A 50,649-nucleotide genomic window follows, 5' to 3' on the forward strand; every position below is an offset into this window, starting at 1 on the left:
TCGTCGCCCCACCCTTCAGCGCTTGTGCTACGTCCTCTGCATTAGTGGCATCGCCTTGTACGATTTGCAGCTGATTCCCGTATCCGGGTGCGTAATCCTCCAGCTTGTCCGGTGAACGAACAAGGACCGTAACGGCATGGCCGTCCGCTAATGCATAATCTAATATGTACCGTCCTACGCGTCCGGTAGCTCCCAGCAGCAGCAAATTCATAAAATCCTCTTTTCCGGCATGCATGCCGCTTGTCATGTTGCTCTTGTCATGTCACTTTGTTGGTTAACTTTCCGCGACTATTGACGGCAAAGGGGATAGAAGCGCGTGATTGAGTCCGTCTCGCTCATAGAGGCCCGTTCACGGCGCACCAGTTCCACCAGATGAGCCAGCGTCTCGGACATGGCAAACCTTAGCTGGTGAATACCCAGCTTGCCACCGAACATGGCCATGCACAGCTCATAGGCTGTGCTGCCCTCCGGTTTGATCAGCTGCTGGAATTTCTCCAGCCGTTCTTCATGATGCGCCAGCAACGCTTGCGTCCGCTCCCGAAAATAACCAAACGGATTGCGGTGCCCCGGATATGCCCACGCTACCTCCAGCTCGCCTAGACGCTGCAAGCCGTCTACATAAGACTTCAACGGCTGGGCATCACTGTCTGGCAGCAGACTGATATTAGGAGAAATCTGCGGCAAAACTGCGTCACCGCAGAGGATAACGCCGCTATTCGGGTCATATAAGGACACATGTCCGGGCGCATGTCCTCCTGTCTCGACGGGGAGCCAACTGCGTTCACCCCATTCCAGACGAGCGTCCATCCCGGTAGGAATAACGGTAATCTCAGGCTGTGGATTTACTTGCAAATATGCCTGCCGCATATGTAATTCCAAGGCCGACACTAGCTCCAAAGGAAAGCCATGCTGGACAAAAAAGCTGGGAAGCCTGTTCTCCATAGCGACCGTCGACTCTGGAGCGTCCCACATCATCATCGCTTCCTTATGGCTTCGAGCTGACATATGTACACGAGCCTGACTTTGCTGCTGCATCCAGCCCGCCAATCCGTAATGATCGGGGTGATGATGAGTCACCACAATGTCAGAGATATCCCCAAAAGACATCCCCAGCTGTTGGAAGACATGCGCCCATTCTGCCTCAGTGTCCATATTGCGCGGCCCCGGGTCTACAATCGTAAAACCGTGCTGTCCCTTGAGCACATAGCTATTCACCCAGCGCAGCGGAAAGGACATGGGTATTTTGACCTGAAAGCCTCCGTCTATTCGCTCACACGGTGTAAGCTCTGGCAATTTCATGGCTTCCATCCGCCTTTCTGTTTCAAGCCCGCACGCCGACAAAAATCATTCGAGGCGAAGCATCTTCAATATATTGATCTTCATTATAGCTTCCGTGTACCTGCTCTACAGATAGTCCGGCTTGCTCTAGCAATCCACGAAACTTTTCATATGGATATAGCTTCACTCGTTCATGATACACGCGCGCAGGTTCTCCCTCAGTAGGAGTCGTGCCCAGAGCAGAGGCTACCTCAGTGCCCGCAACGGATGCAGCTGACCGAATCGCAATTTGTTTTTTCACAAAGCCATCTTCAATGACCCGATGCTCCTCAATCCAGTTCCCTTCATCCTCCCGTGACGAATGCGGTACCAAATGAGCGGTTACATAAGCAGGGTTCAAATAATCTATGATAAAGCGTCCTCCCGGCTTCAACAGCCGATATATTTCCTTTAGTACTTTTAGCTGCTCCTCATCCTTTTCAAAATAACCGAAGGAGGTGAACAAATTCATCACCGCGTCATAGCTTTCATCCAGCGGCACCTCTCTCATATCCCCTTGATGCCAACTTACCCGCCCTTCGGAATCAGCTGCACGTGCCTCTCTCAGCAGCACATTGGAAAGGTCTACACCTGTCACCTTATAACCTGCATCTGCGAGCGCAAGCGAATGACGGCCCATCCCACAGCATAAATCCAATACGCTGGAGCCTTGCGGTAATTTGAGCCAGGAGATCATTTTTTGCACTTCCTGATAGGCTCCCTGAAAGTCGCGATGCTTGTATACCAATAAATAATCTTCCCCAAAGCTTTGCTCGTACCATTCTGCCATATCGTTTCTCCTCCATGAACTCATTTCGCTCTATTACATACTATATTAGCTTTTTCAAACTGGAAACTCAAAAGCATTACGAATAAGGGTTTTACAAAAAATCCTGAGCAACAAACATGTTACAATAATCGTTATTTGAATCCATTTCATAATACCTTCAGTAGCTTTAATAAAGAGTACATATAGATCAAAATGGTTTAATCATTTATGAAATGGATTCATTTGAGCTTAAATATTCATAGGAACTTCATACCAACTTCATGTGATTCACCCCATTTTATCATTAAAATGATTCATGGGAACGCCTTTAGAAGGATTCATAAGAGAAAGGAGCGGGGAAGTTATGATTCAATTTGGACTTACGGGTTGGGGCGATCATGATGACTTGTATCCAACCGGCACCAAAGCTAACCAAAAACTAAGCGTCTATGGAAGCCATTTTCCGGTAGTAGAGATGGATAGTTCTTTCTATGCAGTGCAGCCCACAGATCGTATGGCACGCTGGGCGGCGGAAACCCCTGACTCTTTTTCATTTCTCGTCAAAGCCTATCAAGGTATGACTGGACATACCCGCGGCAAGCAGCCTTACTTCAAAACAATAGATGCCATGTACGAAGCACTGCATGCATCTATACAGCCTCTTCGCGAAGCGGGCAAGCTCAAAGCCGTGCTGTTTCAGTACCCACCCTGGTTCGACTGTACACGAGAGAATGTCGCTGTACTGCGAGACACGAAAAAAAGGATGGGAGAGGTCCCATCCGTACTTGAATTCAGACATCAAAGCTGGTTCACACCCGATTTTCGGAAACAAACGCTGGCATTCATGCGTGAAGAAGGCTGGATACACAGCGTATGCGACGAGCCGCAGGCGGGACCGGGGTCGGTTCCCATTGTGCCGTTGGCTACAGACGGCAATCTGACAATCGTACGTCTCCACGGACGGAACATATCGGGCTGGAATCAAAGCTCCGCGCCTAATTGGCGGGAGGTTCGTTATCTCTATCGGTACAATGAACAAGAATTGACCGAATGGAGAGACAGATTGCTGGAGCTGGAACAGCAAAGCCGTGAGGTATGTGTTATTTTCAATAACAATTCAGGTGGAGACGCCGCTGCTAACGCCAAGCAGCTCATGACCATGCTTGGCATGGACCCTCAACCTTTTCCCCTTCGCAAGCCACCCAGAGAGGATAACGGACCGGAACAGCTTGAACTATTTTGAGGAACGGGCTGAGGGTGGGGAGTTGGAAATAGCCTCCTTGAGCTTACGTGCATTATCCAGTAAATGCGCGTCGTCGGGTAAATAGCGTAAAGCGGTTTGGTTATGCTCATACGAAGCGTCCAGCTGACCTACATGGGCATAGCAATAGCTAAGCCGCACATGAGGTAACCAGCAGTAGCATGGTAGTGGAACAGGTCGCATACCCGGAAGGTGATGCTGTTGCTCCAATGCCTTTTCATACCAGTATGCGGCGGTGGTCCATTCGTTTCGTGTGAAAAACCAGTCACCGATCATGCAGCACAAGTCTGATTGCGGTACATCGTATCGAAAGGAGCGTAACAGGCTATCCAGCTGTTGCTCCGGCTTCCCGAGGTGAAGATAGCATTCTGCCGACCGCGCACAAGCGGTAATCCGATCCTCACGGTAGCCGCTTGGCTCCTCCAACAGATGGTTGAACGCCTCTGCCGCCTCGGAATATTCTTTACGGTCAAAACATTCATTGGCGTGCAAATACAGCAGACGCCCCTCCAGCTTGCCGCTTTCGCTGATCCACCGGGCGAGAATACGTTGGTTACGGAGCGTGTGGTCTTGCATTCGGCGGTGAGTTACTGCCACATCCGAATGCACGATTTGCCCCTGAGGTATCACCAGATCCTCATGCAGACGCCCTTCCCAGCGGTATTGTCGCTCACGCTTCACGAGACGGATACGGCGTGAGGTGAACAACAGTTCACCCTGCTCCCCCTCTGCCAAATGAAGTGGCATTACCACTGCGTCGATATCCATTGACAAACGCCGCTTCAAGGCACGCAGGCGCTCACGGTCCGGCTCCAGCAGCACATCGTCCGCATCCATCCACATGATGTAGGAACACGCCGCCTTGTCAAACGATTCATTACGGGCGGCTGCAAAATCATCCCTCCATTCAAACGTATATAGCCGATCCGTATAGCGGGCTGCTATCGTCTTCGTCTGATCCGTCGATCCCGTGTCCACAATGATGATTTCATCCATCAGGTCTGCGACCGAATCCAGACAGCGGGCCAGTGTCTGCTCCTCATTTTTTACGATCATACACAAGCTGATAGTCATTGGATGCTCAGTCATGACTTCACGTCATCCCCTTTACCTTTGGCTGATTCTGCCGTCGTTTTTCCAGTAGACTCGCCATCAGTATATGCCCCTCTCCTTTCAGCCTGCGTCTTGTCTAACTGTTCGACACGTGCATACCTTTGCAACGGCAAAAGTTGTTCCTCCATATGCCGGATTCGCTGTACCGCCTTGTCGAGTGCGGCCTTTCGCTGATTCATTTTGCGAACATGCTGCTGCTCCACCAGTCGAAATTGCTCCTCGTCCAGTTTCATCCATTCATTCAGATGCTCTACCCCTGGTTTGGCCTCACGCAGTTCTTTCGACTTCTTGCGACCGGCAAAGCACAAATATTTGTGATGCACCTCCAGCGCTTGTGCATCAAAATAAGGATACAACACACGGGAGAGGCTCCCGGCATAGTAAGTCCGCTTGTGATCATGAAACGGATGGTATCCATAAGGTACAGACAAGACGAGCGTTCCCTTTTTATTCAACAAGCGATAAGCATGAGCCAGCAGGGTGTCGGGATGCGCAAAATGTTCCAAAATCTCCCCTAAAATAATGGTGTCAAATCCACCGGGAGGACGCTCAAATTGTGAAATGTCCTTTAACTGAAAGTAGACTCTTCCCCGGACGGGTGCGGATTCCTGGCGAAGTTCTTTTTTTGCATAAGAAATGCTGCCCTCTTCCAAATCAATGGCCGTTACCTTAAATCCTTCCCGCCCAAGCAAAATGGACGTTATGCCCTGACTGCACCCAACATCCAGCACAGTATGGCCCTGTACATGGCGGCAAATCCAGTGAATTCTATTGCGGGTGGCTTCATGGGACTCTTCCGAATTGATTTGCCCGTAATAACGTTCATTTACCTGATCACGGTTAGCCAACAGCGGCGCCCCCCCCATCACCGGGATGCCCCAAGATGACGACATGTCCACCTGTACAATGTGCAGTCGCATTACGTGTATCAAAGACCAGCGGGGCATGGTCGACCAGCTGTTGGTAATCCACCACAGAATGGTCTGTCGTGATGACTACGATATCTGCACTTTCCCATAACTGGGTATTTGCCGTTCGAGAGGAGATTGCTTCACCGTTCAGCTTAAAGCTCGATACATATGGGTCGGTGAAGCTCACCGAAGCTCCCAGTTTTATTAGATGTTCAAACAGGACAAGAGCTGGGGATTCCCGAACATCATCAATGTCCTTTTTGTAGGCCACACCTGCCAGAATAATTTTGGCTTTGTTTATGGCTTTACCTTTCTGAGCGAGCATGGCTTCAATTCGCTCCGCGATATACAGCGGCATACGCCGGTTCATGCGATCTGCCAAGTCCACGAATTCCAGTGGAAAACCATGCTGCTCGGATTTCCATGACAAGTATAGCGGATCAACCGGGATACAGTGCCCCCCGATGCCAGGTCCCGGATAAAAAGGCATATAGCCGAATGGCTTGGTTGCCGCTGCATCCAGTACCTCCCATATATTGATGCCAATTTTCTCACAGGCGGCTGTCAGCTCATTAACCATTCCAATGTTGACGCTGCGGAATGTATTCTCGAACAGCTTGGCGGCTTCCGCCACGGTTGTCGAGCTGACTGGTACAATCTGGTCCAAAAAGGACCCATAAAAACCTACTCCCGCTGCCAGACAATCCGGTGTGCAACCGCCGATCACCTTGGGTGTGTTGCGAATGTTAAAATGAACGCTGCCCGGATCAACACGCTCCGGTGAAAAGCACACATAAAAATCCTTACCTACTGTCCAGCCCCTGCGCTGCTCTATCACCGGCCGAATCAGTTCCTCGGTCGTTCCCGGATAGGTGGTGCTTTCCAGAATCAACAGTGTTTGTCTACGCAAATGAGGTATGGCCTGATCAATAGCCGTTTCAATATAGGACGTATCCGGCTGGTGTCCGTCCGTCAGTGGCGTAGGCACGCAGATCACAACGACATCCGCATGCTCCAACACCTTGATATCCGTAACCGGATGCAATTGCTGCCCGATCAGACCTTCCAATGCATCATCGCCAATGTCTATGATGTACGACTTTCCTTGAAGCAGCTTGTCTACTTTGACGGGATCGGAATCCACACCATATACATCATAACCAGCCTTTGCCATTTCCACTGCCATGGGTAGCCCTACATAACCGAGGCCGATTACCGCAACCTTTACAGTTCCTTTAGTTATTTTTTCCATAAGCTGCAAAATACCCACCTCTCTCATCGTTACTCCATGCCTCTCAATAGCTCAGCAATTCCAGCGCGGTTCATCAACTCATCGTCCGAGCGATATTGATCGAAGTTCACTCGTTCCAATCCACCATATTGGCTCAGTAAGCGTTCGTCTGCTTGCTGGGGAAGAATAACAAAATAACGATCATCATAGCGATACGTGTGCGGCACCTCATAGGGCGAAATCAGCACCTCATGCAGCTTTTCCCCACCACGTATACCAATTCCCTTCACTTTCAACGCAGGCTGCCCCGCCTGTTCTTTCATCACTTCTGCCAGATCTGCAATATTGCAGCCCTTCATTTTCATCACAAGTATCTCTCCCCCAATCGCCGTGACAGAAGCCTTCAGCAGCAAGCCAATCGCCTCTCCGAGCGTGAGGAAAAAGCGTGTCATATCTGGACTCGTCAGCGTTAAATCCTGCCCTTCCGCGATCTGGCGTTTGAACAGGGGCACGACACTTCCACTCGTCCCCAGCACGTTGCCGCCACGAATACACACAAAGCGAGTACGCTCACTTAAAGTGTTGGCGCGGATCATCAGTCTTTCACCTATCGCTTTCGTCATGCCATATACATTCACCGGGTCTACCGCCTTGTCTGTAGAGACATCAATTACCTTGGCGACTCCCTGTTCAATACTGGCCCGGATCACATTTTCCGTACCGTGTACGTTCGTCTTGAAAGCCTCTTCCGGCTGTCTCTCACACACGGGGACATGCTTTAATGCCGCCAAATGGAATACATAGTCCACTCCGCGACATGCCTCCTGCAATGCCTGAAGATCTCGAATATCTCCAATAATGAAATTCAGGCGCGGATCAGATTGAAATTGCCGCTGCATGGCAATCTGTGCAAATTCACCGCGTGAGAAAATGCGAATTTCCGTCGGTCCCTCCTTTAGCAATTCAGCAGTTAGGCGTTGCCCCCAAGATCCTGTTCCTCCGGTCACCAGCAGTTTTTTTCCTTTGAACAATATAATCTCCTCCTGACCGTTATGAATTGGCAATGCCTGTTCCCAGAAATTCAGCCAGCACAGCATTCATTTCATTCTCTGACAGCCGATCCTTCTCTGGCACTTTTTTCACCGAAGTATTGGCGGCATGAATGACGTTCACATAGTTGCGAAGCGGAATGACCTCATGCGGCAGCTCCGTTACATATCCGTGCGTACCCTTCCCAGGTATAACGACACGGTAATCATTTAGAAAATCCTCCACTTGATAGCGAAACACATAAAAAGAAGGCGAACGGTGAAACACCGGTGCCATCTGCCCCTCAACGGCATCCCACAGGTAACCCATCTGGTTCACCAACGCAACCGTCTCCGGTTGAAACTTGTAATCATGCAACTGTTGTACAAATGACTGGTGATACAAATCGTCAGAATCAATTCGAGCAATGAGCAGTTCGTCCGCGTCTTCGATATACGCATTGATACGACGTTTACTTTCGATGCTCGTACCAAAACGAATATAGTCGGGAATGGGCTCATGCTTGGCCAGCTCCTCTTCCACAATGTCACTGCATCCGCCCGCCAGCTTGACGACAGATAAGAAATCCGTATTTGTCTGACTGAGTAAACTACGCAGCGTAAAGGTTCTGAATATATCCAGTCGCTCACTGATCCACTCACGTGTCAGGCGGTTGGGGTTCATCCCATAGTTATTAAAATTAATTTCAATTACAATCTTGCGATTCATTGATCTTCCTCCCTTTCAACCGTCTTCTCTCAAGTTATGAAGACGCTTTTGAAACGGCACGTACAGATGCAACGAATCTTTTAAAAATAGGTAGAATCCAAAAAGAATAGCCGTTCATACAAAAACCTTTTCGCTTTCGACATATGATAGATTACAAAGTTTTTTACTCCATCTGAAAAGTTGAACAAGCAGGGAACGACAGGGAGGTAACATGATATGACGAATCCAAGGTATCTGGAGATTGACGAGGTACTGAAACGTTTGAAGCTGGCACTCGATCAGCACCAGTCCTTTTCGCTCATTCGTATTGGGGATGGTGAAAATTTGGTGTTGTCGCAGGACACCGTCTGGCCGATGGAAAAGGTATTACAGGAACGTTGGGCGGTCAAAGCCAATCTCGGTCAAAAGGGACTGTTTCTACCGAATACGAAACTACGGGACGCGGTGGCTGAGGCAGTGAGCAAAGCCAGCATTGCTGGCATTTTGCCATATGATGACGAATCTATTAAAGCACCATCCTATATGAAGCGGGAGCTGACCGATCAGGTTTTTGCTCACTATGCTCTTTCCCCCGCGCTGACTTGCCATGCTTGCCTGAATCGGTATTTGGCTGAGACACCCGCTTTCTGGGACATGCTGAAAAATCGACGCATTCTGCTAGTCACCCGAGCGGCTGCTGAAGTAAAGCCTGTTCTTGAGGCCGATCCGTACAAGCTGCATATCGCGCACACGCTGGCATTTCATCAATATGAACAAATGCCTGAAACACTCCAATGGATCGCAGCACACAAAGATGACTTTGATATTGCGCTGTTCTCTTGTGGTGTCAATGCCGTCGTGTTAGCACAAAAAACAGCAGAGCTAACAGGAAAAATAGGTATAGACTTCGGCAAGGCGATTAATATCGTCATGTTTGGCAAAGCTAATTAATAGATAAAATAATATTTGTGAAAAAATCCACTTAGCAAGTAATCTTTGCTCCGTATATCAAAGAAGCACCAGCAAAATTCAATGGGCTGGTGCTTTTTGATATCATATGTTGTTCTAAAGTCCGTGATCGAAAAGAATAATCCATATAAAGCTTTGGGCCCTTGCTTGTTTAGAAATAGAATTTGAGATTTCCTGTCACTTCTTTTACAATATTACATAAACTAGCATTCATTTAGATATCACGAGGAGGGTGTTAAAATGTCACATAACAAGAGATTGAAGACATACCCACTTACAAAAGCAAAGCATGTAAAGGTTCATGGTCGAACTACGCACACACGTACACCTCTTACTCTGTTTTGGACAGGCAGTGGCATTGAATTAAATATCAAAGGCTCAGAGCTATGGATTGAAATTGAGGCCGATTACCAGGTGTATGAACCCTGGATCAGTATTGTCATCAATGGTGTTCCGATGAGTCGCCTGATGGTGACCGCAGGACGACATTGGATCTGTGTTTTGAGAGGGTTGAACCCTGATACGGTCAAAAATGTCCGTGTAGTCAAGGATGTCCAGCCTATGAGTTCGGACTCGCGCTGCTTGTTGCAAATCCATGCCCTGAAGGTGGACGGGGAATTACTGCCAGTCACTGATAAGTCCCTCAAGGTGGAATTTATCGGTGACAGCATTACCTCGGGAGAAGGAACGATTGGAGCGAAGGAGGAGACAGACTGGGTTCCCATGCTGTTCACAGCACTACGCAATTATACAGCCATAACAGCCGAAGCACTGAATGCGGACTACCGAGTGTTATCACAAAGCGGATGGGGTGTCCTAACAAGCTGGGATAATAATCCGCATGCAAACATACCCGCATATTATGAGCAGGTATGTGGTGTGCTAACCGGTGAGAGAAATGAAGCATTAGGGGCATTTTCAGATCATGATTTTACCTCATGGCAGCCGGACGTGGTCGTAGTGAATTTGGGGACTAATGACGGGGGAGCCTTTTATTCTCCTGCATGGACGGACCCAGCAAGCGGGAAAGTGTACAAGCAACGCTTGAACGAAGACGGTACATTCAATGAAGAGGATTTACAAGATTTTGAAAGCGCTATCGAACGTTTTCTTGTCAAGCTTCGGACCTACAATCCTGCTGCCCATATTGTGTGGGCCTATGGGATGCTGGGTACTCCGATGATGCCCTCAATCTACCGAGCGGTAGACGCATACAAGAAAAGAACGAGGGATCGGAATGTGTCCGTATTCCAACTGCCTAACACGACGGAAGAAACGATAGGATCTCGCAGCCATCCCGGGCTCTCCGCCCATGCCAAAGCAGCAGATGAGTTGACAGTGTATTTGCGAGAGATTCTAAAGAGATAGAATCCGAGAAACACAATCAACTCTGTAGAACACGCTCATAAAGGAAATTACAACAACTAGGTCAATTGTGTTCTGGGTGTTGTGGTTAAAAATTATGGCCATGAGCCTGCGGCAAATGTCTGCCCCAGACTCGTGGCTGATAAGCTCAGAGCGCAGCGACCTAATCATAGGAGAACTATGAACAGTCAGTGAATTCTAACAAAAAATCCTTGTCTGATATCTTTACAAAAACGGAGTCGAAGCAATGCCCGTGAATACCTCTGGACCATTACGAACAGTGGTCGATACACCAGAAATATAAGAAGAATATACGGTCTGTATTGCCCAGGGAGCGGACAAATCCTGTGCATTAAAAGCTTGCGTTTCATTAGCCCCAGTCACGCCCAGTACCCCCTCGGCGCGGTAGACTACCTCGCTCGGATCATAGTCGGCTCCACGTACGATTTCAACCGCATACGTATCGCCAAGCTCACCGATCAGACCAATGGAACCACTAAAAGTTACAATCGGACCCGGCACAAGAAAGGTTCGCAGGGTGATCAAACCGAACCGCTCCGGTATAGGACCCAGCTGTATATCGGGACCCTCACCTGTTTTTGATGAATTGGTGGAGCTTCTCATATCCAGAAAAAAACCCATACCCTATCCCTCCAAATTGCAAGATACTCCATGCTATGCAAGAAATTCTTTAGCGTATTGGACAAATTAGTAATAAATCTATCAATTCAGCTCAAAATAACCGATAGTAAATACATATGGTATAAATATTAGAAATGAATATGTAGATAGAAAGCAGGGGTTTGATGAAACAACTGAAACGACTGAAAACATTAACACTACGCAAGAAATTGACAGCAGCATTTCTACTGGTCATGCTTGTTCCTAGTATTATTGTGGGCTCTTTCTCCTATCAGGCAGCGTACAACGAGACAGATCGCCAATTACTGGACAGTGCAACGTCTAGCGTTACCGCATCTGATCGTGCTGTTACTCAAACGATTCAGGCCAAAATTGCTGATCTCGAATATTACTCTACAACGATGACGGTTAGTGATAACAGTGCTGAAGCAGATGATGCCATTCTGAAAAAATTACAAGTATATTTAAAAATGCATGCAGAAGCTGTTGATATGTTTGTCGGAACTCCCGAAGGTAAACTCATTATTGGCAAAGCCGTAGGCTCCACAAACGATCCTCGTGAGCGTCCGTGGTACAAACAGGCCATGGAGAAACCCGGACAAACCGTAATCAGCCCTGTTGGACTCAATACGGCTAAGGTCCCCGTTGTGTATATTTCACGCACACTTCCCGACAACAGCGGCGTTCTCGGTCTTTCCCTGAACCTGAATAATTTAAAAGAAATCACAAAGTTAAAAATAGGACAAAATGGTTTTATTATGATATTGGATGGCACCAAACGTATCGTAACCCACCCGACAGAAGTCAGCGGAAGTACCAAAATGGGGGAAACGATACCCAAACTGTTTGCCTCCGAGGAAGGTAGCTTTAGTTACGATTTTAATGGCGTAGACAAACACCTGATTTTCAAAACTAATGCGCTGACGGGCTGGAAAATTGCCGGAACGATGGACAAAGCAGAAACCAGTGCCTCCGCCCAGCCGATTCTTATCACGACGATCATCGTGTTGGTGATTGCAGCCATCATCATTGGTGTACTCGCAATGTGGCTAATCAGCAGTATACTTAAGCCCATCCAAAGATTACGTAATTCTATGGATGCCATCAGCCAAGGTAATCTTTCGATTAACGTAGCTACGACCAGCACAGATGAAATTGGTGAATTATCAAGATATTTTCAACAAATGGTAGATAACCTGCGTAACATGATTAAAGAAATTCAAGCGATGACAGGCAATTTGTCGGCATCCTCGCAGGAGCTTGCAGCAGGTGCAGAACAAACGACCCGGGCTATCGAGCATGTGACCATAGCCATTCAAGATGTGGCCGCAGGCAGCGAACGCCAAGTGGGCAGCGCTAAAGCTAATCAGACACGGGTTAGCGACATGGCAACAGACATCACCGCGATGACTGAAACTATGGCTGAAATGACCACTTACTCCACACAGGCCATTCAGGCGTCGGATGCAGGCAGTGAGCATATCGGCAACAGCGTCGTCTCCATTGACGGCATTCGTACTACCGTGGAAGAACTGGATACGATTATCGGTGCTTTGAGTGACCGATCTGGACGAATCGGAACGATCGTCACTGTCATTACGGAAATTGCCAGCCAGACTAATCTGCTCGCATTGAATGCTTCCATTGAGGCAGCACGTGCAGGAGAGCATGGCAAAGGTTTTGCTGTCGTGGCGACAGAGGTCCGCAAGCTGGCTGAAAACTCAGCTCATTCCGCACAACAAATTCGTGAACAAATTCAAGGGATACAGAACGGTGTGTCTGAAGCTCTGGTTGCTATGGAATCAGCGAAGGAACGCGTAAATGATGGTATCAATTCCATAGACCTATCCGGTCGCTCCTTCTCTCGCATCCGTAGAGCGGTAGCCAAATCAGCGAAGCAGCTCGATAACGTCGCAGCTTCTACCGCTGGCGTCGCAGATGGAACGAGTACAGTCGTTAGTAGCATGGAGGAAATTACACGCATCGCTGAAGAAGCGGCATCCCATACGGAGACCGTGTCCGCAGCCGCAGAGGAACAGCTCGCCTCCATGGAAGAGATCGGTTCGTCTGCCGCAGACTTGACCCGTCTGGCAGAGCAGCTTCAAGATTTACTGACACAATTCCAATTAGATGAAACAAAATAACCGTTCCAACCGATAAATACAGAGAAAGAGTCTTCACAATGAAGGAGGGTTGGAACATGGATATCGCAGCATTATCAACAGGTATGAGTCAGGCCAGCTTAGCTCAAGCCGTAAGTGTGAAAGTATTAAGTATGGCTAAGGATCAGGCCGGTGAACAAGGACAGGCTTTAGTGCAGATGATGGAAAAAAGCGTACAGCCTCATCTCGGGGGTCAACTGGACATTCGCGCATAAGTGCATCCATATGCTTGGTTAGGGGCGATTCTGCTCAGGTCTGAACAGACCCGGGTAGAATCGTTTTTTTATCTCCCTATTTTTCGTTCAGCACAAAACGTAGTAAACTAGACATATCGTCCACAACCTCGGTTCGGAGGATAGCGCAACATTCACACGATTTACATTGAAAAAGGAGGATACATAGTTTATGAGTTATTCCGAATATTTTGAAAAAGCCAGAGAGCAACAACTAGGCGAGTTACAGGAGTGGTTGTCCATTCCGAGTATCTCAGCATTATCGGAGCACAAAAAGGACATTAACCAAGCAGCTGATTGGCTGGCTGCCAAACTGACTGCTGCCGGTCTGGAAAACGTTGAAATCATTCCAACCAAAGGGCACCCGCTGGTATATGCCGATCATTTGCACGCACCTGGTAAACCAACGATCCTCGTGTATGGACACTATGATGTACAACCCGTAGACCCGCTTCACCTGTGGGAAACGCCGCCGTTTGAGCCATCCATCCGTGATGGAAAATTGTATGCGCGCGGAGCGACAGATGATAAAGGACAGGTTTTCTTGCACATTAAGGCAGTTGAGGCCATTTTGAAGCAGGAAGGCAAATTGCCGCTGAACATCAAATTCTGCATTGAAGGCGAGGAAGAAGTGTCCAGTCCGAACTTGCTTGAGTTTTTACAAACTGGAGCTGAACGTCTGGCTGCCGATGCTGTACTGGTGTCCGACACTTCCTTGATCGAAAAAGGGAAGCCTGCCATTTGCACAGGTTTGCGTGGACTATGTTCACTGGAAGTCGCCATTCACACGGCGAACACAGATCTACATTCCGGCTCTTTCGGTGGCGGCGTGCCGAATGCCCTGCATGCTCTGGTGTCCTTGCTGGCAACCCTGCATGACGACAAAGGCCGCGTTAGCGTCGAAGGATTCTACGACGATGTCGCTCCATTATCGGCAGAGATGAGAGAAGAATTCGTGAAGCAAGGCTTCAATGAGAGCAAGCTGCAACAAGATCTTGCACTTGATTCCCTCTATGGCGAAGAAGGATTCAGCTTCGTTGAGCGTGTTGGGGCGCGTCCGACACTAGAGCTGAACGGCGTGTACGGCGGCTTCCAAGGGGAAGGCACGAAAACGGTCATTCCGAAAGAAGCTCATGCTAAAATCACGTGCCGCTTGGTGGCTAACCAGAATCCGCAAGACATTCTGGACAAAATCGAGCGCCATTTACGCGCTCATGTTCAGGCAGGAGCTACTCTGGATATTCAACAGGGTGAAAAAGCAAACGCCTTTAACATCGACCCGTCACACGCGTTTCTGCAAGCGGCAGCCGATGCTTTTGAGAAGGTATACGGTGTGCGTGCCCTCTTTACCAAGGATGGAGGCTCCATCCCAATCGTGGAAACCTTCTCCCGTGTGCTGACTGCCCCAGTCGTGCTGATGGGCTTCGGCTTGCCAGATGAGAACCTGCATGCGCCTAATGAGCATTTTAACTTGGATAATTTTGATAAGGGTCTGCTGACGATTGTAGAGTTTTTGAAATCGGTGTAAGCACATGACAACTTCTTATGGCTAAGTTACAATAGAGAGGGCGAAAGCCCTTTCTATTTTTTTTTGGAGGAGCGCTACATAATATGATTATTCAGTTTATTCGTTTACGGTAATGTGAGGTACAGTTCATGAAAACTCAACCATTTTTTTCGAAAATGGGTTGGGTCTATTTGGCTGTGCCTTTTTTCATTCACCAAATACGAATGAACGGGGTGCTTTTCTGTGTCCAAATGGAATAAACACGAGATGAAGGCTGGCCTGATTGGTAAGCATGAACATCTCTTTAGGTGTCCTCTATGCTCTCAACCGATGCGTATGGTGGAAGGTAAAAGCCTCCTATGTACGAGTCAGCATTGCTATGATCTTTCAAAATACGGGTATTTACATTTAGCCGCCCGGTCCTATAAGACCAAATATGATAAACAACTGTTTTCCTCCAGAAGAATGATGTGCAATAGCGGATTTTTCGATCCCTTAAATGAAGCGATAAGCAGCACTATAATGAAATTTATGAAGCCGCTGTTTGATCAAAAATCACACCTTTACTTGCTCGATGCAGGTTGCGGGGAAGGCACTCATTTGAGCCACATTCAGGATAAGCTGACTTGGAAGGGAATCACCGAGCTTACAAGCGTAGGTATGGATCTGTCTAAAGAAGGTATTGTGGCCGCAGCCAAAGAATATCCTCATCCTCTCTGGTGTGTTGCCGATCTGGCTCATTGTCCATTTTCAAATCAACAATTTGACGGTGTACTCAATATTTTATCCCCTTCTAATTATGCTGAATTTACAAGAATTCTTTCGGAGGACGGCTGCGTCCTGAAAGTTATTCCCGAACGATATTATCTTCGGGAATTAAGATGCTTGTATGAACAGAAAAAGAATACGCCTGCTTATTCGAATGACAATATATTAAGCCGATTTAAAGATCATTTTAAACTTCTATCCGCCGAACGGGTAACCTATCGTTTTATGTTAAATGCCGACCTCTTGAAACCTTTGCTCCATATGACTCCCTTATCGTGGGGAGCTACGGAAGCAGACTGGCAGCGAGTGCAGGAAATAAATTTACCGTATGTCACAGTAGATTTGCTCATCTTATGCGGTAAAAAATAGATACTAAAAAGCATTCACAGCATGGGATCATCCATACTTCGTGAATGCTTTTTTACGTTAGTTCCTCGCTTAAGAAAAACGGGTGTAGCGCAACAGGTGAGCCAGCCGATTGAGCCGTTCTATCTCCCGATCCAACTCATGCAGCGGCTGTCCAGCCAAAGCAGCGTTTGCTCTCAGATCCCGTAGCGGGTTCATTTTTCGACCCATGAGTTTGAGCACCGTTGCCTTCCCCATGTTATTCACCACCACATATTGCGTTAGCGGGTCAAGCTCAATCCACAATACATGATGCTGTTGAAAAAACGATAATAGTTGCTTTTTTAACGCCTCCAGCTCTTCAATCTCACCTGTGATTTGCGGATGATGATGAAAAGCCACATAACCCATCACCCGCAGGTCACTTATGATTTGTTCCAAATGAAGCGTTTCGTTTATGTACACATTGTTTGTGCTCATGCGGTTTCTTGCACCATTCGTATGATCTTCCCGTATGACGTTCACCACCTGACTATCGTTTATATCAAGCTTTATCTTTCCCCTTTTTCACTATAGCGCAATCGGCTTTGAAAAGTCAGGACGTACACAAACCTTGCGAATAAAAAAACAACCGGCTTATACGCCAGTTGTTTCTCTTTCTACAAAATACTTATTGGTCATATAATGGGCCTTGCCTCTGGAAGTATCCACCATTCCCTTTTTGTTGTCGAGAAAAACAATCTCCCGGCATTTGGTGCAGTACCACTTGGTCCGCTTAAAGGGAGATTCTGTTACATACGATGTACCACATTTGCAATCTACTTTAATTAAGGTTTCAGTTGATTTGTAAGCCTGGGACAACTCTTTTAGGCCAGTATCCGGCTGTTGAATCGGGATAATAACCTCCTGATAGCTTGAATACTGATTATGCACTTTAAAATCAGCCACCAGTTCCGCATGCAGTCCAAAGTACTCTTTGCCAATCTCGGTTACAAATTTCTTGCCGATTCTGTAACACTCAAGCCATTCCTGTATCTGTTGATTAGACAAAGGCACTGTGCCCTTGATACCACTATTTAATGTGTAAGTCATGATGTATAAAGTATCATCTTGTCTATGTCCGTACATGAGAAGCCTCCTTATAATACACTTGATAATGTACTACAAAGCGTAAAAAACATCAATTTTATTATTTGGCAAAAGACCTAATATCATTTTAGTAGGCACACAAGAGGTGTGAGTGTATAGTTAGAAAGCAACTGACAATCTGTCAGTTGCTTTGTCTTTCCACATAGTATTTGTTGGTCATGTACCATGCCTTTCCTTTATCTGTATCCACCATGCCCTTTTTACGATCCAGGAACACAATGTTATTACACTCCTTGCATGACCACTTGGTTCTTTTGTGCGGTGACTCTTCTATATAGGAAGCACCACATTTACATTCTACCTGAATTAATGTTTTATACTGACTGTACGCCTCTACCAGTGGGTCCAGTTCTACAGCTTTGCGTTCTATTACAGGCTGTATTATGGATATGTGTTCTCTCTGCTCCGAGTATTCATTATGTACCTTGAAATCTGCTACCAACTCAGGGTTTAAACCAAAATACTGTTTTCCCACAACCGTTACAAACTTGCTGCCAATTCGATATGCTTTGATCCATTCCTGCACCTGCTTACTGGTTAGGTCGACCGTTCCCTTTATACCGCTGTTCAGCGTATAAGTCATCAAGTGTTGGTTGGGTGTCATATGTCTTAACATTCACCTCCGATCAAGAATATACCACAGGTAGCTCTAGGCAAAAGCTACTTCCTACTACCTGAAGCAACGAGCTTTTTCTGCCTTGTGATTCTTCTTCAACACCTATATATAAAAGTATAACTCAAAACCTGATCCATCTTCCATCCTGTCGTCATGCTGAATACTGCTTTTGTAGGGATTTATATTCTTAGACTATCACCAGATGCATTTCTATCTTAGTATAACTTTGTGGTACAGTCTTATGTTTTGATTACTCCTGTTAGTTGCACTATGATCTCTAATGGTAGTTTCTTCCTTCTATATATAGTACATCATTTACACGCAAATTCCCACATATTTCAGCGGTTATTCTGTAAAACAAAAGCCTTCATCCTTTTTAAAAGGGTTACGGGACTGATCACATGGTAGAGGTTACTGCTTCCTTGCCGTCCCCCCGCTTATGTTATAATAAAATAAAGCAAAAAGAGCGAGGTGAAGTCGATGAAATGGGAAGAAATTGCCGAATCACATCCAAGGCGATTTGTGTTGGTTGAGGCTATAAAAGCCAGTTCCAATAATCGCGTGCGCAATCTTGAAGACATGGCGGTTATTCAGGATTACGATAACCCAAAAGATGCTTGGAGCGGGTATAAACATTTTCACAAACTGTATCCGTCACGCGAACTGTATGTGTTCCATACCAGTCGATCCGATGTCGAGGTTGTAGAAGAGTTTTTCTCAGGAGTACGGCAGCGTACATGAAGATTAACCTCCATAATGGTTTGCCAATTGTTTCCTTAACTTTGAGACATCACGACCAAACTGCTCTATTACCAAACGTATTGTTCGATACAGGGTGCGCTGCAACAGTGTTTGATACGGATTTACTTGCCCAAATCGGCATTCACATTGATTTCATTAACGGGAGAGCAAAGCGGATGTACGGGGTGGGCGGTACAAGTGAAATTTGCTACGAACAGGTAATTCCTCATCTAAAAATCGGTCATATTCAATTAGATACATTTCCAATTCAACTAAGCTCTATTCAAGACCCGTATGGATTTGATGGTATATTAGGCATTGATTTTATGCTAAAAACAAAATTAATTGTTGACTTTGATTTAATGAACATCCACTCCCCACTTTCACCTTTAAAATAATTCCAAGCAGGTGGATACATGTCTCTTCCTTTAAATCTGATTACCATCATGCTCAGCCCGTAGAAGTATTACTTATACCCTTGGTTTCTCCTGCGGGCTGAGCCTTTGCCCAAGGGAGCGTGATGGTAATGAAACCTAATCAAAAAAATCGTAATCGAGCTTATTTTAGGCACCACAGAAAACGTGTTATTCAGCGTAAAAAACGGCTTTCAGCACACCGGGTATGGGTCATCAAATTCGATGGTGTATTCTACAAAGGAAAAATCCATTGTTCCTGCTGGATGTGCAGTAATAAAACAAAACGACTGGGCTATCCCAAATCAGAGCTAGCAAGAATAGATAACTGCCAGGAACAGCTTCAGGATTATCGTTTCTAAACTAAAAAACGATCAAAACAAGCGAATGTCCATTGCTATGACACTCGCTTGTTTTACGTTTACAATAGATTTTCCAGCTTCTCTCCTCAATTTGAAATATAGAATAAACTTGCTAGGTTTGATCAGCTAACATACCACAAAACAAAAGCCTTCCCGACCACCCTTCACTGTCGAAGGATCATCGAGAAGACTTTGTACCCCGCAAGGAACAAGAGGTCAGATTTTTAATTCTCCAAGCCTGATTAATTCCACGACCGCCTGTGAACGACCTTTTACGTTCAATTTTTGCATCACATTGGAAATATGGTTTCGGACCGTTTTTTCGCTAATGAATAGCTGTCCGGCGATGTCACGTGTTGTTTTGTCCTGCACGAGCAGTTCAAATACTTCACGTTCACGGTGAGTTAACAAAAACTTGTTTTTGTGGTCGTTACCCTTCGTCAATTTCACCCCTCCTTGCTCGGGTTTTGTGTGGTGTAACAAGGTTAAGGGATACAGTCAACACATTTTATGTCATGTGCTCAGGTATGGTTCAATATGCGGATAAAAATGGGCATAGGCACCTTACTAACTCCCTTCGATGGAGGGTTGGACTCTGCGCCTAATTTATGTATTGACAGGCATATGGGCCAGCCTTATGATAAGAAAAACCGCGACTGATAATCATTATCAAAATAAAAATTCGATATAGGTATCGCGCAACAGACTATGGTTCAAGGCCAGTTTGGCCAGAAAGGGTGTTCTTTGATTATGAAACTACGTTATGCCGTACCGGCCGGAGTGCTGGTCTCTTCTATTCTGTTCGCAGGTTGCGGACAAACCGGAACTGCTACTCAGCAGCCTGCCGCGACGACCAAAGATGCAGGAGCAACAACACAGACAACGACTCCTGCCGCTTCTGCCCCCAATTTTGATCAAGCGGTAGCAGCTTACCGCACCTATGCCATCGAGCAATGCGATACGTTTGTGAAGAAGACAGAAGAATTCACGAACGCAGTCAAAGCTGGCGAGCTGGATAAAGCCAAGGCGCTGTATGCTCCTGCACGTATGTACTATGAACGGATTGAACCGATTGCAGAAGCGCTGGGTGATCTTGACCCGAATATTGATGCACGTGACGGTGATGTGGATGCAGCGGATTGGCGCGGCTTTCACCGGATTGAAAAAACATTATGGGAAGAAAACACAACCAAAGGAATGGACGAGTTTTCCGACCGACTGCTGAGTGATGCCAAGCTGCTGCGTGCCAAAGTAGAAACAGTTAATATTGACGCCAGCCTGATGGTAACGGGTGCAGTCGAGTTGTTGAATGAAGTATCCACCTCGAAGGTGACGGGTGAAGAGGAGCGATATTCTCATACAGATTTGTACGACTTTGCAGCCAATGTGGAGGGCGCACAAAAGATATATGACATTTTGAAAACAGATCTGAACCAAAAAGATGCGGCGTTGGAAAAACAAATTGGTGAGCGCTTTACGGCCTTACAGCAAGAGTTGGCTCCTTTTAAGGACGGAGAAGGCTATGTGTCGTATACAAAACTGAAACCGGAAGAAGTTAAAAAGTTGAGCCAAAACCTCGATGCCTTGGCAGAACCGTTGTCCCAAATGGGGAAATTGTTAGGAGTGTAATGATATGAAAGGCTTTAAGCGGCAAAAAGGGCAAGAAAAGCCGCAGTATGCGGAATCCCATAATGAACAGGCCGATCTGGTAAAAAAGGATGCGAAGCTAGTGGAAGATGAGCTGTCAGGAAAAAGCAAATCCGTATCACGCCGAGACCTATTGAAGCTGGCCGGGGTAGGTGGACTAGGCCTCCTGCTTGGCGGCGGGGGCGTGGGAGCCGTGCTGTCAGCCGGTCAACGTCTCGAAAGCATGATGACGGATGTGGATACCAAAGATGTAATCCCTTTTTACGGTAAGCATCAGGCAGGTATTGTGACTCCGGCGCAGGATTTCATCTGCTTCGCCGCTTTCGATCTAACAACCAGCGACAAGGAACAGGTGCGCAGCCTCTTCAAAGCCTGGACGGAAGCAAGCGCTACAATGACTTCTGGCGTGCTGCTTGGCAACGATAATGAAAATCTCAACCTCCCTCCTTCCGATACGGGCGAGGCGGCAGGATTGTCGCCATCCCGCACGACGATCACCTTTGGTGTGGGCCCATCCTTTTTTGATGGACGATACGGCCTGGCAGGGCTTAAACCTGCCGGGTTCCGTGAGCTGCCCCGTTTTCAAGGGGATGCCCTGGAGGAGCAATGGTGCGGTGGCGACATCGGAGTGCAGGTATGTGCCAATGACTTGCAGGTAGCTTTCCATGCCCTGCGTAATTTGGCACGTATCGCCAGAGGAACGGCGGTGCTTCGCTGGACGCAGGAAGGCTTCCAGCGAACAGCACAGGCTGATCCTGCGGGAAGCACACCACGCAATTTGCTGGGCTTCAAGGACGGTACAGGGAACCCCGACACCTCCAAGGCAGACGAGATGAATCGGCTGGTGTGGACACAGGCCAGTGACGGACCAGCATGGATGGGCGACGGCAGCTATATGGCTGTTCGCCGTGTACGCATGCGAGTAGAGGTGTGGGATCGCTCAACATTGGGCGACCAGGAGGATACTTTTGGACGTCATCGCAGCAGCGGGGCCCCACTCGGCAAGGTCAAGGAGTTCGACAAGCTTGATCTGGCGGCCAAAAATCCGGAAGGCAAGCCGGTTACACCTCCCACCTCTCATGTCGCTTTGGCTCATGGGGACGGGAGCATTAATATTTTACGGAGGTCTTATTCGTATTCAAGCGGATTGGACAAGCAAACAGGACAGCTGGATGCTGGGCTGCTGTTCATCAGCTACCAGCGTGATCTGTTCAAGCAGTTCGTTCATATTCAGGAGAAGCTTGCACGCAATGACAAGCTGAACGAATACATTGTACACAAAGGCAGTGCGGTGTTCGCCTGCTTCCCAGGTGTATCGCAAGGCGGCTACATCGGGGATACGTTATTTTAACAGCAGGCAAGGAAGGGGATTTATATGAATCGGCGCAATAAAAGCTTGGGATGGGTGTTTGTGCTGGTGGCAGCTCTGCTGCTGACCGTAACTCCGTTCATTTCCGGCTCCGGGTCGGTCGCTTTTGCACAAACAGATGCCAAAGCTGTCACCCATGATCAGCTAATGCCTGTAGTGGGCGGAGCACTAGTGGAGGCGGGACAAGCCCAATGGACGGAAGCCTCCAAGGATCTGAAAGAATTCCGCACGCTGTGGGAGGCCGCCAAAACAAATGGCGGAGATTCAGCTCACATCGCGGCTGTAGATCAAGCACTCACCGATGCGGAACAAACACTCGCCAGTGGTGGCGGGGAACCAGCGAAAGCTGCCTTATCCGTGCTGGCGCGCTCGGTCAATGAGTACGTCACTGCTGCCGAAGGGGACAAACCAGCCCCGGCTGGAGCCAAAGCAGCGGAAAAACTGCTTCCCATGGCGAAGGGCAGTCTGGCCGCCATGCAAAAAGGCGATTGGGCTGCTGCCCGGGTGGATTACGATCGAATCGTCAAAGACTGGTATCAGGTAGAAACACCGATTCGTTTGGACAATTTCCCGGTATACAGTTCGCTCGAAACTAAAATCAGTCTCATCCGCATCTCCATGCAAGCTGAGCCTATTCGCCAAGAACAGGCTCTCAAGGAAATGCAGGAATTAACGACTCTGCTGTCTGATTATAGTCAGGGTAAATCTATGAACACAGGTCAAGGAACGAATGCAGGCAATACGGCTGCCGGAACGGCGAATGGTTCGGCAGCTTCCCTAGGCGATGCAGTCACCTTGCTCGAATCCGCACGCCAAAATGCTGTAGCTAATCAGCCAGAGCAAGCGGCTGACAAGGTAGTGCAGTTTATCGCTCTGTGGCCTTCTGTCGAAGGACATGTACAAATTGCCGATCCGACGTCTTACACTGCAATTGAAAATGAAATGACCGAGACTTCAGGATATCTGCTGTCTTCTCCACCGAATACGGACAAAGCCATTCAGACTCTTGATCAGATGCTGGACAGACTCCGTCCGTTGACGGAAGAACGTTCTTACACTGCGTGGGATGCTGCGCTGATTTTGCTGCGTGAGGGCCTGGAGGCCATTCTCGTGCTCGCAGCTCTGCTGGCGTATGCCAAAAAAAGCGGCGAAGCCGTGGCTGGACGGTGGATATGGGCAGGAGCCGGAACGGGGCTGGTGCTGAGCGGAATTCTGGCAGTACTATTCACCACACTGGTGGCAGCTGCCGCATCAGGCAGCATGCGTGAGTTGCTGGAGGGTGTCACCGGGCTGGTGGCGGTCGTGCTGATGCTGACCGTTGGTAGCTGGCTGCATAGCAAATCCAATGCTGCCGCGTGGAACCGCTTTGTGGAAAACAGCGTGGGCAACGCGCTGGCACGGGGAAGTCTGTGGTCACTATTTGCGGTTTCTGCGCTCGCAATTCTGCGTGAAGGAGCCGAGACAGCTATCTTTTATGTCGGTATGGCTCCAGCCATCGAAACCTCGCAATTGCTGCTCGGCATTAGCTCGGCGACGGTTGTTCTAGTCATTCTGGCGTTTGCGATCATTAAGTTCAGTGTACGATTGCCGATTCGTGCCTTTTTCCTGACTGCGACTGTACTGATTTACTATCTCGTATTCCGATTTCTGGGCGAAAGTATTCATTCGCTTCAGGTGGCTGGCAAGCTTCCGGGGCACACTGCCTCCTCGCTTCCGTCCATTAGCTGGCTGGGAATGTATCCAACTTGGGAAACCTTTGTCCCACAAATCGCTGTACTGATCTTTATGGTATGGCAGCTTGTGCGTCAAGAAATGCGCAGCTCCAAGCAACATTGAGTCGATACTACCCTACTCATCATGTAAAAAACGCCAAATCACAGGTCCGAGTTGTATCGGTTCCCATGAGTTTGGCGTTTTTTTACATACTTACAACGCATCCTCAGGCAACGGAATCATGCGCTGATGATGCAGCAGGTCTGTGCGGTCACCGTGTTCACGAATGACATGCACCTCCCCACGAAAATCGAGCAGCTCCGCCGGGGTAGCATGTCCCAGAAATTGTAGTGGACTATAGCTTAATCCATAGGCACCTGCATTCGGAAAGGCAATATAATCGCCCTCGTGAATCGGAGGAAGCTGCGCTTTTTTCACAATACAATCCTCGGGTGTACAAAGCGGACCAACAATACTTACCGTCTCAAGCTCCAAGGATGCTTCCTCCGGAGGCCCCCCTATTCGGCTTGCGACCTCTTCTAATGATTGTTCGACAGTAACAGCCGTTTGAGCAGAAGCGTCTCTCTGCCCCATCCGTAGGGTTGCTTCCACTTCTCGTTCTTTGGGTTCTTTGGGTTCTTTTGATTCTCCCGCTTGCCTACGCATAATTCGCACTGGGTAGTTGTCTCTAATACGGCGTCCTCGAAAAGTAGCTGCGGCGTAGTGATTCATGCCACCATCAGCCACGACAAACTTCTCCCCCTTGGATTCCTTTGTATACAATGCTCGGCAGACATACATGCCCGATTGAGCAACCAGATACCTGCCGCTTTCGATGATTAGCTTAACCCCGGGCATGCGGGTTCGGGTCTGCTCCGCGAGTGCGTTTAGTCCGTCAATGACGTGATCCATATCAAGTGGTTGCTCATGAGCAAAATAAGGTACACCAAACCCGCCGCCCAAATTGACCGTATGCATTGCCACACCATACTGAGCCTGTACCCGTTCTGCCAGCTGCAGCGTATTCGCAAATGAAGCTAAAATCTGATCCGATTTCAACATTTGCGTACCTGTATATACCTGAATACCTTGAAAATGGACGTGTGGGCAATCTTCCAGCACCTTAAAAAAGTGATCCAGCTGCCCTTCATCCACTCCAAAGGGGCGCGGAACACCACCCATTTTAATCGTTGCTCCAGACAGATCGTTATCGGGATTGATGCGAACCGCTGCCCTAACAAGTTGGCCCGCTTGGGCAGCAATGTCCTCCAACAGACGCAGCTCTCTCACCGATTCGACATGAATACAGCCGATTCCATAGGCTATCGCCTCGTTCAGCTCGGTTACTGTTTTTCCCGGTCCGGCGTACAGCACGTCTTCCGCAGCATACCCAGCCTCCATAGCGACGAACATTTCTCCAGCCGAAGCAATCTCAACACCACAACCTAACGAGCGCAGCAACCCAGCCAAGGCTACGTTACCATTAGCCTTGAGCGCGTAATGTACATGCACGGCCGGGTGCAATCGGGATAGCAATGAGCTGACGTGGGCATGCAGCGCGTCCCCGTCATAATAGTAAAATGGCGTCGGATGCTCGCCGAAACGCTCCAGTAAGGCTTCGTCCTTTTTATCCATCACCTGAGTTCCCCTCCTCTCTATGCCTTGATACTCAGTATTTTGCATTATTCGCTTCCCTCCGTTCGAAAACACAATCATACTCATACTGCATAGATCGTCTCGCCCGAGCGTGCTGCTTCATGAATGGCTGCCAGCAGTCTGACGCGTTCAGCAGCCTCGCGAAATGGAATGGGCTCCGCTTCTCCTCGGATGATGCTACAAAAGGTATTCAACTGATTGACATAATAGTTCATAGGCTCGAAAACCGTTTTGGTATGCGAAGATGTCTGTGATAACCCAGGCAGTGCGTCCACATCTGTTATATTCGGCATGATATCCTTCTTTATTTCCGTCCTGAGTGTCATTTTATAAAAACCTAAATTGGCCCGAAAGCAGTCCTTCAAGGTGACCACTGCCGAATCAAAGGTCAGTACATGAGCACAGCGATAAGGGAGCTCAAATGAAAAGAGGGCAGATGCCTCCAATCCACTTGGATAACGGGCTTGCGCACGAAATGTCCAGTCACAGCCATGAGGACCATCGAAATCCGATTGACTGTGGAATTCCGCCTGCTCTAATCCAACGACGGCTTGAAGCAGCTGGAGCCAGTACACGCCCAGATCCCAAAAGCATCCCCCACCCTGCTCCGGACGAGATCTGTAATTGTCCGCATGTCCTTCTTTTGCCGGAATGCATAGACTCGTCTTTATGGAGCGTAAGCGACCATAACACCCCGATTCTACCATCCTCCGCAGCTCATGCTGCCAAGGATGGTGCTGCACCATGACTCCTTCCAACAGGTAAGCGCTGCTCTGTTCGACTGTCGCTGCCAAGGGAGCCAGATCAGCCGTATTCAGGCATAACGGCTTTTCCACCAGCACATGCTTATGAGCCCGTAGTGCTTTGTCAATCCACTCGGCATGTAAGTCGTTGCTGAGCGCAATATATACAGCATCGATCTCCGGGTCCTTTAGCATATCCTCAGCATGCCGATAAATGACACTAACGCCAAAACGATCTGCCATTTCTCCTGCCTTGGCAACCGTGCGGTTCGCAAGCGCGGTCACGCGTGCCCCTGCAACATGTCGGATCGGTTCCAGCAACGCACGGGGAGCAATGGCAGAACAGCCAATGATCCCAAAGCGAATATCTCGCATCGCAGGCTCTTGCGCAGCCACCGCAGCGTTCATAACCCCTGCTCCATTCCTGGGGAGCTTACTGGCAATTGGATACTATTCACATAGGACTCTATATAACGCGGCGTCCGACTACGCAGCTCTACGATCCTGCGATGCATATCCTCCAGGATCTGAGCACTGCCGTCATAGGTTTGTATCCACGTATCGTATCGCATACCAAGTCCCAGCCGTTCCCATAGATCTGCATTATGCTTTTCATGCACACCAAATGGCTCCAGCATAATGAGTGGAGTGGCCGTAGCGAACGAGTCGGTTAGGCTGCCACCACCTGGCTTGCTGACAATGGCCTGGACACGACATGCTTGGTCCAGCATGCTATGGTAATCCGGTCCAACCTGATACACTGTCTTCTCGCCTCTTTTTACCTCTCCGAAAGGTGGAAATGTATGCTCTCCGGCTTCATTACGCTGCCATGTCCTCCACTGCGGGTCCATCTGAAAATAGCGTATACTTTCCCGCTGTTCATCCGGTTGATCCTGATCATACAACAGCAGATCCAGCTCCCAGCCCGCTTCTTCCAACCGTCCAACCTTGTCACGATATGTGCCCATCCCCCAACCGCCGCCATGTACGAATAAGCGGGATTGCCGTGCTTCAAACGGTACATACTCCACAGCTGGCACATCAATATAGTGGCTGACTCTATTGTTATCATTTTCAAAAAAGGTCATTTCTCCACAGCCCTCCGCAAAACGCGGGTTATGCTTGGCTAGATTTTTCCAGGAAGGAGAAGGTGTCGAATCCATGTACACGATGTCCACATGCACCGACTCCGGTTCTCTGCGCTTACGATACTCCTCCAGTACATACATCCAATGACCGGATAAGCATATAAAATACCGCCGATCCTCCTCCATCCATTGGTTCAGCAGCACTTCCATCGCAGCGAGATCCAGTGAATTACGCATATCCTGCGGAACCTTTTGTGACATTAAGGCCACCGCAAAATTGTCATGGTAAGCTTTGCGGCTTTTGTCGACCTTGAGACGAGCCGATTCTGGCAGCACATTTTCAAATACATGAATCGCCGTATCCACGCCCAGCCTGCGAAGACCCGCTTGCAACAACAAGCCAGGGGTATAAAAGCCCAATCCGAAACCGGAACACAAAATCGTTACCTTCATAAGCTTATCCGTACTCTTACGCATGCTCATACGCCTCCCGTTTAATTCAGCACTGTAAGATGATGCTCTGCCAAAAAACGCTCCAGCTTTGTAGTCAATCGCATTTTATCCTCATCGCTCGCAGCAACCAGCTCTAAATAAAGACGCCCCTTGCCTCGTGCCCGTTCGCTTCCAGCAGTTTCTTTGTTACCATTCAAGTCCGGTTTAGCCATGCCGTTCCCTTCTGATCCGCCATCGCTGGCCCCAATCCCGCTCACACGAATCTGCTTGGCAGGCGATCTGCCTCCGCGCCCGGTTGCATTTCTGCTTGGCGTGCTTGTATGGCCCACAATCTTGTTCTCGCCATCTCGTCCACCGGTGTTCACATATAATGTATTGGCACCCAGAGGCATGACACCTTCTTCCCGTTCACCTGTGAACAGCAATCCTTCACCTTTCAGCCCTTCCAGCAGTTCTTCATAGGATAGACTGCCATCATGGGACAGTGAATAATTCGTCAGCGTGCCACGCATATTTTTCCCGGCCAGAAAGGTATCGAGCTGATGCTTGATCAAACTCATCGACTTTCTAGCATTAATTTCGATAATAGGCTCCAGCTTCCCACCACGAAGTGTCATGGAATCAATGCATACATCGCCGTAATAACCATCCTGATACAATTGCCGTCCCACATCCTGCATTAAACTAAAATAGCCCTCGCGCTCCAGCCGCTCTAAAAAAGCCCCGTCCGGCGACAAGGATTCCCGATAGGAGAATTGTGTGTTAGCCAGCCATTGTACAGATAGGATATTGACATTTCCATCATCACCAATCGCAAATTGGCAAGAAAAATCCTGCTCTTTCTCCTGAAAAGGCTCCAAAAGGAAAAGCACCTGTTTGCCTTTACGCTCCTGTCCACGTAAATACGATACGATCCGGTCCAGCATTTGTGTCGAGGTAATGTGCAGGTTTCCTTTGCCCGATACGCCAAAATCATCCTTGATTAAAAAGCTTCCATCCCGTAGCAGCTTACGCCCCGCCTCAGCGACATCTGCAAACGAAGTCACGATATAGCCTGGGTTGCGCAGACCGAGACTGCGTTTCAGATCAGAGGAATACGTTTTGGCATTTACCTTGCGAATCGTTTCCAGCGGTGGCTGATGCAGTGTTATACCCCAAGCACGTGCAGCCTCCTCCACATGCGGTAAACCCGCAAACGGGCTAAGTACACAGCCTTCCAGTTGAGGAAACCCCTCTCCAGCATCGGCCTTACGACTGCCCAGCAGTTCGAATACTGAAGCGGACGATACGTTGCCTGCACGCTCCATGCCGTCGGTCAAATCTCGTTCGTTGACAGCCGGATGAAAGCCCAACTGCGCGATATACTGACGATGTACAGGCGAAATAGCATAACGGGTCAATAACGCATCTCCTGGCTGGCAAAAGCTGAACAGCAGTTCATCCATGGCTGCTACAATCGCAGAAGAAGCCCGGTCAGGCAGGGCTGGCAGGGAAGCTAACTGGGCATCCCGCCAGTAAGCCTCCGCTTCGAACGTTCCCATATACAAATGACGCTGATTCGGTATCGCATTCATATGATTCGCTTCCTTTCCTGCTTCATTATTGGCCCACTACACGGTAGCGCTACTGGCTCGCGCTCGTATAATCACGTAGAGCAAACTGCCATATCAGGCGGATGATCGCCAGCAGCCAGAGAGGTGCGAGAAATGCCCATACCACCAACCCGGTATCCATTTTGCCGAGAATGAACATGGGCGGAAAATTACAAATGACAAACACTGGAAGCACGAACAAACCGATACGCTGAATCAGATTACTGTACACGGCCATCGGCACATAGTTTGTCTCGAAAATGCTGTTGGACAGCTCCGTAACGCCGTTCGTGCGGATAATCCAGAAGGCTAGCAGTTGGGGGAGCAAAAATACGGAGTATGCCGTAAGCACTCCGCATCCGAGCAGCACAGAGAACCCTCCTGTGGTTTCAAAATTAAATGGCAATCCGAGCCGATACCAGCCGATGCCTGTCATAATTCCGCCGCCAATTACATTCGGCACGGTATAGCCTAGTTCAAATTGACGCAGTGTCACCATAAATTGCAGTGATACGGGTTTGGTCATGAGCACATCCAGTGAGCCGGTACGAATTTTGTCAGGCAGGCTTGTAAAATTACTGTAGAACAATCCACTATAAAATCCGCTCATCATCGTAAACACGCCGATATATAACAATATGGCGTCAGGAGACCAGCCGTTAATGTCCGTCCCGGCGCGGTATGGAACCGATGCGTACAGCAGCTTGATGAGCAAATAAGCTGTTTCAACCAGAAATGCCGTTATAAAATTAATGCGGTATTCCATCTGCGACATGACGGAAAACTGGACAAACTTCCAGTACAGTCTGATGTAGCGCCTAACGTTTCGGAAAACATTTTTCATGTTAACCTCCCACCGAGACAAAGCGTTTGACCCCGGCTTGCCACACCCAGCGTGATACGGCCGCCAGCACTACAATCCAGAGCCATTGCACGCCAATGCCTTTAGCGGCTTCCAGCAAAGTCAGCTTGCCCGTTAACGCATTCACCGGAAAAAATACGGTGTAGCTGAACGGCAGCAGACTGAACAGACGGGCCAAAACATCTCCAAAAATCGTCAGCGGAAACACGGTACCGCTAGCTACGTAAATGACAAGCGACAGCGTATAAAATAGCCCCGCCGATTCCGTCACCCAAAAGGCTATGCCGCTCAGCGCATAATAGACCACAAAATTAAGCACAAGCGCTCCCGGCAACGCCAATATGTAAAGCAAGATGTACGATAGCCCGAAGCTGATTTGTCCTTCCAAGCTAAGACATAACAGCAAAATAGCAGCCGCCAGCAGCACGACCGCGGACTGTATGACTTTGCCTCCGATAAACCGGCAAAAACGGTAAGCAAAATAATGCACAGGCTGTACCATGAATTTTGCCAGTCCACCTTCCTTGATATCTGTAGCAATTTCGTATTCAAAACCCGTAGCAATCAGTTTCCCAGTTACTCCCGCCATGACCACATACACCAGCATTTCTGGCAGAGAATAGCCCAGCACTCTTGCTTGTCCCGAAGAACCGAATACAGCTAGCCAGAGAAAAATTTGCGTCATGATCGGCAGCATAAATCCCGCCATTTGGAGCCAATAATTAGCCCGATACTCCATTTCATTTTGCATACCAAGCTGGAGTACCTTCACATATTTGTTATTTCGCATCGGCCAGCCTGCCCCCATCGTACAAATTGGCTATCCCCTCTTCCAGCGGGACGTCCTCAATCGTAAAATCAACGACAGGCAGTGCGTCCAAAATCTTTTTGGACCAAGCCAAGGTATCTTCTGCATCCAGTTCAAATACCGCCTCCAGCTCCGAATTGGAGCGAAGTTTGCCGAGGCTCGCCAACGTTAGGTTGGATACAGGGGACTCCAGTCGAACCTTAAGTAATTTACGTGCACCGATGACCTCATTCACCTTGTGTAAGTCTCCGTCATAGACCAATCTGCCCCCGCTGATAATGATGGATCTACTGCACAAATCCTCAATATCCTTCATGTAGTGGCTTGTCAGCAGGATGGTCGTCCGGTGCGTTCGGTTATAGGCTTTGAAAAACTCTCGAATCCGCCGCTGAGAAACAAGGTCCAGTCCGATGGTCGGCTCATCCAGCAAAATGACCCGTGGACGATGCAGCAGCGCGGCGATCAGTTCCATTTTCATACGCTCGCCGAGAGACAACCGCCGAACCTGCACATGAAGCTGCTCCTCCACCCCAAGCAGGGTGACCAGTTCATCCAGCGCCTCTTTATAACAGTTGTCATCGATTTCATAGATAAGCTTGTTCAGTTCGAATGACTCGCTTGCAGGCAAATCCCACCAGAGCTGGTTTTTCTGTCCCATTACAATGGAAAACTGACGTTTAAACTCTTTTTGTCGTTTCCACGGGGTAAAGCCGAGTACGTATGCCTCCCCGTCCGTGGGATGAAGAATGCCAGACAGCATTTTGAGCGTCGTTGTTTTGCCCGCTCCATTTGGACCGAGAAATCCGACAATTTCGCCTTCCTCAATGCTAAAGCTGACATTTTGTACAGCCTCTTTGGTCAGCTGCTCACGCCTGAACAAGTTTTGTAACGATTTGCGCACGCCCGGCTCCTTTTTGTAGTACGTAAATGTTTTCGACAATTGGTTTAATGTAATGGACGGCAATCAATTCCCCTCCTCTTTCCTCTGCGCGTAACCCCTGGATGAACGTGCCTGATAAGGCCGAGTGCTTGGCCTACTCGGCTGCTTGCTCTGCTAAAATCATCAGTTCCTCCAGCATATGCCGCTGTCTTTCAATTAAATGCAAAGCTCGTTCCGTAATCTCAGGCATCCGATGCTTGCGCAGTTGAAGCCCTGTTTTGTAAATATGCAGATTAAGCTTGTGCCAATCCGCGTACAGCCCCTGTGCCAATTCAATTACGTGCTGTGTTTGTGGCCCCAGCGTAGCTTGATGCAGCAGGCAATAATCAGCTGTATAATCCGTCAAATGAAGGGCACTGCCCAATCGCAGATTGTAATAGATTTCATGACAGTACGTCCGAAAATCCTGATCCTCCATGTCTGCCAACAGACGGAAGTCACCGACAAATGCCCGGTACCCCTCATCTCCCCGCTTGACCTGCTTGCCTGTTACAGCTTTCCCCGTTTGACTTTCCGACTCATTAGACGTAGGTACGCCTCTCCAGATGGCTTCGTGTCCAGTCAAATACTGTCGAATATGATGAGCACACGCAGCATGCATCTCACTTGGCGAAAGCGGGGCAGGCTGCTCCACCAGCCATGCATACTCAATAATACCCTGCATCAGATCGTCGAGCCGGGCTGAGCCCACATAAGTCATGGCATGTCCCGAGGAATCGAGCAGAAAGCTATCATTCACCTGTGCTGTCCGTTCTTGCAAGTCCAACCCGCACAACTCAATCACGTGGCCCCTTGGGTAATTTTTCACATATACATCGTGATAGGTTAAAGCAGTGCTCGACGTATGCAGCATGGTACCGTAGCCCGATGTGAGTACCCGCAACAGGTCGGTTTCATCGCTGACACCTGCGACCCACGGTTCCACCCGAATAACAGGTCCGCCACTGGCTGCCATTTCTTGAAGCTGCTCTGGATATTTCTCAGGTCCGAAGCGCTTCAAATCTCCACCATACTCTGCGCACATACTCCCACACAGCATGAATAGCTCGGATTCGGCCATGTTCACCCCGTACCTCCGCAATGAGGTACGCAGGGAAGAATATACACAATGTTTCCCTGGAAGAGCGTTTGCCACTTCTTCTGCACCATAGTCCACAACGGAATCATGACGAGTCTCCATATCGGATCCCTGCATCAACCTTGTCTTTTCGGCGCCCTTATGCATATTTGCCCAGCAGACGCTCAATGCCTTGCAGTGTAGATAGATGCTCCAGCACTAGATCGTCGTCCTCCATCGTAATATCAAGCTCATTTTCCAACTCTACAATTAATTCCACAGCCGATAAGGAATTCAGCCCCAAGGTTCGCAGATCCTGATCCGGAGTCAACTGTTCCAGTTCTCCCGGAGCCAGCTTCAAAATCTTTTCCAGCAAGGGTACTACATGGTATACATCTGTTTTCATTTTTGATTCCCTCCAATTTATGAGCATCCTAATCCAGCAATGATACCTTCCAATTTGTGCGCATACGCATCAGCTTCCTGCCAGCTGTCTGCCAAAATAAGTGTGAAAATCCGGTTCACATAGCCCCGCTTCACAGGGATACCAGACAATGTACCCGCCGTATACACAAACACCCCTTCTGGACGTTCGGGCGTATAGAGCAAGCCCTCCTCCGCGAGCAACCCGCACAAGCGGCTGTAAGTGAGAGGTGTAGCGGTAACGTTGCGGTAATAACGGGATAATGTTTTATGCTGTTCTCCCAGAACGGATGACAGGAATGAAATATAGGTAGATAACGTAAACCTACCGTTAATCTCAATAACTGGAACCAGCAAACCTTCTTCGTCAACAAAACCGTCAATAGAGGCCATTCCTGTGTACCCAATGGAATAGAGATACGTACCCAGCTGATAGGCGCAACGTCTCACTTCTTCCTCCAGCGCATCACCAATCTCAGCCGGCACTTGAGATCCGATATATACGGTGCCATCCACGTTTTGTCTTTTTAGCGAAAACATCGTCACACCACCGCCCTCGTCAATGCAGAGCTGGTAGTTCAGATCCATCTGCTTATTGTGCCAGCGCTCCACCAGCCAGCCGCCGGAAGATGGCGACGAGCCGCCAAAGCGCCTCATCACACTCAGCAGCGTGTCCAGCTTGGACAGCTCGTCCAGCATATACATGCCTTGTCCCGAGGCACCGTGCGGCTGCTTGATAATCAGCTTCACAGGTCCATCCGATAAGTCAGCCAGTCTGGCACACTCCCTGCGGATCGCCGATTCGTCTGCACATACAGCGCCTTCGCTGACAGCAAAACCAAGCTTTTGCGCGGTCAGGCGGCTGAATATTTTATCATTCACCTGAGCACTGACCGCGGATGGAGCGCCGATCAGCTCCAGCCCGCAAAGCTCCGCGATCGCTTCCTCCTGCGGTGTGACCGCATAGGGGACGAGCCACGCTTTGGCTCCGCCGCTGCTGTGGCCTGCATCTGCAACCGTACGCAGTCGTGCCAAAAGCGCCTCATCCGCCAGCACCAGCTCTGAAATCGGCGTTAGCGGATCAGAAGGCTCCGGCACCTCAATACGCGGCAGGCTAAAGCCCAATCGTTGAAGCATGTCCAGAAACGCCTTATCCGGCTGTTCCCGAAGTACAATGACATCCTGACTTCGACATAGCAGGAGATTCATTTCCTCCATCCGGTTTACGACTTGCTGTTCATCCCGGTCTACCATGCCCCCCTTGCGGGGGGATGGATGCCACACTTGCTCTGCGCCGATATTAAACAGCCAAATCAGGACTCCATGGTCTCGTTCATGCGCAAGCGCTTCCACAAGGTTAATCGTTTTAGTCGTCACGTCTTGTCATCATCCCTCTCTCTTCCATCCAGTAACAAACAACATCCATAGAAAACTAAATGTACTTCAGAGAGCCTGCCCCATGCAGATACAATACGCTGCATTTGGAGCACACCGGAGTCAATCCTTCATGATTAATCTTTTGACGAGTTTTCTCATACGCATCCGAGTTCCATATCTCCTTCAGACTATGCTCACGCATGCTTCCAATCGTGAATTCACTGAAAAATTTGCAAGGCATGACCTTCCCGTCTGGTAAAATATCTGTTCTGGAGGTGAGCGCCAAACAATGATTGGAACAACGGCTGACCATTTCCTCGCCATGGATGAATTTATCAATTTCCTCATAATCCAAACCGGGCTGATAGCGCACGCGAATGTTCCATACTCGCTCATTGATCCGCTGTAGTTCCTGCATCAGAGGATCGATGTTATCCGGGTTGATTTTATATTTGAAAGCATGCCAGCTACTAATATTTTTTTCTTCAAGTTGTCGGAGCCAGGAGAAATTACGTGTAAAATATTCATCCATTTTGAGGGAGGTTTCTTTGGAAATGTACCAGGGGAACGTCAGCAGCACCAGATCCAGCCTTTTGTCCTCCAGCATTTGCAGAAATTCGTACATCCGTCCGATCATGTTATCGTTAATGACCGCATGGACAGTTACCCGTCCCTTGTACAATCCCTGGTCGCGCAGTTCAATCAGCTTATCCATCTGCCGCATTGTTTTTTGAAAAGTGCCTTTACCGCGGATTAAATCGTGTTCTCTTTCAAAACCTTCAATCGCTATTAATAACTCCAGATTTTCGGACAAATCCAAAATCCGGTCCAAATATTTATCAATAAGTAACCCATTTGTACAAAAGGTCATTTCGCGCCGATCTTCCGCCAGCACGTCCAAAATTTCATCAAAACGTCGATGAAACATCGGTTCGCCGCCCCACATGTACAGTCTGGACTTGGCTTCCTTGGTTTCGCTCAAAATTTGCCGGAGCATGTCCGGAGCAAGATCCATGTTTTGTTCTTCTTTATCCATTTGGTGATGGTAGCCTTCCTCGTTCCATTCAAAGCAGTGTGTACATCTCAGGTTGCAGCGGTTAGTCAGCTTAATGCCGATCGTCTGGGGCATGTCCGTTTTGAAAGTAGGGTCCTGTGTGGCGTTACGGTAAGATACAGAAGCGTTTTTCAGGTTACGCTTGATGAGCTTGAACGCTTTCTCATCAATCAGCACATTGCTTTTGGGCTGCATGCTAACACCTCGTTTAATGGATTTTCAGGCACATGTACCTAGCTGTACGTCAGACCGTCTCCATTCCTTCCAGATACGGCGCTTGTTCCGCATCGCTGATCCCCTGAATGTAGCTGCAAAACGCATCTACCGAGCTCAAATGCTCTAGCTCAAAGGAATCAAAATCAATCTCCACATCAAACGCATCCTCCACTTGCAGCATGAAATGAACCAACTGCAACGAATCCAGTCCCGCATCATGAATAATGTCCGAATGTCCATCCAGCTTAGCGACCAGTTCAGGATCTTCCTTAACCGCGCTGATCATTTCAATCACTTGGCTTTGCATAGCAAACTCCTCCTTGTGAATGAGATTCTGTTCGTTCCACCCAACGATGCCCTCTGCAAAGAAAGCTCCTAGAAAAATTCCTTCACTGGAACTTTATTCAATTATACTCCTCCAATGAAGAGACAAGTCAATAGGTTGTTTTGTAAGTAAAACTCGCAATATGTAAATTAATGTATGATAACTTCTACAATTTTCGCTGGCTATTTTTTCGCAAAATCTAATAAAAATTCTTCTCACATCTCTTGCATGAGCAGCAGAATTATTTTACAATACACGTGAAAATGTTTTTCTCTAAATACTCCTTATATACGATACTTATTTTCAAACAAACACTCTACAGCCAAAGGAGCACAGCTCATGTCCCCCATTCTTCATACATTAGCCCATAGACTGGAGCAGCTGCCCGTACAGGAGCGCAAGCTGGCGGAATCCATCCTGCAATCCCCGGAAGATGTGTTGCATCTGGGTATTCGGGAGCTGTCAGAGCGTTGTGGTGTAAGTGCGGCGACCGTTACGCGGTTTTGCAAATCACTACATTTTAAAGGCTATCCCGATTTCAAAATGAAGCTGGCCGCCGAGTTGTCTCATTCCAACCGTAATGGTGAAGAATCCTATCAGGATATTGTCGCCGGAAATTCACTTTCCCGAATCGTGCAGGCTATTCAGGCGAACCATACCGCATCCATTGCAGACACGACCCGACTGCTGGATTTCGACAAGCTGGAGCAGGCCATTGCATGGCTGTCAGCCACGAGCCGCATTGATCTTTATGGCATGGCGACATCGTCGATTGTGGCCCAGGATTTTTACCAGAAGCTCATCCGTATTGGCAAGAACAGCACTGCCTTTGCAGATTCCCATATGCAGATCACCTCTGCCTCCTCGCTCGGAGCGGAAGATGTCGCCTTTGCCGTCTCTTATTCAGGGGAAACCCAGGAGACCATTGCGGCTCTACGCTGTGCAAAGGAACAGGGGGCCAAGACACTATCCCTAACCTCCTTCGGAAACAATACGCTGGCAGGCCTTGCGGATATTGCGCTATTTTCCTCTTCATTGGAGGAAGGAATGCGACGTGGGGATATGGCCTCTCGCATCGCCCAGCTTCATATTATAGATATTCTGTTTACAGGTATGGTGAGCTCGGATTTTGACAAATATATTCCAAGATTGGAAGGTTCATATCAACAAGTGAGCAAGCTCAAAAAACAACCAGGGGGTCACTAAGATGAACATACGCATTTTGAACAGCCGTGAAGACCTGAACGCTACTGCCGCCGCTGTGATCGCTAGCTTGCTACTATCCAAACCACAGGCTATGCTTGGCCTGGCCACCGGTAGTACGCCGATTGGCATTTACCAACATCTTGCAGATATGTACCGCAAGGAACAGGTCAGTTTTGCACGCGCCTATTCCGTGAATCTTGATGAATATGTTGGTCTTCCCCCAGAACATCCGCAGAGCTATCGAAGCTTTATGAATGAGCACTTGTTCCAGCATATCGACATTCCCATATCCCATACACGTGTTCCTGACGGGAATGCACTAGATCTGGCAGCAGAATGTGCAGCGCACGAGCAGGCTATTCTGGATCATGGCCCCGTGGATCTGCAGTTGCTTGGCATTGGTCATAATGGGCATATCGGCTTTAACGAACCCGGTCACAGCTTGGCTGGGGCCACACATGTTGTAGATTTGAAAGAAAGTACGCGCTCGGCCAATGCTCGATTTTTTGGCGAAATAGATGCTGTACCCAGGCAAGCAGTTACGATGGGAGTAGGCACGATTCTCAAGGCGAAGCAAATTATACTGGTGGCTTTTGGTGCGGATAAGGCCGACATTATAAAGCAGGCTTTAACTGGACCTGTCACGACTGAGTGTCCGGCTTCTTTGCTGCAATGTCACCCCAACGTACTTATTTTACTGGATCAGAAAGCGGGAGGATGGTTCAATTGAAGTCAGATGAAATGAGTGGTAACGTACCCCAGCTACTGTATGGGCAAGTTGTCGTTGGAAATGACATCATTGAAAAAGGGGTTGTCGTCATTGAGGGGCAGTCCATTGTTTATGCTGGTTCCGAGGGAAATTTGCCCGCCGATTGGACATCGGTAGTCTTGGCAAATCAGGAAGAAAGTGCAGCGAGAGCGGTAAAAATTGTGCGTCTGGAAGGAGGCTATCTGCTACCAGGCTTTATTGATATTCATGTTCACGGCGGTAACGGTGAGGACTTTATGGACTCCAGTCCAAAGGTGCTGGATACGATCACCTCCTTTCACGGTTCACAAGGAACGACGGCCATGCTGGCTACCACCATGACCGCGCCCAAGGAACAGATTGACCGAGTATTGAGTGAAGTTCACGCTTATATGGCACTACCTATGCCTTATGCTCAGTTGGAGGGCGTACATTTAGAAGGGCCGTTCATCAGTCCGAACTGGCCGGGAGCGCAAAACCCGGAACATATCGTGCCACCGAATCTGTCATGGGTGGCAGAATGGGAGCAGCGCTATCCAGGCCTTGTTCGCCAGCTCACGCTTGCGCCCGAACGGGAAGGAGCGCTGGAACTGATTGCATGGCTTTGCAGCCATGGCATTACCGCGGCTCTCGGTCATACAGATGCTACGTATGAAGAGGTTGAACAGGCAGCGACGGCGGGGCTGAACCATGCGGTGCATGCGTTTAATGCTATGACTCCGCTGCATCATCGCAAGCCGGGAGCCGCCGGAGCCGTACTTGCTGATCCGCGCATTGAAGCAGAAATCATCGCGGACGGCATTCATGTGCATCCCGCCGCCATTTCCCTGCTCGCTAGGTTAAAGCAGGATCATAATCTCATTCTCATCACAGATGCCATGTCTGCTACTGGTCTGGAAGACGGGAAATATACGCTCGGCGATTTGCCGGTGATCGTGCAGGGCGGTGTAGCACGACTGGAGGATGGGGTCACTTTGGCAGGAAGCACACTAACGATGATTGAAGGCTTCCGCTATTTGGTTCAACATGTGGGTATGAGTATTCCCGCGGCATCACAAATGGCCAGCCTGAATCCGGCTCGATCCTTGCACATTGCTGATCGTACAGGTTCGCTTGAAGCAGGTAAACAAGCAGATATCCTGTTACTGGATGGAGACTTAAAGCTGCAAGGCGTATGGATTAAAGGATTGCGCAAATAATTCAGTTATAGTTATCATTCCCCAAAACTAAAGAGCTATCCACCAGCGTATTCGCTGAGATGGATAGCTCTTTCTTTGGCATTGCACACACTTATAGGGTTTGAATTAGCGATGATTCATCGGCGCGGGCGTATGATTTTGTGGACGTGTGGGTGCTGTATTTTCCATTGGACGGTTTGTATCAGCCGCCGAGGTCGGGAATACACGTTCAATCACATCCACCATTTCATTGCTCAAGCCTCTAATCGGATGACCATTTTGCACACTGTGTGTAAAGTCAGTGGCTTGTTTGACAAAATCCGGGTTAGCGGATACATGTACCTGTTCAATCGAAGGTGCAAATTGCTTAACTTTATTCGCGATACGGCTCTTGACTGCATCACTTGGTTCATATGCAGTTCTTGCTCCCTCGATTGTGGTGTTTCCGTTATCTCCGCGATTGTTGTCCGTCAAGCCACGCAACATACCGTACGAGCCTGTACCCATCGTACCGAATAAACCGTCATCACGACGCGCTGGCGTTCCATTCCCGGTAACTCCATTTCCGGTAACTCCATTTCCGGCAACTCCATTGTCTGTCATTCCAGGCGTCGTAGTATCCGTAGTACGGTTTCCTCTAGTGCCATTAACGCCATTCACACTCGGTACATTACCGTTACGTCCAATACTATTAGCACCTGGAGTACCGTCAATACTTGGAGCACCGACACCTGTTCCGTTGGCTTGGTCTTTCAAGGAAACGGCTACATAGGCATGTCGTTCACCGACCAGCACTGTCGCAGACTTTACATCCGGCATCTCAGATATACGTTTGGACAAACTGCGATCGACTTGCAGATTACGGACTGGATGTCCGGTTCGGTTGCCATTTTCATTCAATGACATCCCGTCCATACCATTGGACTTAACCCCATAACGATTCACACCATCCATACCATTACGGTTCACACCATCCATATGATGTGTGCTTTGCGCGTTATAGCGTGTACTGTTCGTACGAACGTTATGATCGGCATTTCCGCACCCGGTCAAAGCAGCCATACTGGCGAGTAAAGCAGCAGAAATCGTAAAACTGATGACCTTCTTAGTTCCTGGCATGAACTCATCCTCCATACATTATAAAATGTGTGACGAGATTATCATGCGCTATGAATCATAGGGATATCCTGACTAAAAAATGACTAAAAAAATAAAATTTTAATGTAAATATGAAATACAATTGATGATTTACCACAAGATGGCATGTATAATAAGCTTGAAAAATACTTTATTTTACAAAGGAGGATTTTCGATTTGAAAAAGATCACTGTTTTGATGCTCATTTTTTTGTTATCAGTTACCCTTGTACCCGTCGGCGCTTTTGCAGGCTCCACTACACCCCAACCCCCGAAAGATCCCGCCGGAAGCTGGGCAGAAGGCCCACCACCTAATCGCGTTGATCCTGCCAAACCTGCATTATTATTCGTACATGGTTTGAACAGTAGCGCTGAAGTCTGGACCAAAAATAATAACGACATGCTTCATCGCGCACGTGACGCCGGATACCAGACGGCCACCATTAATCTGTACGATACAAATGGTACATCCCAGGATATGTGGGACAATGGTAAGCTTTTAGCCGACAAAATCAAGGTCATCAGTAATCACTTTGGAAAAAAGCTCATTGTCATCGCCCACAGCAAAGGTGGAGTGGATACTCAAACCGCTCTCGTATATAACGGAGCTGCTCCTTATGTTCAACGTGTCATCACCCTCAGCAGTCCCCATCATGGCTCACAACTTGCAGATCTCGCCTATAGCAGCTGGGCCGGATGGCTGGCAGACATCGTCGGCTCACAAAATCCCGGTACCTCTACTTTACAAACATCTTATATGAAGTATTTCCGATCCAAGACCGATGCACTCAGCAACGCAACTACAATTCCATTCTTCACGTTTGCTGGTGATAACTGGTCTGACGGCACTGCTTCCTACATACTCGGCGGACTTTACCTCTCAACCTTTGGTAAAAATGATGGGGTGGTCACAGTCGACAACGCTAAGCTCCCCGGCGGACGTGTAGTTAAAATCGGATCTTGGGATCATGCCAAGGTTCGTACCGGTTCTTACGTCTTCTCCCTGATCCAACCCTACCTCCAAGCGAACACTCCAGCATTGAATCAGGAAACTGAAGCACTTTCAGCATCTTCCCTGACTGCTTCTGCTGTACAATCCACCTATAACGAGATCGATAATTCATACTTTATCCGAGGCGGCGATTATAATGGAAAAGCCTCAGAAACCCTCACTGTTGAAAATGGTGTCAAATCCATTGATCTGGACTGGATCAGCGATAAACGTGTGAGTAAGCTGGAACTAACCAAGCCTGACGGTACCAGTGAAATTATTAATCTGAAAGCAGGCTATGATGACGATATTTTTGCTGGTGCCTGGCATCATAATGCCGTCATTCAAAATCCAAAACCGGGCACCTATAAACTGAACGTCATAGTTCCTGATCAAGGAGCATATCTCCTGATTGCACGTTACCAGGCTGTTCAAGTTCCAGAGCTGAAATACAATCTGAATGCAGTGGGCCCGAAGCTAAACCTGAAACCACAGGATGCCCCGGACAGCGTTACACAAGTTACCTACCAAGTTCAATATTATGGTGACCCGCAGCAAGGAGTCACTTCTGCCTCCAAAGGTTTGACGGTACAGCAAAAAACCGTTAACCCTACCGGACAAATAGAGCTATCCAAAGCGGACAAGCCCGGCATCTATTCTGTAACCTATGAAATTAGCGGCACCACAGAGGCAGGTTATCCGTACCGCCGCACAGCTGTTCAATCCATCTATATTGATGCTGACGGCAATAAGTATGTTGACTAATTAAATCTACAACCTAAAAAGCCTGCGAACCCCTACATATATGGGGCGTTTGCAGGCTATTATTCATTACAAAACTTCTTGATAGTGGTAATACTTTGTAATCCCATTCTTGTGTTCAATCGGTTGTTTGATTCTGATTCCTCAGCTTATGAAGCCGATAGTAGCGGTGTAAATCCATAATAAAATGGAAAAGAACAAATGCCAGCATGGAGTATACACTGATCAATACTGTGGCAACTAATTGTTGTGTAGCAAATCCGAGGGAAACATTAGCTATCAGATAACCAGCCCCAGTAAATGTGGTGATCGTCACTACAGGCGCTCTCTTGTTTTTTTCCTTAACTTTTGGTTTTTTCTTATGTTCTGAAGGATCTTTGAATTTCGCCAAATTATATTTTATAAAGGAATACAAGGCGACTCCATAAAGGGCAAAGGAACCTATAAAATACCATGAAGTATCCAGACCCAACATGCCATAAGCAAACTTTTGTGTCATGATCATGAAGCCTATAGAACAAATCAAACCAAATACCCCACGGAATAAAGTGTAATTCAACTGCAATTTGCGTGGCATGATGACCAGTACTAGAGCCCAAATGTTTATCATAACAATCGGTGGCAACAGTACATAAACGTAAACTGCAATGTATGGATTTCCCACTAAGGGGATAACCAGAAACAGATCTAACAGTAATAAAACAAGAATGATGACATTGGAACGAATACTGTTGACTGGGTACATCTTCATACTTTTCTCAAAAGAAGCCCTGTTATCACTCATAAACTTATAAGCCCTCCGTTAAATAAGTAAACCTACGGATAAGGATAGCCAAGGCTATATCCATTGTCCACTTTTCTATTGAACTGTTTTTAACTCTTGTCGCAGTTCTTCTATAAAATCAGTCACAATGCTTTGGACAGCATCTTCACGGGACATACGAATATACCGACTGGTCTTTTGAATGTCTTCCTCGAACAATTGAAGTATCCTATACATGGCCTCCTGATCTCCACTTCGTACTAATTTTAGCAATTGGACGAACTCAGCATCCGAAATAACTCTTTGAGCATTTTCTTTTTCCATTTATTCACCGCCTGTTGGGATAGCTTTAACTCTTTTGCAATCTGTGCTTCGGTTTTGTCTAGTATGTAAAGGTCAAAGATGATCATTTTTCCGATCTCAGAAGATAGAGAGTTGATAAGCTGTAATGTGTACATATTAGAGTTTGAAGATTCTGTAAAAGATGGGGCGCTGACGGCTTCGTTCTTTTCCATTACAAATTCATGATTGGTTTGTACCCGAGCACGATACTGGATTCTCCAGGCAATGCGGTACAGCTTCTTTCGATATTGTTCTACCAATGTTAGCTGAGACTGATCCATTGTAAATCACCCTTTCTCTTTGGATTTGACTTTTTCTAATCCTCATACTATAGGGTAATTTCCAAACCTATTCTACAACCAAAATCAGAACACTTGTTCTTATTTATTATACTATTTTTACAATCAGTTGTATATGGTTCTTTTAATTTACCTTCCTTTATATATGGCTAAAAAGGAGGGAATACATTGCAAATGGATGATGCTCTTTCTCTGGTTACCAACGTAGGCTTTCCAGCTGGACTTTGTTTTATTTTGTTGCGGCACATCCTGCACACGATGGAGGAAAAGCTGGACAAGCTGGATCTCTCACTTCATGAGCTGATTCAGGTTATCCAAGAATTAAACGACACTAACAATTCTTCTTCCAAAAGCAGCAAACCTGACGAGTAACGAACACAAAGAAGCTCCAGACGACGATCATCCGCCGTTGGAGCCTCTTTGTGCGCTAATTTAATTCTAATGATTATTTTCCAGTCTGAGCTTGGTCGTGTCCATTCTGTTCAGCACGGTTCACGTCAGATACTGACAGACCATAAGCCCAGTTACTTTGTGGCGGTACAATCCATACGGTATCTGGATCATCGTTAAGCGTCCAGCCCTGATAGACCAGCTGGGAATCATCCTTACCCAGCGATACGCTCAGCGTAAAGCGGTGAACAGGCTTGTTCAGCTCAGAGGCTTTGCGCAAGGCCTGACTGCTGGCTAGGTTTTTGATTTGCTGCGAGAGGGAAGTCGCCGTGTCACTGGCTACTGACTTTCCGTTCAGCGTCCAAGATGTGGAAGCACTGTCTCCGGTTCCGCTGTTACCGGAGGATTTGAGCATCCATGAAGCATTTTGGCCTTCCCACTCTATTCCGCTCAGCTTGGTATCGTCCCAATCGAACGGTGTTGTATCTATAAAATCATTAGCACCCAGCAACAACCCTGAAAGTGTATCGATAGGTACAGAAGCTATCTCTTTTTTGTCTGATAATACATAAACAGCATCTCCGGAAGGCAACGTTTCACCGAAGGCAAAGGTACGAACGTCACCCTTCTTGGTCTTAATCTCAATCTGATCATTGGTAGCGCTGATCCCATATTTGGCTACGTCTGTAGGAGAAGATTCCACCACTTCACCCAACTTTACATTTTCAATCGCTGCTAGCCAATTGTCTATTGTATATTGGTTTAATGGGTAAGTCCGTGGCTTGCTCATACTCCATTGACCATCATGTTGTTCAAGTTCCACCGACTTGCCGTCCTTTCCAGTGATCGCGAAAGACGTAATATCCCCTTGCGTAAGCTGAACCAGCTGGCGAGCCGCCGGCGCTTGTTCACGAAAGAAGTTTTGGCTCTTCGCATAGATTATACCCGCTCCCAATACAACTAACAGTAGCACTGTGGGTATCCATTTTCTCATGCTCTTCTTCGCCTCCACCATAATAAGATTCCGATGACCGCGAACAGCAACGGCAATCCGATGACAGATATGGTCAATATCGTTTTCGCTTGTGCAGGAGTCAAGTAAGCTACCTTATAATCCTGCTCCTGACGAGGACGAATGGTGAGCCCATCAGAGTGTTCCTGCACATAATTCAGACTGTTCAGCACAAAGTCTCGATTGCCTCCTGTGCTGATCTCAGTGTCGCTTAAGAGGGCCGACGTTCCGAGAATAACGGCTTTGGGCTTGCCGTCTTTCCCTTCTACCGCATAACCGAGATTCAGCGGCCCCTGCGGGTCTTTGTCATCCTTTTGCGTTTCGTTGTTCAGCAGTCCTTGGATATTCGTTTCACCATAGCTGGCTGCAGAAGATTTCATCAAAAGCGTCGTCTTCCAATCCTTCTGCTCTCCTGCCTGCAAAGCAATAGACAGTGAAAGAACCGGGTACAGATTGGAAGCTTCCAACTTATCGGTGATCGCATGACTGCCGAAGGTAGGGACCGTCCATAGAGGTCCAAGTGTATTCGTCTGTTCCTGATCCACCACGATGGCATGAGTGTCCTTCACTCCATAATCAGCTGCTAATGCATCAAGGTTTTTCCAATCGGACCCCATGTTCGGGTGAAAGCCTAGTGCCATAAAAAGCTTTCCGCCATCATTCAGATACGTACGAATACTCTTCAGTTCCGTTGCACTGATATCACGTTCTGGTCCGACAATAGCCAATACAGACGCATCTTTAGGCACGCTACCCGCCTGATTAAGCTGAACTTCCTCTGTTTTCACATTATCTTGTGACAGTGAGCTGCTTAATTCAGTCATTTGGGACAATGGGATTTCCTCATGTCCAGTTAGAAAGACCACTTTCCCTTGACGGGTAGATGATAATCCCAGCAGTCCACTAGTCAGCTTTTCTTCCCCGGTAAATTGGTATGCCCCTTCACCACTCCCCTGAGCTTGCGTAAATAGACTCCCAATATCTATAACCCGCTTCTTCTCCCCCTGCACCAACACAATAGATGCCGAAGTAACACCATATTGCTTGGCCAGTATCGGTTCCTGATTCAGATCGTATTGCTCGACCTTGAGCTTGTTGTTACGCTTGGCATATTCATTCAGCATGTCCGTAACATCCCGGTTCAGCTTCTGATTTTGTGAAGTAGATACGGTAAAAGCAATGAGCCGTACGTCTTCCTTTACACCTTGGATGGTCGTCAACGTTTGGTCAGACAGCGTATACTGCTTGCCTGCCGTCAGATCCAGTTGAAAGCCCCCTAACGACCGCAGAAATAACGTCAATAAAATAAAAATCCCTACAGCAGCAATTGATAGTACCACACTATTGGTATGACCCAGCCATTTTTTCATATTCATTACCTCCACCGTTTCCGTTCAACCACCTGGATGCTGAATAGCAAAAAGAGCACCGCCACTGTCACGTAGTACATCACATCGGCTCCATTCAGCAATCCTTTGGTGAAACTGTCAAACCGTGCGGTTAGTGAAAAAGGTTCCAGCCATTGCTGTACCGCCGCAGATGCACCCGTCTGTCCACCAAACGAATCCAGCATCCAGAACACAAGTAAAATAATAAAACCGACGACCGCTGACATCATCTGATGCTGTGAAAGCGTCGAAGCGAATAAGCCGATCGCCATCATGGCTGCGCCAAGCATAAATAGACCGATCACAGATGTAAATACCAGTGTCCAATCCAGCGACCCATAAAAGGACATCACGACCGGATACGCTAGACTGCACAGCACTAATATGAGCAACATCCCCAGCGACGCCAAAAATTTACCCACGATCATTTCCGTCACACTCACAGGGGAGGTAAGCAGCAGTTCATCCGTACCTTGCCTGAATTCCTCCGCAACCAGCCTCATCGTGAGTAATGGGATGACGAACACCAGCATGGACAAGGTGTCACCGAGTACCAGCCGATAGTCCAGAATGCTAGGCTGATACATAACAAAATTTGTATAAAAAAGTAACCCCGTCAGCATCATGTACACTGCAAGCGCAAAATAGGTCGTTGGTGTCCACAGATAGGCTTGCAGCTCTTTTTGACAGACCGCGAACAAACGCCTCATGACCGATTACCTCCTGTATCCTTATCTTCTTCAGCCTTATCGTCGCCGGATGCAGCATCTCCATGCTCCACCGTGATAGCCGTAGGGGCTGCATTCTCCGAGGAATGTAGATCTTGTACTGCTGGATCGCTGACCTGACCTTCTTCCGTCTCGCGGGTCGTTAACTGCTGGAAGATATTTTCCAAGCTAAGGCTTTCTTTTTTCATCTCCAAAATCGGAAGCTTCGCATCAGACAGCACATAAAATAGTTCTTCGCGAAAATCCTCACCGGAGGCTCCTGTGAGTAGCAATTCGGTCATATCTGGCTCTGCGGCAGTCAGCTTCGTGTTCGCTGGAGGCTGCGTGGCCGCCATAGATTCAACCTCTACTTTTCCCCAAGTACGCAGGACATCCAGCACCTGCTCACGCTTCCCTCTGACCTCCACCTTCACCTTGAATCCATCTTCCATCGAACCGCCGAGCGCGTCAGGGCGCCCATCCATGACCAGTTTCCCTTCATGGATGATGAGAACACGATTGCATAACGCATCCACCTCAGGCAATATATGCGTACTTAGCAATACCGTATGATTTTCGCCAATCTCCTGAATGAGCTGACGAATCTCCAAAATCTGATTGGGGTCCAAACCCGAGGTCGGTTCATCCAACACCAGTAAATCCGGGTTATGAATAATCGCACCTGCCAGTCCCAAGCGCTGTTTATACCCTTTGGACAAACTGCGGACTAATTGTTTTTCCCGCCCATTCAGTCCTAGCCTGGAAATCATCTCCGAAATACGTAGCTTCTGCTCTCTCGCAGGCACGTCCCGAATACTAGCTACAAACTTCAAATAGGATCTTACGGACATATCCTCATACAAAGGGGGAGTCTCCGGCAGATAACCGATTTTGGAACGGGCCTGTCTGCCCTTATCCTGAATCGGGATACCATCAATCGTAATCACTCCCTCGTTGGGTTGAAGATATCCTGTAATCATGCGCATCGTCGTCGTTTTACCCGCACCATTCGGCCCCAGGAAACCAACAATTTCACCGCGCTGCATTTCAAAATCCAGCTTATGTACACCCCGGTTGCCCTCATACCACTTGCTCACCTGCTGCACTTTGAGCACATGTTCCACCCTTTCCTTTATCGTATTGACAAATCATTTCGAACTACACACACATATCAAAAGAATTCCATAGCGATAAGTTCGGAAGACCAAAGCCTTCGCGAAGCGGGCCTCCTCCTACTTCCCTCCCATCTAAAATGTTGCATCAGTCGTGGGTAGCAGCGGAGCGGAGGATTTGGAGCTGGAGAAGCGCCAGCGTTCGCCTTTGCCTTGGGATTTTTACCTTTACATGTCTTATTTAATCACAGAAAAATCCCACGGCAACAGCGATCGGAAGCCCAAAGCCTTCGCGGAGCGGTCTCCTCCTACTTCCCTCCCCCTAAAATGTTGCATCAGTCGTGGGTAGCAGCGGAGCGGAGGATTTGGAGCTGGAGAAGCGCCAGCGTTCGCCTTTGCCTTGGGATTTTTACCTTTACATGTCTTATTTAATCACAGAAAAATCCCACGGCAACAGCGATCGGAAGCCCAAAGCCTTCGCGGAGCGGTCTCCTCCTACTTCCCTCCCCCTAAAATGTTGCATCAGTAGTGGGTAGCAGCGGAGCGGAGGATTTGGAGCTGGAGAAGCGCCAGCGTTCGCCTTTGCCTTGGGATTTTTACCTTTACATGTCTTATTTAATCACAGAAAAATCCCACGGCAACAGCGATCGGAAGCCCAAAGCCTTCGCGGAGCGGTCCCCTCGCACCTTATGCTACACTTTTAAATTCTAATAATAATCCCCCACATATAACTCCAGCTTAACGTCACTTAAATAGAAGCTTAAAATAATGTGTCTGAAATGTGAACATAAAATTACACATCTACCCTCAGAAACTTGTACGGTTCGCTAAGGTATGGATTCGCATCTACTATCATTACAACGTGTGAAGGGAGTGTATAAAAGCGATGAGTGTATTGTTTACCAATCTAGTTTCTAACGGCGACTTCGAGATCGGATCAACCCTTTTTTGGAGCTCTGTCAATGTGACTGTCACTAACTTATCTGTAAAAAAGACAAACTTTTATAGTGCGATCCTGACAGGAGGCGCAGTAGATGCATCTCTTTCCCAGGTCGTTTTTGCTGCACCAGGCGAAAGTTATACGTTAAGCCTTTCAGCTGCAAAAATAGGAAGTCTGTCCAGTCCTCAAGTTAACATTTTTCTGTATTACTATGACGCAACCTTTAGCTTCCTTGGCACGGGGCTAACTACCTATTTGAGTGCAGGTACATTACCAGACGCTGTGAATGGGACATGGCAAAGCCTATACGAAGTAACAGCTCCTGTACCAGCCAACGCAGCCTATGCCTTTTTGGTTATTAGTAAAAACGCCTTGGCTAACACCGCTGATGTAGCTATTGATGCCGTTGCTCTTGTTAAAGCAAGTGCAGCTGGAGCTGTGGGTCCAGTCGGACCTGCCGGCCCAACTGGTGCTACAGGCGCTACGGGCGACACTGGCGTTACCGGACCTGTCGGGCCTACGGGGGCCACGGGCGACACAGGTGTTACCGGACCTGTCGGGCCTACGGGGGCCACGGGCGACACTGGTGTTACCGGACCTGTCGGGCCTACGGGTGCCACGGGCGACACTGGTGTTACTGGACCTGTCGGGCCTACGGGGGCCACGGGCGACACAGGTGTTACCGGACCTATCGGGCCTACTGGCGATACCGGGCCTACGGGGCCGACTGGACCTACTGGA

General features: G+C 48.1%; 52 protein-coding genes and 1 pseudogene (1 of these 53 running past the window's edge). 20 read left to right on the forward strand and 33 right to left on the reverse strand.

Going from position 1 to position 50,649, the window contains the following annotated elements; all coding sequences use genetic code 11:
* The 3 genes from NLX74_RS14760 to NLX74_RS14770 all read right to left on the reverse strand — a co-directional run.
* Positions 1 to 211 carry the beginning of an NAD(P)-dependent oxidoreductase gene (locus NLX74_RS14760; RefSeq protein ID WP_254329163.1) on the reverse strand. 425 nt of this gene lie to the left of the window's left edge, so the window shows 211 of its 636 coding nt (coding positions 1-211); the start codon lies at positions 209 to 211; its stop codon lies off the left edge, out of view.
* Between the two features lie 77 nt (positions 212 to 288).
* The gene (locus NLX74_RS14765; protein ID WP_254329164.1) at positions 289 to 1,299 is read right to left on the reverse strand and encodes an MBL fold metallo-hydrolase; all 1,011 of its coding nucleotides are present in this window, start codon (positions 1,297 to 1,299) and stop codon (positions 289 to 291) included.
* Between the two features lie 22 nt (positions 1,300 to 1,321).
* A complete protein-coding gene (locus NLX74_RS14770; protein WP_254329165.1) occupies positions 1,322 to 2,107 on the reverse strand; it encodes a class I SAM-dependent methyltransferase in 786 nt (261 codons plus the stop codon).
* A 343-nt stretch (positions 2,108 to 2,450) separates the two neighbouring features.
* Between NLX74_RS14770 and NLX74_RS14775 the strand changes: the two genes are divergently transcribed.
* A complete protein-coding gene (locus NLX74_RS14775; RefSeq protein WP_254329166.1) occupies positions 2,451 to 3,329 on the forward strand; it encodes a DUF72 domain-containing protein in 879 nt (292 codons plus the stop codon).
* On the opposite strand, the gene NLX74_RS14780 is transcribed toward NLX74_RS14775, so the two are convergent.
* The 5 genes from NLX74_RS14780 to NLX74_RS14800 are packed head-to-tail and all read right to left on the reverse strand — an operon-like array spanning position 3,321 to position 8,360.
* Positions 3,321 to 4,436: a tetratricopeptide repeat-containing glycosyltransferase family 2 protein gene (locus NLX74_RS14780; RefSeq protein ID WP_254329167.1), complete on the reverse strand. Its 1,116-nt coding sequence runs from the start codon at positions 4,434 to 4,436 to the stop codon at positions 3,321 to 3,323. The two genes, NLX74_RS14775 and NLX74_RS14780, sit on opposite strands and share 9 nt — an antisense overlap.
* Positions 4,433 to 5,308 carry a class I SAM-dependent methyltransferase gene (locus tag NLX74_RS14785; RefSeq protein ID WP_254329279.1) on the reverse strand — a complete coding sequence of 292 codons (876 nt, stop codon included), beginning with the start codon at positions 5,306 to 5,308 and terminating at the stop codon, positions 4,433 to 4,435. The genes NLX74_RS14780 and NLX74_RS14785 overlap by 4 nt, the downstream gene beginning before the upstream one ends.
* Entirely contained in the window at positions 5,301 to 6,650 is a 1,350-nt protein-coding gene (locus NLX74_RS14790) for a nucleotide sugar dehydrogenase (protein ID WP_254329168.1), read from the reverse strand. The genes NLX74_RS14785 and NLX74_RS14790 overlap by 8 nt, the downstream gene beginning before the upstream one ends.
* 2 nt (positions 6,651 to 6,652) lie before the next feature.
* Entirely contained in the window at positions 6,653 to 7,633 is a 981-nt protein-coding gene (locus tag NLX74_RS14795; RefSeq protein WP_254329169.1) for a polysaccharide biosynthesis protein, read from the reverse strand.
* 19 nt (positions 7,634 to 7,652) lie between these two features.
* Positions 7,653 to 8,360 (reverse strand): glycosyltransferase, encoded by a 708-nt coding sequence (locus NLX74_RS14800; RefSeq protein ID WP_254329170.1) that lies wholly within the window; start codon positions 8,358 to 8,360, stop codon positions 7,653 to 7,655.
* 216 nt (positions 8,361 to 8,576) lie between these two features.
* Here NLX74_RS14800 and NLX74_RS14805 point away from each other — a divergent pair, with 216 nt between their 5' ends.
* Together NLX74_RS14805 and NLX74_RS14810 are read left to right on the forward strand one after the other, a co-directional pair.
* The gene (locus NLX74_RS14805; protein ID WP_254329171.1) at positions 8,577 to 9,290 is read left to right on the forward strand and encodes a GT-D fold domain-containing glycosyltransferase; all 714 of its coding nucleotides are present in this window, start codon (positions 8,577 to 8,579) and stop codon (positions 9,288 to 9,290) included.
* Positions 9,291 to 9,548: 258 nt separating this feature from the next.
* A complete protein-coding gene (locus tag NLX74_RS14810) occupies positions 9,549 to 10,676 on the forward strand; it encodes an SGNH/GDSL hydrolase family protein (protein WP_254329172.1) in 1,128 nt (375 codons plus the stop codon).
* Between the two features lie 222 nt (positions 10,677 to 10,898).
* On the opposite strand, the gene NLX74_RS14815 is transcribed toward NLX74_RS14810, so the two are convergent.
* Positions 10,899 to 11,315, reverse strand: a complete 417-nt coding sequence (locus NLX74_RS14815; RefSeq protein ID WP_023990042.1) for a hypothetical protein — start codon at positions 11,313 to 11,315, stop codon at positions 10,899 to 10,901.
* Positions 11,316 to 11,479: 164 nt separating this feature from the next.
* Between NLX74_RS14815 and NLX74_RS14820 the strand changes: the two genes are divergently transcribed.
* The 5 genes and pseudogenes from NLX74_RS14820 (at position 11,480) to NLX74_RS14835 (ending at position 16,354) form a co-directional block, all read left to right on the forward strand.
* Positions 11,480 to 13,459: a methyl-accepting chemotaxis protein gene (locus NLX74_RS14820; RefSeq protein ID WP_254329173.1), complete on the forward strand. Its 1,980-nt coding sequence runs from the start codon at positions 11,480 to 11,482 to the stop codon at positions 13,457 to 13,459.
* 56 nt (positions 13,460 to 13,515) lie between these two features.
* Positions 13,516 to 13,692, forward strand: a complete 177-nt coding sequence (locus NLX74_RS14825) for a YjfB family protein (RefSeq protein ID WP_235308518.1) — start codon at positions 13,516 to 13,518, stop codon at positions 13,690 to 13,692.
* Positions 13,693 to 13,882: 190 nt separating this feature from the next.
* Entirely contained in the window at positions 13,883 to 15,238 is a 1,356-nt protein-coding gene (locus NLX74_RS14830) for a dipeptidase (protein WP_254329174.1), read from the forward strand.
* Between the two features lie 246 nt (positions 15,239 to 15,484).
* Positions 15,485 to 15,616, forward strand: a pseudogene (locus tag NLX74_RS25860) (putative RNA methyltransferase); the annotation flags it as partial.
* Between the two features lie 123 nt (positions 15,617 to 15,739).
* Entirely contained in the window at positions 15,740 to 16,354 is a 615-nt protein-coding gene (locus NLX74_RS14835) for a methyltransferase domain-containing protein (RefSeq protein ID WP_230585104.1), read from the forward strand.
* Positions 16,355 to 16,423: 69 nt separating this feature from the next.
* Here the strand turns inward: NLX74_RS14835 and NLX74_RS14840 are convergent, their stop codons facing one another.
* The 3 genes from NLX74_RS14840 to NLX74_RS14850 form a co-directional block, all read right to left on the reverse strand.
* Complete coding sequence (locus NLX74_RS14840; protein WP_180984650.1) at positions 16,424 to 16,810, reverse strand: hypothetical protein; 387 nt, start codon at positions 16,808 to 16,810, stop codon at positions 16,424 to 16,426.
* Between the two features lie 156 nt (positions 16,811 to 16,966).
* Entirely contained in the window at positions 16,967 to 17,458 is a 492-nt protein-coding gene (locus tag NLX74_RS14845; protein ID WP_013311697.1) for a hypothetical protein, read from the reverse strand.
* A gap of 142 nt (positions 17,459 to 17,600) precedes the next feature.
* The gene (locus NLX74_RS14850) at positions 17,601 to 18,083 is read right to left on the reverse strand and encodes a hypothetical protein (RefSeq protein WP_235308509.1); all 483 of its coding nucleotides are present in this window, start codon (positions 18,081 to 18,083) and stop codon (positions 17,601 to 17,603) included.
* A 492-nt stretch (positions 18,084 to 18,575) separates the two neighbouring features.
* Here NLX74_RS14850 and NLX74_RS14855 point away from each other — a divergent pair, with 492 nt between their 5' ends.
* The 3 genes from NLX74_RS14855 to NLX74_RS14865 all read left to right on the forward strand — a co-directional run bounded on the left by NLX74_RS14855 (position 18,576) and on the right by NLX74_RS14865 (position 19,611).
* On the forward strand, positions 18,576 to 18,836 hold the full coding sequence (locus tag NLX74_RS14855) for a hypothetical protein (RefSeq protein WP_023990050.1): 261 nt from the start codon (positions 18,576 to 18,578) through the stop codon (positions 18,834 to 18,836).
* Positions 18,833 to 19,234, forward strand: a complete 402-nt coding sequence (locus NLX74_RS14860) for a retropepsin-like aspartic protease (protein ID WP_250266555.1) — start codon at positions 18,833 to 18,835, stop codon at positions 19,232 to 19,234. The genes NLX74_RS14855 and NLX74_RS14860 overlap by 4 nt, the downstream gene beginning before the upstream one ends.
* Before the next feature lie 128 nt (positions 19,235 to 19,362).
* The gene (locus tag NLX74_RS14865; protein WP_250266556.1) at positions 19,363 to 19,611 is read left to right on the forward strand and encodes a hypothetical protein; all 249 of its coding nucleotides are present in this window, start codon (positions 19,363 to 19,365) and stop codon (positions 19,609 to 19,611) included.
* 216 nt (positions 19,612 to 19,827) lie between these two features.
* Here the strand turns inward: NLX74_RS14865 and NLX74_RS14870 are convergent, their stop codons facing one another.
* The gene (locus tag NLX74_RS14870) at positions 19,828 to 20,055 is read right to left on the reverse strand and encodes a helix-turn-helix domain-containing protein (protein ID WP_007431813.1); all 228 of its coding nucleotides are present in this window, start codon (positions 20,053 to 20,055) and stop codon (positions 19,828 to 19,830) included.
* 306 nt (positions 20,056 to 20,361) lie between these two features.
* Between NLX74_RS14870 and efeO the strand changes: the two genes are divergently transcribed.
* Genes efeO through NLX74_RS14885 form a run of 3 tightly spaced genes read left to right on the forward strand, consistent with a single transcriptional unit; the run spans position 20,362 to position 24,463 of the window.
* The gene (efeO, locus tag NLX74_RS14875; RefSeq protein ID WP_025721876.1) at positions 20,362 to 21,240 is read left to right on the forward strand and encodes an iron uptake system protein EfeO; all 879 of its coding nucleotides are present in this window, start codon (positions 20,362 to 20,364) and stop codon (positions 21,238 to 21,240) included.
* A gap of 4 nt (positions 21,241 to 21,244) precedes the next feature.
* Entirely contained in the window at positions 21,245 to 22,609 is a 1,365-nt protein-coding gene (gene efeB / locus NLX74_RS14880; RefSeq protein ID WP_250266557.1) for an iron uptake transporter deferrochelatase/peroxidase subunit, read from the forward strand.
* A 24-nt stretch (positions 22,610 to 22,633) separates the two neighbouring features.
* The gene (locus NLX74_RS14885; RefSeq protein WP_254329175.1) at positions 22,634 to 24,463 is read left to right on the forward strand and encodes an FTR1 family iron permease; all 1,830 of its coding nucleotides are present in this window, start codon (positions 22,634 to 22,636) and stop codon (positions 24,461 to 24,463) included.
* Between the two features lie 90 nt (positions 24,464 to 24,553).
* On the opposite strand, the gene NLX74_RS14890 is transcribed toward NLX74_RS14885, so the two are convergent.
* The 12 genes from NLX74_RS14890 to NLX74_RS14945 all read right to left on the reverse strand — a co-directional run bounded on the left by NLX74_RS14890 (position 24,554) and on the right by NLX74_RS14945 (position 36,916).
* Positions 24,554 to 25,975: a type III PLP-dependent enzyme domain-containing protein gene (locus NLX74_RS14890; protein ID WP_254329280.1), complete on the reverse strand. Its 1,422-nt coding sequence runs from the start codon at positions 25,973 to 25,975 to the stop codon at positions 24,554 to 24,556.
* An 83-nt stretch (positions 25,976 to 26,058) separates the two neighbouring features.
* Positions 26,059 to 27,147, reverse strand: coding sequence for a Gfo/Idh/MocA family protein (locus tag NLX74_RS14895; protein ID WP_254329176.1), 1,089 nt, complete (start codon positions 27,145 to 27,147; stop codon positions 26,059 to 26,061).
* Positions 27,144 to 28,304 (reverse strand): UDP-glucuronosyltransferase, encoded by a 1,161-nt coding sequence (locus NLX74_RS14900; protein ID WP_235308499.1) that lies wholly within the window; start codon positions 28,302 to 28,304, stop codon positions 27,144 to 27,146. Before NLX74_RS14900 ends, NLX74_RS14895 begins: the two co-directional genes overlap by 4 nt.
* A 17-nt stretch (positions 28,305 to 28,321) precedes the next feature.
* Positions 28,322 to 29,854 (reverse strand): ATP-grasp domain-containing protein, encoded by a 1,533-nt coding sequence (locus tag NLX74_RS14905; RefSeq protein WP_254329177.1) that lies wholly within the window; start codon positions 29,852 to 29,854, stop codon positions 28,322 to 28,324.
* A gap of 49 nt (positions 29,855 to 29,903) precedes the next feature.
* Positions 29,904 to 30,716 (reverse strand): ABC transporter permease, encoded by an 813-nt coding sequence (locus NLX74_RS14910; RefSeq protein WP_254329178.1) that lies wholly within the window; start codon positions 30,714 to 30,716, stop codon positions 29,904 to 29,906.
* Between the two features lies 1 nt (position 30,717).
* Positions 30,718 to 31,524 (reverse strand): ABC transporter permease, encoded by an 807-nt coding sequence (locus tag NLX74_RS14915; protein WP_061828871.1) that lies wholly within the window; start codon positions 31,522 to 31,524, stop codon positions 30,718 to 30,720.
* Positions 31,514 to 32,506 (reverse strand): ABC transporter ATP-binding protein, encoded by a 993-nt coding sequence (locus tag NLX74_RS14920; protein WP_254329179.1) that lies wholly within the window; start codon positions 32,504 to 32,506, stop codon positions 31,514 to 31,516. Before NLX74_RS14920 ends, NLX74_RS14915 begins: the two co-directional genes overlap by 11 nt.
* Before the next feature lie 70 nt (positions 32,507 to 32,576).
* Entirely contained in the window at positions 32,577 to 33,662 is a 1,086-nt protein-coding gene (locus tag NLX74_RS14925) for a hypothetical protein (RefSeq protein ID WP_254326768.1), read from the reverse strand.
* Between the two features lie 37 nt (positions 33,663 to 33,699).
* Positions 33,700 to 33,945 carry an acyl carrier protein gene (locus NLX74_RS14930; RefSeq protein ID WP_023990061.1) on the reverse strand — a complete coding sequence of 82 codons (246 nt, stop codon included), beginning with the start codon at positions 33,943 to 33,945 and terminating at the stop codon, positions 33,700 to 33,702.
* A 17-nt stretch (positions 33,946 to 33,962) separates the two neighbouring features.
* Positions 33,963 to 35,339 (reverse strand): preATP grasp domain-containing protein, encoded by a 1,377-nt coding sequence (locus NLX74_RS14935; protein WP_254329180.1) that lies wholly within the window; start codon positions 35,337 to 35,339, stop codon positions 33,963 to 33,965.
* 55 nt (positions 35,340 to 35,394) lie between these two features.
* A complete protein-coding gene (locus NLX74_RS14940) occupies positions 35,395 to 36,588 on the reverse strand; it encodes a radical SAM/SPASM domain-containing protein (protein ID WP_061828875.1) in 1,194 nt (397 codons plus the stop codon).
* Between the two features lie 49 nt (positions 36,589 to 36,637).
* On the reverse strand, positions 36,638 to 36,916 hold the full coding sequence (locus NLX74_RS14945; RefSeq protein ID WP_235308490.1) for an acyl carrier protein: 279 nt from the start codon (positions 36,914 to 36,916) through the stop codon (positions 36,638 to 36,640).
* A gap of 357 nt (positions 36,917 to 37,273) precedes the next feature.
* On the opposite strand from NLX74_RS14945, the gene NLX74_RS14950 reads away from it, so the two are divergent.
* Genes NLX74_RS14950 through nagA form a run of 3 tightly spaced genes read left to right on the forward strand, consistent with a single transcriptional unit; the run spans position 37,274 to position 40,087 of the window.
* Positions 37,274 to 38,140 carry a MurR/RpiR family transcriptional regulator gene (locus tag NLX74_RS14950; protein WP_061828876.1) on the forward strand — a complete coding sequence of 289 codons (867 nt, stop codon included), beginning with the start codon at positions 37,274 to 37,276 and terminating at the stop codon, positions 38,138 to 38,140.
* 1 nt (position 38,141) lies between these two features.
* Complete coding sequence (gene nagB / locus NLX74_RS14955) at positions 38,142 to 38,870, forward strand: glucosamine-6-phosphate deaminase (protein ID WP_069290271.1); 729 nt, start codon at positions 38,142 to 38,144, stop codon at positions 38,868 to 38,870.
* Complete coding sequence (gene nagA / locus NLX74_RS14960) at positions 38,867 to 40,087, forward strand: N-acetylglucosamine-6-phosphate deacetylase (protein WP_254329181.1); 1,221 nt, start codon at positions 38,867 to 38,869, stop codon at positions 40,085 to 40,087. Before nagB ends, nagA begins: the two co-directional genes overlap by 4 nt.
* 105 nt (positions 40,088 to 40,192) lie before the next feature.
* On the opposite strand, the gene NLX74_RS14965 is transcribed toward nagA, so the two are convergent.
* The gene (locus tag NLX74_RS14965; RefSeq protein ID WP_254329182.1) at positions 40,193 to 41,185 is read right to left on the reverse strand and encodes a YhcN/YlaJ family sporulation lipoprotein; all 993 of its coding nucleotides are present in this window, start codon (positions 41,183 to 41,185) and stop codon (positions 40,193 to 40,195) included.
* Between the two features lie 195 nt (positions 41,186 to 41,380).
* On the opposite strand from NLX74_RS14965, the gene NLX74_RS14970 reads away from it, so the two are divergent.
* Positions 41,381 to 42,958: an esterase/lipase family protein gene (locus NLX74_RS14970; RefSeq protein ID WP_235308485.1), complete on the forward strand. Its 1,578-nt coding sequence runs from the start codon at positions 41,381 to 41,383 to the stop codon at positions 42,956 to 42,958.
* Between the two features lie 115 nt (positions 42,959 to 43,073).
* Here NLX74_RS14970 and NLX74_RS14975 read toward each other — a convergent pair whose 3' ends face one another.
* The 3 genes from NLX74_RS14975 to NLX74_RS14985 form a co-directional block, all read right to left on the reverse strand.
* On the reverse strand, positions 43,074 to 43,739 hold the full coding sequence (locus NLX74_RS14975) for a hypothetical protein (protein WP_254329183.1): 666 nt from the start codon (positions 43,737 to 43,739) through the stop codon (positions 43,074 to 43,076).
* Positions 43,740 to 43,814: 75 nt separating this feature from the next.
* Entirely contained in the window at positions 43,815 to 44,042 is a 228-nt protein-coding gene (locus NLX74_RS25675; protein ID WP_081112418.1) for a helix-turn-helix domain-containing protein, read from the reverse strand.
* Positions 43,985 to 44,341: a hypothetical protein gene (locus NLX74_RS14985; protein ID WP_069290276.1), complete on the reverse strand. Its 357-nt coding sequence runs from the start codon at positions 44,339 to 44,341 to the stop codon at positions 43,985 to 43,987. The genes NLX74_RS25675 and NLX74_RS14985 overlap by 58 nt, the downstream gene beginning before the upstream one ends.
* Positions 44,342 to 44,533: 192 nt before the next feature.
* Here NLX74_RS14985 and NLX74_RS14990 point away from each other — a divergent pair, with 192 nt between their 5' ends.
* On the forward strand, positions 44,534 to 44,731 hold the full coding sequence (locus NLX74_RS14990; protein WP_223822138.1) for a YvrJ family protein: 198 nt from the start codon (positions 44,534 to 44,536) through the stop codon (positions 44,729 to 44,731).
* A gap of 73 nt (positions 44,732 to 44,804) precedes the next feature.
* On the opposite strand, the gene NLX74_RS14995 is transcribed toward NLX74_RS14990, so the two are convergent.
* The 4 genes from NLX74_RS14995 to NLX74_RS15010 are packed head-to-tail and all read right to left on the reverse strand — an operon-like array spanning position 44,805 to position 48,971.
* Positions 44,805 to 45,743 (reverse strand): DUF4340 domain-containing protein, encoded by a 939-nt coding sequence (locus tag NLX74_RS14995; protein WP_254329184.1) that lies wholly within the window; start codon positions 45,741 to 45,743, stop codon positions 44,805 to 44,807.
* A complete protein-coding gene (locus NLX74_RS15000) occupies positions 45,740 to 47,131 on the reverse strand; it encodes a GldG family protein (protein ID WP_254329185.1) in 1,392 nt (463 codons plus the stop codon). Before NLX74_RS15000 ends, NLX74_RS14995 begins: the two co-directional genes overlap by 4 nt.
* A 5-nt stretch (positions 47,132 to 47,136) precedes the next feature.
* A complete protein-coding gene (locus NLX74_RS15005) occupies positions 47,137 to 47,859 on the reverse strand; it encodes an ABC transporter permease (protein ID WP_254329186.1) in 723 nt (240 codons plus the stop codon).
* Positions 47,856 to 48,971, reverse strand: coding sequence for an ABC transporter ATP-binding protein (locus tag NLX74_RS15010; RefSeq protein WP_254329187.1), 1,116 nt, complete (start codon positions 48,969 to 48,971; stop codon positions 47,856 to 47,858). Before NLX74_RS15010 ends, NLX74_RS15005 begins: the two co-directional genes overlap by 4 nt.
* Before the next feature lie 883 nt (positions 48,972 to 49,854).
* Between NLX74_RS15010 and NLX74_RS25680 the strand changes: the two genes are divergently transcribed.
* Positions 49,855 to 50,649, forward strand: a 795-nt coding sequence (locus NLX74_RS25680) for an NTTRR-F1 domain (protein WP_302058610.1), incomplete at its 3' end; no start/stop codon positions are given.

Origin of the sequence: Paenibacillus sp. MZ03-122A (genome assembly GCF_024213325.1) — a bacterium.
Lineage (GTDB): Bacteria > Bacillota > Bacilli > Paenibacillales > Paenibacillaceae > Paenibacillus > Paenibacillus polymyxa_B.

Excerpts from the sequence above, each read along its gene's own strand:
- NLX74_RS14765 (WP_254329164.1), bottom strand. The coding sequence starts at position 1,299 with ATGAAATTGCCAGAGCTTACACCGTGTGAGCGAATAGACGGAGGCTTT.
- NLX74_RS14800 (WP_254329170.1), bottom strand. The coding sequence starts at position 8,360 with ATGAATCGCAAGATTGTAATTGAAATTAATTTTAATAACTATGGGATG.
- NLX74_RS14985 (WP_069290276.1), bottom strand. The coding sequence starts at position 44,341 with ATGGATCAGTCTCAGCTAACATTGGTAGAACAATATCGAAAGAAGCTG.
- NLX74_RS14825 (WP_235308518.1), top strand. The coding sequence starts at position 13,516 with ATGGATATCGCAGCATTATCAACAGGTATGAGTCAGGCCAGCTTAGCT.
- NLX74_RS14770 (WP_254329165.1), bottom strand. The coding sequence starts at position 2,107 with ATGGCAGAATGGTACGAGCAAAGCTTTGGGGAAGATTATTTATTGGTA.
- NLX74_RS14975 (WP_254329183.1), bottom strand. The coding sequence starts at position 43,739 with ATGAGTGATAACAGGGCTTCTTTTGAGAAAAGTATGAAGATGTACCCA.
- NLX74_RS14995 (WP_254329184.1), bottom strand. The coding sequence starts at position 45,743 with ATGAGAAAATGGATACCCACAGTGCTACTGTTAGTTGTATTGGGAGCG.
- NLX74_RS14895 (WP_254329176.1), bottom strand. The coding sequence starts at position 27,147 with ATGAACGCTGCGGTGGCTGCGCAAGAGCCTGCGATGCGAGATATTCGC.
- NLX74_RS15000 (WP_254329185.1), bottom strand. The coding sequence starts at position 47,131 with ATGAAAAAATGGCTGGGTCATACCAATAGTGTGGTACTATCAATTGCT.
- NLX74_RS14835 (WP_230585104.1), top strand. The coding sequence starts at position 15,740 with ATGAAATTTATGAAGCCGCTGTTTGATCAAAAATCACACCTTTACTTG.
- efeO (WP_025721876.1), top strand. The coding sequence starts at position 20,362 with ATGAAACTACGTTATGCCGTACCGGCCGGAGTGCTGGTCTCTTCTATT.
- NLX74_RS14865 (WP_250266556.1), top strand. The coding sequence starts at position 19,363 with ATGAAACCTAATCAAAAAAATCGTAATCGAGCTTATTTTAGGCACCAC.
- NLX74_RS14940 (WP_061828875.1), bottom strand. The coding sequence starts at position 36,588 with ATGCAGCCCAAAAGCAATGTGCTGATTGATGAGAAAGCGTTCAAGCTC.
- NLX74_RS15005 (WP_254329186.1), bottom strand. The coding sequence starts at position 47,859 with ATGAGGCGTTTGTTCGCGGTCTGTCAAAAAGAGCTGCAAGCCTATCTG.
- NLX74_RS25675 (WP_081112418.1), bottom strand. The coding sequence starts at position 44,042 with ATGGAAAAAGAAAATGCTCAAAGAGTTATTTCGGATGCTGAGTTCGTC.
- NLX74_RS14900 (WP_235308499.1), bottom strand. The coding sequence starts at position 28,304 with ATGCGTAAGAGTACGGATAAGCTTATGAAGGTAACGATTTTGTGTTCC.
- NLX74_RS14810 (WP_254329172.1), top strand. The coding sequence starts at position 9,549 with ATGTCACATAACAAGAGATTGAAGACATACCCACTTACAAAAGCAAAG.
- NLX74_RS14905 (WP_254329177.1), bottom strand. The coding sequence starts at position 29,854 with ATGAATGCGATACCGAATCAGCGTCATTTGTATATGGGAACGTTCGAA.
- NLX74_RS14805 (WP_254329171.1), top strand. The coding sequence starts at position 8,577 with ATGACGAATCCAAGGTATCTGGAGATTGACGAGGTACTGAAACGTTTG.
- NLX74_RS14910 (WP_254329178.1), bottom strand. The coding sequence starts at position 30,716 with ATGAAAAATGTTTTCCGAAACGTTAGGCGCTACATCAGACTGTACTGG.
- NLX74_RS14915 (WP_061828871.1), bottom strand. The coding sequence starts at position 31,524 with ATGCGAAATAACAAATATGTGAAGGTACTCCAGCTTGGTATGCAAAAT.
- NLX74_RS14845 (WP_013311697.1), bottom strand. The coding sequence starts at position 17,458 with ATGTACGGACATAGACAAGATGATACTTTATACATCATGACTTACACA.
- NLX74_RS14860 (WP_250266555.1), top strand. The coding sequence starts at position 18,833 with ATGAAGATTAACCTCCATAATGGTTTGCCAATTGTTTCCTTAACTTTG.
- NLX74_RS14790 (WP_254329168.1), bottom strand. The coding sequence starts at position 6,650 with ATGAGAGAGGTGGGTATTTTGCAGCTTATGGAAAAAATAACTAAAGGA.
- nagB (WP_069290271.1), top strand. The coding sequence starts at position 38,142 with ATGAACATACGCATTTTGAACAGCCGTGAAGACCTGAACGCTACTGCC.
- efeB (WP_250266557.1), top strand. The coding sequence starts at position 21,245 with ATGAAAGGCTTTAAGCGGCAAAAAGGGCAAGAAAAGCCGCAGTATGCG.
- NLX74_RS14815 (WP_023990042.1), bottom strand. The coding sequence starts at position 11,315 with ATGGGTTTTTTTCTGGATATGAGAAGCTCCACCAATTCATCAAAAACA.
- NLX74_RS14840 (WP_180984650.1), bottom strand. The coding sequence starts at position 16,810 with ATGAGCACAAACAATGTGTACATAAACGAAACGCTTCATTTGGAACAA.
- NLX74_RS14890 (WP_254329280.1), bottom strand. The coding sequence starts at position 25,975 with ATGGATAAAAAGGACGAAGCCTTACTGGAGCGTTTCGGCGAGCATCCG.
- NLX74_RS14990 (WP_223822138.1), top strand. The coding sequence starts at position 44,534 with ATGGATGATGCTCTTTCTCTGGTTACCAACGTAGGCTTTCCAGCTGGA.
- NLX74_RS14885 (WP_254329175.1), top strand. The coding sequence starts at position 22,634 with ATGAATCGGCGCAATAAAAGCTTGGGATGGGTGTTTGTGCTGGTGGCA.
- NLX74_RS14925 (WP_254326768.1), bottom strand. The coding sequence starts at position 33,662 with ATGGAGACTCGTCATGATTCCGTTGTGGACTATGGTGCAGAAGAAGTG.
- NLX74_RS14830 (WP_254329174.1), top strand. The coding sequence starts at position 13,883 with ATGAGTTATTCCGAATATTTTGAAAAAGCCAGAGAGCAACAACTAGGC.
- NLX74_RS14775 (WP_254329166.1), top strand. The coding sequence starts at position 2,451 with ATGATTCAATTTGGACTTACGGGTTGGGGCGATCATGATGACTTGTAT.
- NLX74_RS14820 (WP_254329173.1), top strand. The coding sequence starts at position 11,480 with ATGAAACAACTGAAACGACTGAAAACATTAACACTACGCAAGAAATTG.
- NLX74_RS14850 (WP_235308509.1), bottom strand. The coding sequence starts at position 18,083 with ATGACACCCAACCAACACTTGATGACTTATACGCTGAACAGCGGTATA.
- NLX74_RS14780 (WP_254329167.1), bottom strand. The coding sequence starts at position 4,436 with ATGACTGAGCATCCAATGACTATCAGCTTGTGTATGATCGTAAAAAAT.
- NLX74_RS14945 (WP_235308490.1), bottom strand. The coding sequence starts at position 36,916 with ATGCAAAGCCAAGTGATTGAAATGATCAGCGCGGTTAAGGAAGATCCT.
- NLX74_RS14930 (WP_023990061.1), bottom strand. The coding sequence starts at position 33,945 with ATGAAAACAGATGTATACCATGTAGTACCCTTGCTGGAAAAGATTTTG.
- NLX74_RS14950 (WP_061828876.1), top strand. The coding sequence starts at position 37,274 with ATGTCCCCCATTCTTCATACATTAGCCCATAGACTGGAGCAGCTGCCC.
- NLX74_RS14855 (WP_023990050.1), top strand. The coding sequence starts at position 18,576 with ATGAAATGGGAAGAAATTGCCGAATCACATCCAAGGCGATTTGTGTTG.
- NLX74_RS14965 (WP_254329182.1), bottom strand. The coding sequence starts at position 41,185 with ATGCCAGGAACTAAGAAGGTCATCAGTTTTACGATTTCTGCTGCTTTA.